Annotated in this window: 54 protein-coding genes and 2 tRNA genes (2 of these 56 only partly in view); 18 read left to right on the forward strand and 38 right to left on the reverse strand. The window is 46.1% G+C overall.

The window, feature by feature from the left end; translation table 11 throughout:
- The 8 genes from FOT42_RS07505 to FOT42_RS07540 all read right to left on the reverse strand — a co-directional run.
- Positions 1–69 carry the start of a sulfite exporter TauE/SafE family protein gene (locus tag FOT42_RS07505; RefSeq protein ID WP_151889950.1) on the reverse strand. Its footprint begins 642 nt before the window's first position, so 69 of the gene's 711 nt are visible here — the first part of the coding sequence; the start codon lies at positions 67–69; the stop codon falls past the left edge of the window.
- A 2-nt stretch (positions 70–71) separates the two neighbouring features.
- A complete protein-coding gene (locus FOT42_RS07510; RefSeq protein WP_151889951.1) occupies positions 72–518 on the reverse strand; it encodes a FixH family protein in 447 nt (148 codons plus the stop codon).
- A gap of 12 nt (positions 519–530) precedes the next feature.
- A complete protein-coding gene (gene ccoG, locus FOT42_RS07515; protein WP_151889952.1) occupies positions 531–1,940 on the reverse strand; it encodes a cytochrome c oxidase accessory protein CcoG in 1,410 nt (469 codons plus the stop codon).
- Positions 1,941–1,984: 44 nt separating this feature from the next.
- Complete coding sequence (locus FOT42_RS07520) at positions 1,985–2,929, reverse strand: cbb3-type cytochrome c oxidase N-terminal domain-containing protein (protein ID WP_151889953.1); 945 nt, start codon at positions 2,927–2,929, stop codon at positions 1,985–1,987.
- A 4-nt stretch (positions 2,930–2,933) separates the two neighbouring features.
- A complete protein-coding gene (locus FOT42_RS07525) occupies positions 2,934–3,122 on the reverse strand; it encodes a cytochrome C oxidase subunit IV (protein WP_072878058.1) in 189 nt (62 codons plus the stop codon).
- A gap of 94 nt (positions 3,123–3,216) precedes the next feature.
- Positions 3,217–5,421, reverse strand: a complete 2,205-nt coding sequence (gene ccoN, locus FOT42_RS07530) for a cytochrome-c oxidase, cbb3-type subunit I (protein ID WP_151889954.1) — start codon at positions 5,419–5,421, stop codon at positions 3,217–3,219.
- Positions 5,422–5,423: 2 nt separating this feature from the next.
- A complete protein-coding gene (ccoS, locus tag FOT42_RS07535) occupies positions 5,424–5,633 on the reverse strand; it encodes a cbb3-type cytochrome oxidase assembly protein CcoS (protein ID WP_151889955.1) in 210 nt (69 codons plus the stop codon).
- A gap of 59 nt (positions 5,634–5,692) precedes the next feature.
- Positions 5,693–8,077 (reverse strand): heavy metal translocating P-type ATPase, encoded by a 2,385-nt coding sequence (locus tag FOT42_RS07540; protein ID WP_151890020.1) that lies wholly within the window; start codon positions 8,075–8,077, stop codon positions 5,693–5,695.
- A gap of 125 nt (positions 8,078–8,202) precedes the next feature.
- Here FOT42_RS07540 and FOT42_RS07545 point away from each other — a divergent pair, with 125 nt between their 5' ends.
- From FOT42_RS07545 to FOT42_RS07555, 3 genes are all read left to right on the forward strand, one after another.
- Complete coding sequence (locus tag FOT42_RS07545; RefSeq protein WP_151889956.1) at positions 8,203–8,892, forward strand: Crp/Fnr family transcriptional regulator; 690 nt, start codon at positions 8,203–8,205, stop codon at positions 8,890–8,892.
- 80 nt (positions 8,893–8,972) lie between these two features.
- Positions 8,973–9,887, forward strand: a complete 915-nt coding sequence (locus tag FOT42_RS07550; RefSeq protein WP_151889957.1) for a universal stress protein — start codon at positions 8,973–8,975, stop codon at positions 9,885–9,887.
- 54 nt (positions 9,888–9,941) lie between these two features.
- Entirely contained in the window at positions 9,942–10,889 is a 948-nt protein-coding gene (locus FOT42_RS07555) for a threonine ammonia-lyase (protein WP_151889958.1), read from the forward strand.
- Here FOT42_RS07555 and FOT42_RS07560 read toward each other — a convergent pair.
- From FOT42_RS07560 to FOT42_RS07570, 3 genes are all read right to left on the reverse strand, one after another.
- Complete coding sequence (locus FOT42_RS07560) at positions 10,886–12,343, reverse strand: PAS domain-containing sensor histidine kinase (protein WP_151889959.1); 1,458 nt, start codon at positions 12,341–12,343, stop codon at positions 10,886–10,888. The genes FOT42_RS07555 and FOT42_RS07560 overlap by 4 nt on opposite strands.
- Before the next feature lie 94 nt (positions 12,344–12,437).
- Positions 12,438–12,827 (reverse strand): response regulator, encoded by a 390-nt coding sequence (locus FOT42_RS07565; protein WP_151889960.1) that lies wholly within the window; start codon positions 12,825–12,827, stop codon positions 12,438–12,440.
- Between the two features lie 179 nt (positions 12,828–13,006).
- Positions 13,007–13,088: transfer RNA gene (locus FOT42_RS07570), tRNA-Leu, on the reverse strand.
- Positions 13,089–13,185: 97 nt separating this feature from the next.
- Here FOT42_RS07570 and FOT42_RS07575 point away from each other — a divergent pair.
- Positions 13,186–14,574 carry a dipeptidase gene (locus tag FOT42_RS07575; RefSeq protein WP_151889961.1) on the forward strand — a complete coding sequence of 463 codons (1,389 nt, stop codon included), beginning with the start codon at positions 13,186–13,188 and terminating at the stop codon, positions 14,572–14,574.
- Here the strand turns inward: FOT42_RS07575 and FOT42_RS07580 are convergent.
- Positions 14,571–15,149, reverse strand: a complete 579-nt coding sequence (locus FOT42_RS07580) for a PhnA domain-containing protein (protein WP_151889962.1) — start codon at positions 15,147–15,149, stop codon at positions 14,571–14,573. The two genes, FOT42_RS07575 and FOT42_RS07580, sit on opposite strands and share 4 nt — an antisense overlap.
- 132 nt (positions 15,150–15,281) lie before the next feature.
- Here FOT42_RS07580 and FOT42_RS07585 point away from each other — a divergent pair, with 132 nt between their 5' ends.
- From FOT42_RS07585 to FOT42_RS07595, 3 genes are all read left to right on the forward strand, one after another.
- Positions 15,282–15,647, forward strand: coding sequence for a BlaI/MecI/CopY family transcriptional regulator (locus FOT42_RS07585; RefSeq protein ID WP_151889963.1), 366 nt, complete (start codon positions 15,282–15,284; stop codon positions 15,645–15,647).
- A 2-nt stretch (positions 15,648–15,649) separates the two neighbouring features.
- Entirely contained in the window at positions 15,650–17,857 is a 2,208-nt protein-coding gene (locus tag FOT42_RS07590) for a M56 family metallopeptidase (protein ID WP_151889964.1), read from the forward strand.
- Between the two features lie 108 nt (positions 17,858–17,965).
- Complete coding sequence (locus FOT42_RS07595) at positions 17,966–19,066, forward strand: DUF4407 domain-containing protein (protein ID WP_151889965.1); 1,101 nt, start codon at positions 17,966–17,968, stop codon at positions 19,064–19,066.
- On the opposite strand, the gene FOT42_RS07600 is transcribed toward FOT42_RS07595, so the two are convergent.
- Genes FOT42_RS07600 through FOT42_RS07625 form a run of 6 tightly spaced genes read right to left on the reverse strand, consistent with a single transcriptional unit; the run spans position 19,063 to position 23,323 of the window.
- The gene (locus tag FOT42_RS07600) at positions 19,063–20,832 is read right to left on the reverse strand and encodes a MutS-related protein (protein WP_151889966.1); all 1,770 of its coding nucleotides are present in this window, start codon (positions 20,830–20,832) and stop codon (positions 19,063–19,065) included. The genes FOT42_RS07595 and FOT42_RS07600 overlap by 4 nt on opposite strands.
- Positions 20,833–20,837: 5 nt before the next feature.
- Positions 20,838–21,197, reverse strand: coding sequence for an MmcQ/YjbR family DNA-binding protein (locus FOT42_RS07605; protein WP_151889967.1), 360 nt, complete (start codon positions 21,195–21,197; stop codon positions 20,838–20,840).
- A gap of 2 nt (positions 21,198–21,199) precedes the next feature.
- Entirely contained in the window at positions 21,200–21,595 is a 396-nt protein-coding gene (locus tag FOT42_RS07610) for a Dabb family protein (protein ID WP_151889968.1), read from the reverse strand.
- A 3-nt stretch (positions 21,596–21,598) separates the two neighbouring features.
- Positions 21,599–22,222 carry a DUF4230 domain-containing protein gene (locus FOT42_RS07615; RefSeq protein ID WP_151889969.1) on the reverse strand — a complete coding sequence of 208 codons (624 nt, stop codon included), beginning with the start codon at positions 22,220–22,222 and terminating at the stop codon, positions 21,599–21,601.
- A complete protein-coding gene (locus tag FOT42_RS07620) occupies positions 22,215–22,574 on the reverse strand; it encodes a DUF4260 domain-containing protein (protein ID WP_151889970.1) in 360 nt (119 codons plus the stop codon). Before FOT42_RS07620 ends, FOT42_RS07615 begins: the two co-directional genes overlap by 8 nt.
- A complete protein-coding gene (locus FOT42_RS07625; protein ID WP_151889971.1) occupies positions 22,571–23,323 on the reverse strand; it encodes a cyclase family protein in 753 nt (250 codons plus the stop codon). Before FOT42_RS07625 ends, FOT42_RS07620 begins: the two co-directional genes overlap by 4 nt.
- A gap of 269 nt (positions 23,324–23,592) precedes the next feature.
- On the opposite strand from FOT42_RS07625, the gene FOT42_RS07630 reads away from it, so the two are divergent.
- Positions 23,593–25,041, forward strand: a complete 1,449-nt coding sequence (locus FOT42_RS07630; protein ID WP_151889972.1) for an ATP-binding protein — start codon at positions 23,593–23,595, stop codon at positions 25,039–25,041.
- Positions 25,042–25,188: 147 nt separating this feature from the next.
- Here the strand turns inward: FOT42_RS07630 and hemW are convergent, their stop codons facing one another.
- From hemW to FOT42_RS07670, 8 genes are all read right to left on the reverse strand, one after another.
- Positions 25,189–26,334 carry a radical SAM family heme chaperone HemW gene (gene hemW / locus FOT42_RS07635; RefSeq protein ID WP_151889973.1) on the reverse strand — a complete coding sequence of 382 codons (1,146 nt, stop codon included), beginning with the start codon at positions 26,332–26,334 and terminating at the stop codon, positions 25,189–25,191.
- 3 nt (positions 26,335–26,337) lie between these two features.
- On the reverse strand, positions 26,338–26,889 hold the full coding sequence (ruvC, locus tag FOT42_RS07640; RefSeq protein ID WP_151889974.1) for a crossover junction endodeoxyribonuclease RuvC: 552 nt from the start codon (positions 26,887–26,889) through the stop codon (positions 26,338–26,340).
- A gap of 3 nt (positions 26,890–26,892) precedes the next feature.
- Positions 26,893–27,372 carry a hypothetical protein gene (locus FOT42_RS07645; protein ID WP_151889975.1) on the reverse strand — a complete coding sequence of 160 codons (480 nt, stop codon included), beginning with the start codon at positions 27,370–27,372 and terminating at the stop codon, positions 26,893–26,895.
- 44 nt (positions 27,373–27,416) lie between these two features.
- Entirely contained in the window at positions 27,417–28,565 is a 1,149-nt protein-coding gene (locus tag FOT42_RS07650; RefSeq protein ID WP_151889976.1) for a tetratricopeptide repeat protein, read from the reverse strand.
- Positions 28,566–28,588: 23 nt separating this feature from the next.
- Entirely contained in the window at positions 28,589–30,736 is a 2,148-nt protein-coding gene (locus tag FOT42_RS07655; RefSeq protein ID WP_151889977.1) for a M56 family metallopeptidase, read from the reverse strand.
- Positions 30,733–31,095, reverse strand: a complete 363-nt coding sequence (locus FOT42_RS07660) for a BlaI/MecI/CopY family transcriptional regulator (protein ID WP_072878020.1) — start codon at positions 31,093–31,095, stop codon at positions 30,733–30,735. Before FOT42_RS07660 ends, FOT42_RS07655 begins: the two co-directional genes overlap by 4 nt.
- Positions 31,096–31,407: 312 nt before the next feature.
- Positions 31,408–33,636, reverse strand: coding sequence for a TonB-dependent receptor (locus tag FOT42_RS07665; RefSeq protein ID WP_151889978.1), 2,229 nt, complete (start codon positions 33,634–33,636; stop codon positions 31,408–31,410).
- Between the two features lie 114 nt (positions 33,637–33,750).
- Complete coding sequence (locus FOT42_RS07670; RefSeq protein ID WP_151889979.1) at positions 33,751–34,191, reverse strand: hypothetical protein; 441 nt, start codon at positions 34,189–34,191, stop codon at positions 33,751–33,753.
- Positions 34,192–34,299: 108 nt separating this feature from the next.
- On the opposite strand from FOT42_RS07670, the gene FOT42_RS07675 reads away from it, so the two are divergent.
- Positions 34,300–34,812 (forward strand): DUF456 domain-containing protein, encoded by a 513-nt coding sequence (locus tag FOT42_RS07675; RefSeq protein ID WP_151889980.1) that lies wholly within the window; start codon positions 34,300–34,302, stop codon positions 34,810–34,812.
- Here FOT42_RS07675 and FOT42_RS07680 read toward each other — a convergent pair.
- Both FOT42_RS07680 and FOT42_RS07685 read right to left on the reverse strand, forming a co-directional pair.
- A complete protein-coding gene (locus FOT42_RS07680) occupies positions 34,809–35,363 on the reverse strand; it encodes a nitroreductase family protein (RefSeq protein WP_151889981.1) in 555 nt (184 codons plus the stop codon). The genes FOT42_RS07675 and FOT42_RS07680 overlap by 4 nt on opposite strands.
- 48 nt (positions 35,364–35,411) lie before the next feature.
- Complete coding sequence (locus FOT42_RS07685; protein ID WP_151889982.1) at positions 35,412–36,299, reverse strand: LysR family transcriptional regulator; 888 nt, start codon at positions 36,297–36,299, stop codon at positions 35,412–35,414.
- A 216-nt stretch (positions 36,300–36,515) separates the two neighbouring features.
- Here FOT42_RS07685 and hutH point away from each other — a divergent pair, with 216 nt between their 5' ends.
- From hutH to hutG, 4 genes are read left to right on the forward strand one after another with little or no spacing between them, the layout of a single operon-like run.
- Complete coding sequence (gene hutH / locus FOT42_RS07690) at positions 36,516–38,093, forward strand: histidine ammonia-lyase (RefSeq protein WP_151889983.1); 1,578 nt, start codon at positions 36,516–36,518, stop codon at positions 38,091–38,093.
- A 1-nt stretch (position 38,094) separates the two neighbouring features.
- A complete protein-coding gene (hutI, locus tag FOT42_RS07695) occupies positions 38,095–39,321 on the forward strand; it encodes an imidazolonepropionase (RefSeq protein WP_151889984.1) in 1,227 nt (408 codons plus the stop codon).
- Between the two features lie 11 nt (positions 39,322–39,332).
- A complete protein-coding gene (locus FOT42_RS07700; RefSeq protein WP_151889985.1) occupies positions 39,333–41,336 on the forward strand; it encodes a urocanate hydratase in 2,004 nt (667 codons plus the stop codon).
- 4 nt (positions 41,337–41,340) lie between these two features.
- Positions 41,341–42,312 (forward strand): formimidoylglutamase, encoded by a 972-nt coding sequence (gene hutG, locus FOT42_RS07705; RefSeq protein WP_151889986.1) that lies wholly within the window; start codon positions 41,341–41,343, stop codon positions 42,310–42,312.
- A 447-nt stretch (positions 42,313–42,759) separates the two neighbouring features.
- On the opposite strand, the gene FOT42_RS07710 is transcribed toward hutG, so the two are convergent.
- The 8 genes from FOT42_RS07710 to FOT42_RS07745 form a co-directional block, all read right to left on the reverse strand.
- The gene (locus FOT42_RS07710) at positions 42,760–43,209 is read right to left on the reverse strand and encodes a LexA family protein (protein WP_151889987.1); all 450 of its coding nucleotides are present in this window, start codon (positions 43,207–43,209) and stop codon (positions 42,760–42,762) included.
- Positions 43,206–44,465: a Y-family DNA polymerase gene (locus FOT42_RS07715; protein ID WP_151889988.1), complete on the reverse strand. Its 1,260-nt coding sequence runs from the start codon at positions 44,463–44,465 to the stop codon at positions 43,206–43,208. Before FOT42_RS07715 ends, FOT42_RS07710 begins: the two co-directional genes overlap by 4 nt.
- A gap of 24 nt (positions 44,466–44,489) precedes the next feature.
- Positions 44,490–45,668, reverse strand: coding sequence for an acyl-CoA dehydrogenase family protein (locus FOT42_RS07720; protein ID WP_151889989.1), 1,179 nt, complete (start codon positions 45,666–45,668; stop codon positions 44,490–44,492).
- A 56-nt stretch (positions 45,669–45,724) separates the two neighbouring features.
- The gene (locus tag FOT42_RS07725) at positions 45,725–46,384 is read right to left on the reverse strand and encodes a tRNA1(Val) (adenine(37)-N6)-methyltransferase (RefSeq protein WP_151889990.1); all 660 of its coding nucleotides are present in this window, start codon (positions 46,382–46,384) and stop codon (positions 45,725–45,727) included.
- An 88-nt stretch (positions 46,385–46,472) separates the two neighbouring features.
- Positions 46,473–46,820: a four helix bundle protein gene (locus FOT42_RS07730; protein WP_151889991.1), complete on the reverse strand. Its 348-nt coding sequence runs from the start codon at positions 46,818–46,820 to the stop codon at positions 46,473–46,475.
- Between the two features lie 83 nt (positions 46,821–46,903).
- Complete coding sequence (locus FOT42_RS07735) at positions 46,904–48,331, reverse strand: sulfatase family protein (RefSeq protein WP_151889992.1); 1,428 nt, start codon at positions 48,329–48,331, stop codon at positions 46,904–46,906.
- 47 nt (positions 48,332–48,378) lie between these two features.
- Positions 48,379–48,909, reverse strand: a complete 531-nt coding sequence (gene rimM, locus FOT42_RS07740) for a ribosome maturation factor RimM (RefSeq protein ID WP_151889993.1) — start codon at positions 48,907–48,909, stop codon at positions 48,379–48,381.
- A 10-nt stretch (positions 48,910–48,919) separates the two neighbouring features.
- A complete protein-coding gene (locus FOT42_RS07745; RefSeq protein WP_151889994.1) occupies positions 48,920–49,486 on the reverse strand; it encodes a 30S ribosomal protein S16 in 567 nt (188 codons plus the stop codon).
- Positions 49,487–49,745: 259 nt separating this feature from the next.
- Here FOT42_RS07745 and FOT42_RS07750 point away from each other — a divergent pair, with 259 nt between their 5' ends.
- From FOT42_RS07750 to FOT42_RS07770, 5 genes are all read left to right on the forward strand, one after another.
- Positions 49,746–50,201, forward strand: coding sequence for a ferritin-like domain-containing protein (locus tag FOT42_RS07750; protein WP_151889995.1), 456 nt, complete (start codon positions 49,746–49,748; stop codon positions 50,199–50,201).
- 142 nt (positions 50,202–50,343) lie between these two features.
- Positions 50,344–54,729, forward strand: coding sequence for a DNA polymerase III subunit alpha (gene dnaE / locus FOT42_RS07755; RefSeq protein WP_151889996.1), 4,386 nt, complete (start codon positions 50,344–50,346; stop codon positions 54,727–54,729).
- Positions 54,730–54,832: 103 nt separating this feature from the next.
- Positions 54,833–55,150 (forward strand): thioredoxin, encoded by a 318-nt coding sequence (gene trxA, locus FOT42_RS07760; RefSeq protein ID WP_072877983.1) that lies wholly within the window; start codon positions 54,833–54,835, stop codon positions 55,148–55,150.
- 74 nt (positions 55,151–55,224) lie between these two features.
- Positions 55,225–56,151: a DUF58 domain-containing protein gene (locus FOT42_RS07765; protein ID WP_151889997.1), complete on the forward strand. Its 927-nt coding sequence runs from the start codon at positions 55,225–55,227 to the stop codon at positions 56,149–56,151.
- 124 nt (positions 56,152–56,275) lie between these two features.
- Positions 56,276–56,349 (forward strand) — tRNA-Asp (locus tag FOT42_RS07770).
- A 98-nt stretch (positions 56,350–56,447) separates the two neighbouring features.
- On the opposite strand, the gene FOT42_RS07775 is transcribed toward FOT42_RS07770, so the two are convergent.
- Positions 56,448–57,275 (reverse strand): ferritin-like domain-containing protein, encoded by an 828-nt coding sequence (locus FOT42_RS07775; RefSeq protein ID WP_151889998.1) that lies wholly within the window; start codon positions 57,273–57,275, stop codon positions 56,448–56,450.
- 20 nt (positions 57,276–57,295) lie between these two features.
- Positions 57,296–57,671: the 3' portion of a ferritin-like domain-containing protein gene (locus tag FOT42_RS07780; protein ID WP_151889999.1), read on the reverse strand. Its footprint extends 359 nt past the window's final position; the window shows 376 of its 735 coding nt (coding positions 360–735); its start codon lies beyond the right edge, outside the window; it ends in the stop codon at positions 57,296–57,298.

Consider the following 57,671-nt stretch of genomic DNA (forward strand, 5'->3'; position numbering starts at 1 on the left):
AATGGGGCCGCACATGCCCAAGCAGTGCAGGCTTCCCAAAATTCCCAGAACCAAGGCCGATGTCAACATGATCAATATATCAATTTCTGTTTGTGAAAAAAGTCTTGTCCATCGTACTGCCATTTCACAATAATGTCCCAACGACCGCCCACCAAACGATTGTCAGGTATGAGCAAATGTGTTTTGGTCAAACTTATGGGAAAGTCTGTATCCAAATGCTTGTTGGACGGTCTATACAGGGACACTGTTCCCGTAATTTCCTTGGGATCAAAACGTTCGGGGAAATAGACCATCAGGCCTTCATGGGTTTTTTCCACTTTGAGGTCGGCATCCATTTCGGTGGCTGCCCTCGAAGCGTCCATGTCCTGCTGATAGGTCAATTCCTTTTTATAATATTCTTCGGTCACCAAATCGTGGTTGGCCCTATCATCGGTGCTCATCCTGACCACAAAATAGAGTATAAAGGCAATGAAGCCGATAAATGCCAATACGATTCCTGTTCCCCAATTTATTTTCATTTCAATAGATTTTTAGTTGTAGCTCCGTGGTGCCAAAAACTGGGTCACCGTTGTTTCGATGAGCTCGTCCCCACTGTATATCCCTATCTTCAATTTGTCTTTGTCCCCAGTCAATGCAGAGCTGTTGATCTCTATAAAAAGGGTTCCCCCAATAAGCTGTTCCGCCGGAACGGTGAACCGATCCTGGGACACCATTTTTATCTCGCCCTTGTGCGACATCAACTTGAAGGAAACCTCCTCGATATCCTTGGTGGTCTTGTTCATCAATTTATAGGTGTACACATTGCTGATGATGTTGTTCTCCTTTCGCTCATAGAGCTGTCCAGGCAACCGCAATACATTGGCTTCCAGTTCATTTCTCAAAAACAGCATGCCAATCAAAATACCGATCAAGACCGTAAGGACGGCGGTATATCCTTTCATGCGGGGTGTAAACCTGAACTTGGCCTTTTTGGTGATCTCGTCTTCGCTTGCATAGCGAATGAGCCCCCTGGGCTTTTCGATACTGTCCATGATATGGTCGCACTCGTCGATACAGGCGGTGCAGTTCACGCACTCCAACTGTGTTCCATTGCGGATGTCTATGCCTGTGGGACAAACGTTGACACATTGAAAGCAATCGATGCAATCCCCAAAACCAAGGGCCTCGCGGTCCTCATTTTTTCTGAACTTTTTGCGACCGTTTTCGGCCTCCCCTCTCTTGTGGTCATAGGCCACTACAATGGATTTGTTGTCCAGCAGCACCCCTTGAAGTCTTCCGTAGGGGCAGGCTATGATGCAGACCTGCTCCCGGAACCATGCAAAAATGAAGTAGAACACCGCTGTAAAGATCAACAAAGGAACCATGGTGCTGATATGGGCCGCGGGGCCATCGGTGATATATCCGATCAGTTTGTCACTTCCTATCAAATAGGCCAGGAAAATATTGGCAATCACAAAGGAGATGATGAAAAAAACGGTCCACTTGAGTGTCCTTTTCATGATCTTTTCCCTATTCCATGGGGCCTTGGCCAATCGCATCTGGGCGCCCCGGTCCCCATCGATCCAATATTCGATACGGCGGAACACCATTTCCAAAAAGATGGTCTGGGGGCACATCCAGCCGCAAAAAATACGTCCGTAGGCTACCGTGAACAGTGCAATGAAAACGACCCCAATGATCATGGACACGACCACCAAGTGAAAATCCTGGGGCCAAAACGGAAGCCCAAATATGTTGAAACGACGTTCCAACACATTGAACATCAGAAATTGGTGTCCGTTGATCTTCACGAAGGGGGCCACCACCAAGAAGATGAGCAGGGTGTAACTGACGTACTTTCGATAGTCGTAAAACCTACCGCTGGGCTTTTTGGGAAATATCCATGCCCTTTTGCCTTCTTTTGTGATGGTTCCTATGGAATCCCTAAAATTCTCTTCCATTGCTCTTTTCTATAGATTTCCGGACTGTTTTCCCTATTCGAGGATCACTCCACGCCAACTTCCGTGGAGTCCGACACTTGCTGTCCAGGAGCAGGTTCGGAGGATTGTGGTGCATCTGGGTCTACCCAAATGTCACCTTCAGGGGCCTTGGGGTTTGCCGGTGTTGTACCGTTCAATGTGAGCACATAGCTGGCCACTTGGGCGATTTCCGCCGGTTTCAGGTTCTGTTTCCAGGCAATCATACCCTTGCCGTCCCTGCCACCTTCGGAAATGGTATTGAACACATTCTTGATGCCTCCTCCCAAAATCCAATATTGATCGGTCAGGTTGGGGCCGATTCCCCCGCCACCATCGGCCATGTGACAGGCCACACAGTTTGAGGTAAATATCTTTTCACCTGCACTCAGGTCGGAAGCATCGGACAAAAATTCCACTGTACTGGCATCCACCAGATCTTTCGCTGTTTTCTTGTACTCTTCTATGGCCATTCTTGCCTCGGCCATTTCCTGCTCAAATTCTTCCTTTTGGGTATAGTCCCCTATGATATGGAACCTCACCAGATAGATGACACTAAAAATGATTGTCCCATAAAAAAGGTACACCCACCAAGGCGGCAACACATTGTCCAGCTCTCGGATACCATCGTAATTATGATCCAGGATAACCTCTCCCTCACGCTCCAGCGAACGACTTTTGGTAAGGTTTTTCATGAGGTTCTTTGCCCATTTCCACTCCATTTTTTTGGTCTTCTTGGCCAAATAGCGCTGCTTGCCCTCTACCGTGAGTGTTTGGAACATCACATTTTCGATGGAACTCAAAATGAGCTCTATTGCAATGAGTATCATCAAGATCAACAGCAGGAACAGCTGTGTGATCGGGTATGCAATGATGGCCGGTTGGTCGCCGGAGTCGATAAAATATTCCATCAATCCGAAGATCAAAAAGAAGAGTACGGGTATGCGTATCCACCAAGGTGTTCTTGTGCTCATAATATTACGGTTTATGTTGTTGGTCGTTGTTATCCAATGGCAGTTCCTCCATTTCCCTGATGTGCTCCTTTGTTGCGGTGAACACCCACCAAAACAGCAGAACGAAGAAAACAAAGAAGATAAGCAGGGAAATCATGGGGTAATTTGCTACCCCGTCGATGGTCTCCATATGGTTCTTTACAAATTTCAACATGGCTTTATTGTATTTTGGAAACAAGAATCAAGACATAGGACTTGAAATGCTTTTTGTACGTCTTGGTTCTTCTATCTTGGTTCATGGTTCCTTTTTAGTCTTTATTTTCTGATAGCAGTTCACCTGTCTCCTTTATCTTGATGTCCGTGCCCAACCGTTGTAGGTAGGCAATAAGGGCAACAATCTCACGGTCGCGCATCTGCACAAAGTCCAACCCGTTTTCCTCGGCATATTTCTTGTCCGCCTCGTAGGTCTTGACAAACTCTGGGTCCGCATATAGGCTTTTCTCTATTTTTTCCGCCTGCTCTGCCATCGTCTGCGATGCATTGGCGATATCTTCATCGGTATAGGGAACACCCAGTTTCACCATGGCCTCCATCTTGGCCTGTACCTTGCTCCTGTCGTGTTCGTCCTTCACCAACCATTCGTAGGAAGGCATAATGGAGCCTGCGGATGTACTCTGGGGATCGTACATGTGGTTCAGGTGCCAGTTGTCCGAATATTTGCCCCCTACCCTGAGCAAATCGGGGCCCGTACGTTTACTTCCCCAAAGGAAGGGGTGATCATACACAAACTCTCCTGCTTTGGCATATTCCCCGTACCGTTCCACCTCACTTCGGAAAGGTCTGATCATTTGGGAATGGCATCCCACACAGCCTTCACGGATATAGAGATCTCGTCCTTCCAGTTCCAGGGGAGTATAGGGTTTCACACTGGAAATGGTCGGGATATTGGATTTTACCAATATGGTGGGAACGATCTGTACGATTCCCCCAATCAAGATGGCAATGGTGGCTAAAATGGTCAGCTGCACCGGTTTTCTCTCCAACCAATTGTGGAAGGTTTCGCCGGCAACCCTTCTTTTGGAAACACGTGTCAATGCAGGTGCTTCCACCAATTCGTCTTCTACCTTACTACCGGATTTGATGGTCCGTACCACATTGTACAGCATCACGAACACCCCTAGAATATAAAGACTGCCCCCAATCGCCCTCATCCAGTACATCGGGATGATCTGGGATACAGTTTCCAAAAAGTTACCGTACACCAAGGTACCATCGGGATTAAAATCTTTCCACATCAAGGCTTGGGTGAACCCGGCCACATACATGGGCAGTGCATAGAGCACGATACCCAAGGTGCCGATCCAGAAATGGAAATTGGCCAGTCCTTTGGAGTGCAGGTCCGTCTTGAACATTCTGGGTACCAACCAATAGACCATACCAAAGGTAAGGAAGCCGTTCCAGGCCAAGGCACCTACGTGTACGTGGGCAATGATCCAGTCACTGAAGTGGGCAATGGCATTCACGTTCTTCAACGAGAGCATAGGGCCTTCAAAAGTGGCCATTCCGTATCCTGTGATGGCAACCACCATAAATTTCAAGGTGGCATCGGTACGTACCTTGTCCCATACCCCTCGAAGGGTCAACAATCCATTGATCATACCACCCCATGAAGGCGCGATCAACATCACGGAGAACACAACCCCCAAGTTCTGTGCCCAATCGGGCAGGGAAGAATAGAGAAGGTGGTGCGGTCCTGCCCAGATATAAATGAATATGAGGGACCAAAAGTGGACGATGGACAACCTATAGGAGTAAATGGGCCTGTTCGCCGCTTTGGGCACGAAGTAGTACATCAACCCCAAGAAAGGTGTGGTCAAGAAAAAGGCCACGGCATTGTGTCCGTACCACCATTGTACCAGTGCATCCTGCACCCCGGCATAGACCGAATAACTTTTCAGGGCCGTGACGGGAAGCTCCAAACTGTTGAAAATATGGAGTACCGCAACGGTAACAAAGGTCGCCAGATAGAACCAAATGGCCACATAAAGGTGCCTTTGCCTCCTTTTGAGGATGGTGCCGATAAGGTTCCATCCAAAGACTACCCAGACCACGGCGATGGCGAGATCTATGGGCCATTCCAGCTCGGCATACTCCTTGGATGTGGTGTACCCCAAGGGCAATGTGATGGCCGCGGCCACGATGATCAACTGCCAGCCCCAGAAATTGAAATTGCTCAGAAAATCACTGAACATCCGGGCCTTGAGCAGGCGTTGGGTGGAGTAATAGACTCCCGCGAAGATGGCGTTGCCCACGAACGCAAAGATCACCGCATTGGTGTGTAGGGGACGCAAACGTCCAAAACTCAACCACGGGATGCCCTCCGTAACATTCGGGAACAAGAACATGAAGGCCAGTAAAAGCCCCACGGCCATACCTACCACGCCCCATAGCATGGTGGCGTACAAGAACTTTTGCACGATTTTGTTATCGTAGCGGAACTGCTGTATTTCCATATTTATTGGTTTGTACTATTTTCTGTTTGATTTTTTCCTTTGATCTGATCGGTTCCGTTGGCCTCCCCCACTACCTCATCCTCAAAGAGCATGCGTACCGAAGGGGTATAGGTGTCATCATATTGTCCTTTTCTGACCGATAGGACAAATGCTGCAAAAAAGACCACTGCCACTAAGATGCTGATGGCCAACAACACATAAATAACACTCATACCTGCCTTAATTTGAGGGTAAAACTACTGTGATGGTACGTTGAAAAGAATGATATATATCAGCTTTTAGGATTTTTTAATCCGTTGCCCAAAAAATTGGTCGCCACAGTGGTAAAGACCACAATACTGATGGAGCTCAAAGGCATCAATATAGCCGCAATGACGGGTTGCAACTGGCCCGTTACGGCAAAGTACACCCCGACCACATTGTAGCACAGGGAGAGCAAAAAGCTCATTTTGATGACCCGGATGGATTTTTGCGAGAGGTGGATGAACTTGGGCAACAGGGACATCCGTGAAGCATCCAATATGCCATCACAGGCCGGCGAGAACACATTGATGTTCTCCGATATGGCAATGCCCACATTGCTCTGCGCCAAAGCCCCGGCATCGTTCAGCCCATCGCCCACCATGAGCACATTGTGCCCCTCCTGCAATCCTTTGATATATTCCAGTTTATCCTCAGGTTTTTGGTTGAACAGCATTTGGGTCTTTTGCGGGAGCAGTTCTTGCAGTTGGTGTCGTTCACCATCATTGTCCCCGGAAAGTATGCCCAGTTCCAAATGCTGCCCAAGCGTTTCAAAAACTCGGTCTATGCCTTCCCTGTAGGTGTTCTTGAACACAAAACGCCCTTTGATGTCCTCGTCCGCACGCACATAGACCGAGGTGTCGGCCACATGGATGGACGGTTCTTTCCCCACATAGATAGCAGACCCCACTTTAATGGAATGTTCCTTGGCCCTTCCCTCCAGACCTTTGCCTGTATGTTCCTGGAATTCATCCAAGGTCATAATGGCATTCGACTTGAGTATATCGTACAGTGATCGGCTCAAGGGATGGTTGGATGCCCTGAGCGTGGTTTTCAGTAGGGCTGTTTCCTCCTGGGTCAATTCCACCCCTTCATAGAGGATGGTGTCCTTTTTATTGGTGGTCAATGTGCCCGTTTTATCAAAAATGGCCATATCGATTTTGGCCAAGCGTTCTATAACACTTGCATTTTTCAGGTAGAATTTGTGCTTCCCAAAGATGCGGAGCATATTGCCCAGCGTGAAGGGTGCTGCCAACGCAATGGCACAGGGACAGGCAATGATCAAAACGGAAGTGAACACATTAAGGGCCATACCGGGCCTATAGACCAGCCAAAAAACAGTGGCCAATAGGGCTATGGTGAGAACGGCGGCGGTGAAACGCTTCCCGATACTGTCCGTCAAGGTTTGGAACTGGCTTGCCCTGTCCTTGGAAAAAACGGAATTGCCCCACAATTGGGTCAGGTAGCTCTGCGAAACGGACTTCAGCACCTCTACTTCCAAAATTCCGGCCATTTGCCTTCCCCCAGCGAACAGCTTATCGCCAGATTGTTTGTGGACCGCATCGGACTCCCCTGTCACAAAACTGTAGTCTATCTGGGCCGCTCCCTTGATCAACACACAATCCACGGGTATGATCTCGTGGCTTCGGATCAGGATCCGATCCCCCACATCCACTTTATAGACCTGTACGTTCTCCTCTTTGCCGTCCTGCATCAAACGGGTCACCGCCATAGGGAAATAGGATTTGTAGTCCCGCTCAAAAGAAAGGTAGGCATAGGTTTTCTGCTGAAAGAATTTCCCCAACAACAGAAAGAACACCAAACCGGTAAGACTATCAAAAAACCCGGAACCCAAATCGAAGATGATATCGACAGTGCTTCGTATGAAAAGTGCCAGAATGCCCAATGCGATGGGCACATCGATATTGAGCAGCTTGGTCCGAAGCCCTTTATAAGCTGCTGTAAAGTAATCCTGACCTGCATAGAAGACCACAGGCAGGGAAAAGGCGAACATCAACCAGCGGAAAACCGGTTTGTATTGGTCCAGCCAGAATTCCTCCACCTCAAAATATTCCGGGAAGGAAAGCAGCATCACATTGCCAAAGGCAAAACCTGCGACCCCCAACTTGTAGATGAGCGAGCGGTCCACCCTATGGCTTTTCTTGTTGTATTCTTCCAAAGAGATATAGGGCTCGTACCCTATGCTCCCCAACAAGAGCACCAAGGTCTTCAGGGAAAAATCGGCTGTCCTGTAGGTGACACGGATGGTCTTTTTGGGAAAATCCACTTGGGACGCTGTGATGGACTTGTGCAAACGGTTCAGGTTTTCCAATACCCAGATGCAAGAGCTACAGTGAATGGTGGGAATGCCCAGGTTCACCACCTGCACGCCTTCTTCATTGAACTCCACCAACTGTCCCACGATTTCCTGATTGTCCAGAAAATCATATTTCTTGGTGATCTCATTGGGCGTGGTCCCGGCCTTGGCCTCTATCTCATAATAGGCGGATAGGCCGTTGGAAGTGAAAATTTCGTACACGGTCTTGCAGCCATTGCAACAAAAATCCTTTTCATCATAGTGCACCGTGCCATTTCCACACTCATCCCCACAATGGTAACAGGTCGTGTTTGCCATCATTGAACATTTGCTTTATACCTGGGCACAAAGTTGTAATACGATTCCTCATAAAAATATGATATTTATCAGTTTATACCCAATTACCAACCCTTAAATTTGTCCTCTCAGGTAAACTAATCCACATGGAAAGCAGATGTGAAAATTGTATCATAAGACAGTTCAATTCGCTCCGGGCCATGAGCAAGGAAGAATTGAAGACGGTATCCGACTCCAAGACCACAAAGATCATTAAAAAAGGCCAGCCCCTTTTTGAGGAGGGCGACAAGCTCAATGGGGTCTATTGTGTTCGCAACGGGGTCTCCAAACTTTCCAAACTAAGCGCAAACGGCAAAGACCAGATCGTAAAATTGGCCACCAAAGGTGAAGTTCTTGGCCAGCGCTCGGTAATAGCCGAGGAGAGCACCAATCTTTCCGCGATTGCCGTAAGTGATATGGAAGTCTGTTTTATTCCAAAGGAAAGCATTACCCACACCCTTCAAAGGAACCCCAATTTCACCTTGGAAGTGTTGAGGCACATGGCACACGACCTGAAGGAAGCGGACGATGTGATTGTGAACATCTCCCAAAAAACCGTGAAACAGCGGGTAGCCGAGGCCTTTCTATATCTAAGGAACAACTTTGGGGAGGACAAGGACGGCTTTTTGGCCCTTACCCTGTCCCGGGAGGACATCTCCAATGTAGTGGGCACGGCAACGGAATCTGCCATCAGGATCATTTCGGAATTCAAGAAAAAAGGGCTTATCCATACCTCTGGCAAAAAAATAGGCATTAAAGATGAGCGCAAACTCATCGAAATGGTGGAAGGCTTCTAAGGGACTTCCAAAACCTGACAATTGTCATAGTATCCCCATCGCCGCAAGGCTAATTTTATCGCATCTAAAAATTTCGTCAGATGCAAAGGATTCTCATACCCACGGATTTTTCGGAAAATGCCTGGAACGCCATTGATTATGCGATGCAGCTTTTCCGCAACAAGCGTTGTACTTTTTATCTGCTGAACACCTATACGCCCGTGATTCCGAGCAGTCGTTTCATGGCCAAAATGATCGATGGCGTTCGCATAGTGGATGCCGTGAGGGACACTTCTGAGAGGGGACTGCAAAAAACGGTGGCACGAATCAAGGACAAGTACAGGAATCCCAACCACAGTTTTGAAACGATTTCTTCCTTCAATCTTTTGGCGGAAGAGGTCAAGGACATTGTGGCCTCTTTCGGCATCCATTTGGTGATTACGGGAACCAAGGGAGCTTCCGGAGCGGATGAGGTTTTTATGGGGAGCAACACGGTCCGCATGATAAAAAGTGCCAAAAAATGCCCCATCTTGGCCATTCCCCATCATTTTGAGTTCGTTACGCCCACCGAAATCGCTTTTGCAACGGATTTTACCCGGTTCTATACTACCTCGGAACTATCGCCCCTCATCGAAATTGCAAAAATGTTCCGGGCCACCGTTCGGATCGTGCATGTTCAGTACAGTATCAAGGCTTTGACGGAACTCCAACAGTTCAACCTGAACATGTTGCGGAGGTATTTGGGTGGTGTGGAACACTATGTGCACACGGTCTCTGAGCTCAACTCGATTTCACAGACACTGGAAATGTTCTCCCAAGAACTGGACATCCACTTGCTGGCCATGCTGAACTACCAGCACAGTTATATGGAAAAAATGACCCGTGAGCCCATTGTGAAACGAACTGCTTTCCATACGCAGATCCCCCTGTTGGTCATTCCTGAATTGAGCATGGAGGGAATCTCTTCCGAGAAGGAGGAAGAGGAAGAAGAACAGAGTATACAGGCACATAATTGATCATCTTGTCCTTATCTTTATGTTTTCCCCGATACCATCGGGCCCAATAAGACTATGGACAAACAACAACTTATTGACTGTCACGAGCGGATAAAGCCTTTTATCCACAATACACCAGTGCTAACTTCCCATTTGATGGATGAGATGGCAGGGGCCCAATTGTTCTTCAAATGTGAAAATTTTCAAAGGATGGGTGCCTTTAAGATGCGGGGAGCGGCCAATGCCATCATGCAATTGACCGAAGGACAAAAACGGAACGGGGTGGTCACCCACTCCTCCGGAAACTTTGCACAGGCACTTTCCCTAGCGGCCCAAAGCCTTGGCGTAAAGGCCCATATTGTGATGCCCAAAAATGCGCCACAGGTGAAGAAAGATGCAGTTCGGGGCTATGGGGGCATCATTGTGGAATGCGAACCTACCCTACAGGCCCGGGAACACGAATCCAAACAAATTGAAGAAAAATACGGGGCCACCTTTATCCACCCTTCCAATGACGATGCGGTCATTTTGGGACAAGGGACCGCAGGCAAGGAGTTATTGGAACTACATCCAGACCTCGATTACGTAATCACCCCTGTTGGTGGTGGCGGGTTGATTGCGGGTACCGCCCTTGCTGTTGCCTATTTTGGGAAAAATTGCAAAACGATCGGTGGGGAACCTTTTGAAGTGGATGACGCCTACAGGTCGCTCCTGAGTGGGACCATTGAGGGGAACACGACCATCAACACTACTGCCGATGGACTTAAGACCCAATTGGGGGACCGAAATTTTCCCATCATCCAAAAGCATGTGGAGCGAATCATCCGGGTAACGGAAGAGGAAATTGTATCTGCCATGCGATTGATCTGGGAACGGTTGAAAATAGTCTGTGAACCATCAAGTGCCGTCGCCCTGGCCGCCATCCTCAGGGAAAAAGAAGCGTTTAAGAACCAAAAACTCGGGGTTATCATTTCCGGCGGAAATGTGGATCTGGACCATTTGCCCTTCCAAAAGAATTTTTAGTGGTGCTTCTCGAAGTGAACAATAAAAGTGGTACCGACCTCCTTCTCGCTCAACACCCCAATTTTTCCGTTCATGGCTTCTACTTGTGTCTTTACCAGATAAAGTCCCAGGCCCTTTCCTTCGGTAGCTCCACTGAGCCTTCCATACATGTTGAAGATTTTGCGTTCCTTCTCGGGGGTGAGCTCCATACCGATCCCGTTGTCCGACACCCTTAGGATGATGTAACCACTGTTCTCTTCAGTGACCAATTGGATGATGGGCGGCACGCCTTCCTTGGCATAGTGGATGGCGTTCAGGATCAGGTTATAGAAAATGTTCACCATATAGCTCTTAAGGCCGAATATGGTTTCTGCTTCGGAAAAATCGGTATTGACGGTTGCCTTTGCACGAATGATCTCCTCGGAGAGCAGACCATCCACATCTTTCATCACATCGGTCAATTTAATCTCCCTGAACCGCTCCCTGTCGGCATTTTTAAGGGATAAGGAAAGATTGAGGTCCTTTATGGTCTGGTCCAATGCCTCAGTGGTATTTTCTATCTTTCTTACAATGTCATCGTTCATTGGGTCCTTGCCCCAATCGTATATTTTGGACAACATCAACAGATTGGATATGGGTCCCCGCAAATTGTGCGATATGATCCTTACAAAGTTTTGGAGCTCATTGTTTTGTTGCACTACCTGTTGCTTGGTCATTACTTCCAAGGTGACATCCTGGGTAGTGCCCGCCATTCGCACGGGATTGCCAAGCTCATCATAAAATGTTCGCCCTTTTTGGTGTACATATCTTATTTCGCCATCACCAACAATGACCCTGTGCACAATATCGTGTATGGCGTTTTTCTGTATGCTCGTATCCACATCCTTTTGAAAAGCCTCCCTATCCTCTGGATGGATAATTTCCATCAGCGAGGCAAAGCTGGCCTTGAATTCCTTCGGGTTCTGATGAAAAATGTGGTACAGTTGATTGGACCAAATAATTTCGTCCTTGATCATGTCCCATTCCCAGTGCCCCACATTTGCGATGCGCTGTGCTTCCCTATACTTCCGCTCGCTGTCCCATAACTTATGGATATTGCTCACCTCATCCGTAATATCCTTCTGCCAAATGCAACATCCGGCCACTTCTCCAGATACATCGATAAAAGGCTGGAACGAAAATTCGTGCACATAGGTATGGCCCTCTTCCTCAAAAGTGTGCTTGGCAGTGGTGGCGTAACGGTTGAGTGCTTTCTCGCACCCCTTATTGCAGGGATTGAAAAAGACCCCGTTTTGGTATATGGACCTAAGGTCCATTCCTTTTATGGGTTTCCCCAATTGCTCTTTTTTGAACTTTTCCTCAAAAGAGGCATTATAGGCTGTTAGCTTATAGTCTTGGTCCATCGCCCAGACGACATCACCTCGATCTTCCACATTTTCGGCCTTGTTGTGTATGAGAACCTGTTTCCGCTTCACTGCTAAAATTTTGACCAAGTAAACTTGTCCCGGCAGATTGGGGGTGGGTCGCCAAGATGGATTGAATGTTCAGGGAATGATTTGTTTAAGGATTTTACTTGTATGAGCTTTGAAGATAGTCCTCCAAATGCTCTATACGCAAAGGCTTGGTTATAAATTCCTTGACGTACTTATTGAACTTCTTGGCCTCCAGCCTATCTTCATCGGATTCAGAGGAAGTCACGAGCAACACCTCATTGGTCCTTGGAAAATTTTCGAGTGTCATAAATTCCAAAAACTCGAAACCACTCATCTCGGGCATGTTGATGTCCAATAGGATCAATGTTTTCACATTAGGGTTATCCCTATATCGTAGATCATCGAGGGCCAATTCAGGATTGGTAAAAGTTTTTACCCGATCCTCCATTCCCATTCTCCTGAAGTGTATGGTGTTTACAGTGTTCACCAAATCTTCATCATCGACTAGATAAATTTCCTTGTACATAATCTGTGTAATACTCCTTTAGTTGATTTTTGGTTTGTTTCACGCAAGGTCGAAATAAATTAAACATTTTTTGGCATACAGCATCCTTTTCTTTCAAAAAATATTGTTTATCCCCTTCATGAAACATGTATAAAAACAAAAGAGCTTCCATTGGGGGAAGCTCTTTTTGTCTTTTGAAGTGCGGATGACAGGAATCGAACCTGCACACCTTGCGGCACTAGATCCTAAGTCTAGCGTGTCTACCAGTTCCACCACATCCGCGGAAAGGAGTGCAAATATAAATCAATTTTCCGATTTGCAAATCCGATACCTTGAAAAACTTGTTTTTTGTACTTTTAGTGTCCTTTTTAAAATCTATATGGAAGAAATCAACGATTACATCAACACCCACAAAGACAGATTTATCAGCGAACTTATCGAGCTACTCAAACTCCCCTCCATCAGTGCAGACCCTGCCTATTCACAAGATGTGCTGGAAACCGCAAAGGTCGTCCAAAAGTCACTCATCGATGCAGGTTGCGAGAACACGGAAATTTGTGAGACCACAGGTTACCCAGTGGTGTACGGCGAAAAGATCATCGCCCCGAACCTACCCACGGTCCTAGTCTATGGCCACTACGATGTGCAGCCACCGGATCCCATGAACCTATGGGACTCCCCTCCTTTTGAACCCGTCATCAAAAAAACCGACAGGCACCCTGATGGGGCTATTTTTGCACGTGGTGCCTGCGATGATAAAGGCCAGTTTTTCATGCACGTCAAGGCCGTGGAGTTCATGATCAAGAACAATGTCCTGCCCTGCAATGTGAAGTTCATGATAGAGGGAGAAGAGGAAGTAGGCAGCGACAGTCTTCCCAATTTTCTTAGGGAAAACAGTGAAAAATTCAAGAACGACATCATTTTGATTTCGGATACGGGCATGATTTCCAACGACACACCTTCCATAACCACTGGCCTGCGTGGACTGAGCTATGTGGAAGTGGAAGTGACCGGGGCCAACAGGGACCTTCATTCCGGGATTTATGGCGGCGCGGCACCCAATCCCATCAATGTGCTGGCCAAAATGATCGCTGCCCTGCACGATGAAAACAACCACATCACCATTCCCGGGTTTTACGATAAGGTACAGGTCATCTCCGATGCCGAGCGTGCCGAAATGGCCAAAGCACCGTTCAATCTGGAAAAATACAAGGAAGCCTTGGATATCGGCGATGTCCATGGTGAAAAAGGATATACCACTACGGAACGATTTGGAATACGGCCCACTTTGGATGTCAATGGTATTTGGGGTGGTTATACTGGCGAAGGTGCCAAAACCGTAATTGCAAGTAAGGCCTATGCGAAAATATCCATGCGATTGGTCCCTGATCAAGATTGGCATGAGATCACCGACCTTTTCACCAAATATTTTACCTCATTGGCCCCCAAAAGCGTGAAGGTAAAGGTAAAGCCACATCATGGTGGGCAAGCCTACGTGACCCCGATCGACGGTATTGGCTATCAAGCCGCCGCAAAGGCCATCGAGAAGACGTTTGGAAAAAGCCCCGTTCCGCAGCGCACTGGTGGAAGTATTCCCATTGTGGCCCTTTTTGAAGAGGTTTTTGACAGTAAGACCATTCTGTTGGGATTTGGTCTGGACAGCGATGCCATCCACTCACCCAATGAGCATTTTGGGGTCTTTAACTTCTTGAAAGGAATTGAGACCATTCCGTATTTCTACAAATATTATGCGGAGATGAAGGCCTAGAGCTTCTTCACGTATTTGGTTAGGATGACGATCTGTTGACCGTCCACCTTGCCTTCAATATATTCGGCATTTTCGCGATCCAGGGAAATCCGTCGCACGGCGGTTCCCTGTTTTGCGACCATGCTGGAACCCTTCACCTTCAAATCCTTGACGAGCACCACGCTGTCGCCGTTTTCCAATACAACCCCGTTGGAATCACGATGAACCACCATATCCGTGGCATCCTGACCTTCCCCGGTCGCCTTGGCCCAGGCCAAGACCTCATCATCCAAGTACATCATGTCCAACAGATCTTGGGGCCATCCTTCGGATTTTAGACGATTCAACATTCGCCAAGCCACTACCTTGACGGCATCGTGCTCGCTCCACATGCTATCGTTCAAACAACGCCAATGGTTGGAATCCATGGTTTCAGGATTCTCTATTTGGTTTTTACAAGTGGCACTTATCAAAATACTGCCATCCAATCCTCCTGTAGAAACAGGTGGAACCTCATAAATAACCAAGTCGTCGGCAGCCCCGCTTAGTTCGCATTGGTTTCCGCTCCTGTTCTGTAAATCTTCCAATAATCCCATGTTGTTGTATTTGTCGGCAAACTTAACATTTTTGGAAAGTAAAACATCCCATTATCAATTTTAACAAACTCTACATTTGTAGAATTAAAATATTTGTTCTATGTTTGTAGAGCAAAGTTAAAAATACCACAGATGCAATTGTCAAAAGCAGAAGAAGAATTGATGAACATTGTTTGGATGTTAAAGAAGGCCTACATGAAAGACCTGCTGGATGCCTACCCGGAACCCAAACCGGCCACCACCACCGTGGCGACCCTTTTAAAACGGATGGCAGACAAAGGTTTTGTGGCTTATAAGACCATTGGCAGAAGTAGGGAATACTATCCTTTGGTGAAAAAACAGGATTATTTTTCCAAGCACGTGAACGGGCTCATCAAAAACTTTTTTAACGATAGCGCCAGCCAATTTGCTTCCTTCTTTGCCAAAGAAACGAACCTGAGCAAAGCTGAATTGGAAGAATTGAGAAAATTGATTGACAACGAAATCAAAAAGAAGTAACTATGTTGGTCTTCCTATTAAAATCCACCGCATGCCTAGTCATTTTCTTGGCCTTTTATAAACTGGTACTGGAAAAGGAAAGCATCCACCAGTTCAAGCGATTCTTTCTGTTGGGCGCATTGATTGCTTCCTTTTTGATCCCTGCCGTGGTCTTTACCGAATATGTGGACGTGCCGGAGCAAATAGTTCTTTCAGCATCCCCTATTGCCGGGGAGATACCGAACACCACAACTGAACAAGTAGTTGCAGAAGAGTCCTATTTTGATTGGGAAATTGGATTGTGGACAGTTTACATTATTGGTGTTATCGGATTTGGATTTCGATTTTTAAGGAACCTGGCGCAAATCACGCTACGCATCCGTAAGAATCCCAAATTCAAGGAAAATTTTATCACTCGGGTCCTTTTAAGACAATCCCTACCTCCACATACCTTCTTCAACTATGTCTTTTTGAACCAAAGGCAGTTTGAGGAAAAACATATTCCCCAAGAAGTGCTTTTACATGAGGAGACCCATGCGAAGCAACGACATAGTTTGGATATCCTGCTCATTGAACTGGCACAGGTTTTTTTGTGGTTCAACCCTATCATTTATTTGTTCAAATCGTCCATAAAGCTGAACCACGAATTTTTGGCGGACAGGGCCGTGATCAGCAAGAATTGTGACCATTCGCATTATCAGAATACCATCTTATCGTACTTATCACACGATAGTTTTGAAAAATATCAGTCGACCGGCATTGCCAATGCCATTAATTATTCATCAATCAAAAAACGTTTTACAGTCATGAAAACAAACACATCAAGAAAATCATTTGTATTGAGGAGCCTGCTCGTGCTTCCGCTTACAGCCCTGTTATTGTTCGGGTTTAGCGAAAAACGACAAATTGAAAAAGAGACTTCCATTGACAAAGTCATTAGATTAGATCTTTTGGAAAATGGAAGCGTTCAATTGGGAAATGAAATCGTGCAATTGAATGAACTCTCAAAAATTTTAAAACAAGATTACTTACAAACATTTGATGCCAAAAAAACCAAGGTTGAAATGAATGTTGTGCAGCCGATACATTACAACGTCATAAGCGCTGTGGCAGAAGAAATAAGAACAACAGGAGTAGACCAAATTAATGTGTTTGCAAATGAGGTGATTATGGATAAAGGCCAATTCAAGGAAAATATTCCCATTACTCCCACCACAACTATGTTGAATGCCAACATGATGACGGTGGTCGGTAATAGCACAGAAAAAGGCGTCTCCCAATCCGACCTTAAGGTCTATAATGAATTGGCGAAAAAATACAACGCCATCCCGATTGAAAAAAGGACAATCCCTTTGGAAGATTTGAAAGAATTGGAGCGCATCTATCGAGAAATGGACGAAACACAAAAGGAGCATGCACTACCTTTCCCAGAATGTTTGCCAAAACAGGATAGTCAAAAAGCCATCGATTTCATTGAAATCCACATCAATAATAACGGTAAATTGTTATTTCAAGGCAAGATAGTTCCCTTGGAAGATTTAAAGGAAATGCTTTCCAAAGTCAACGAACATCTTTCCTATGATCAACGTAAAAAAACGGTCCGTTCGGTCATATACGTAGAGGCCAAGACTCCAAAAGATGTCATCCAAAAGGTGGATAAAATCATTGCGGAATACGGTTCTGCCACCATCAACATTGTGGGTCCAGAAACTTCCATGCAATCCAGTGCCTCCCGTGAGGAAATGAAGGAATACAATGCCTTGGCCAAAAAGTACAATGCCATGGACCAGAACCATATGATCATCAAAAAACAAGAGGTAAAACGATTGAAGGAAATCTATGGCAAAATGTCCAAAAAGCAACAGGAAGATGCCGAACCCTTCCCCAATTTTCCACCGCCACCACCGGCTCCCGATGCACCTGAACCTCCTAAAAATGTTCCAGCAATAGAGGCGGCTGTTCCTTCTCCTCCCAGTGTTGCGCCAGTTGAGGAACCAACTTCCGCACTACCTGCACCTCCTGCCCCACCAGAACCAAAGTCTCCATTGGAGCATATCAAGGAAATGGCTGCCAAGGGGGCAACTTTTACCTTTAACGGAAAAGAAATATCCAGCAAGAAAGCCATTGAGGTGGTTAAAGAGAACAAATTCATATATATCTTATCAATGACATCCGAAGGAGACCACCCTGTGGTGAAACTAGGTGCCAAGCCCATTGAAATAGAAAGCTAGTGGTCCAAGAAGTCTAATTATGTTAAAAGCCCCTTAATTGGGGCTTTTCATGTAACAATAGTTCCAAAATCACGTTCTAATACCCTATCAATCAAAGAGAACACGAACATGCTACAACGTTTTTTTATTTTTTGCTCTGGAGCCGACACTGAAATCTTAAAAACCTGCTCCAATGGCGAACAGAACAAATATGCCGGAATTGGTGCTACGGTATTCTTCACCGCCGTTATGGCGTTCATTGCCAGCGGTTATGCCCTTTACACGGTTTTTGACAATATTTACACGTCCATCTTTTTTGGATTGATCTGGGGGCTTTTGATCTTCAATCTGGACCGATATATCGTTTCCACCATTAAAAAGAGGGACAATTTTAAAAATGAGCTGCTCCAAGCTGCTCCACGTATCGTTTTGGCTTTGATCATTGCCGTGGTCATCTCCAAACCCTTGGAAATGAAAATCTTTGAGAAGGAAATCAACCAAGTACTTCTGGAAGAAAAAAATGCCATGACCTTGGACAACAAGGAGCAGTTGGCGCTTCAATACACCCCAAAAATGGCGAGCCTTAACCAAGACATTGCCAACCTGAAAGGGGAAATTGCCGCCAAAGAAGCAGAGACCAATGCATTGTACGACACCTATATTTCCGAGGCTGAAGGCACTGCGGGAACAGGTCTTTTGGGTAAAGGACCCGTCTATAAGGAAAAACGTGATAAACACGATGCCGCCTTGGCGGAACTCAACACCTTGAAAGAAACCAACGCAACCAAAATTACAGGCCTAGAAGCCCAAATTGCGGCCTTGGAAACGGATTACAATACGGCGGTGACCAATTCCCAACCCATCATCGATGGTTTTGACGGACTCATGGCGCGCATCAACGCCTTGGGCAAATTGCCTTGGTTCCCTTCCTTTTTTATCTTTTTGTTGTTCTTGGCCATTGAAACGGCACCTATCATTGCCAAACTGTTGGCCCCCAAAGGGGAATACGACTTCAAGTTTGAAGAGCAGGAAAGTGTGGTGTCCACTTGGGTGACCCAAAAAGTGGAGCAACGCAAACTGCTGTTGACCACCGATGGGGAAATCAATCAGCAAATCTATACCGACATCAAGAACGAGGAGGAATTGTACCAATACAAAAAGAAGAAAGCCGAGGAGCTGCTACGCTTGCAGGCCGACTCTTTCCACAACGTCCAAGTGAAGGGGCTTTAGTCCACAATCCCCATTTTTTTCAGGAGGAAAGAGGCATTCATGTTCTGGCAGATGCCTTCCTTAAAACGGTAGTCAAAATAGAGTTCCCCGTTTACGATCTGGGCATCAAAATAATGGTTTTCCACTTGGGGGAGTTCATTGGCCAAGGTGCATAGGCTCAAATCGTGGGTGGCGACCAAACCTGTGGCTCCCGAGCGCACCAATCGTTCCACAAACTTTTTGGAACCCTCGGCCTTGTCCACGCTATTGGTACCTTTGAGGATTTCATCCAAGACCACAAAACATTCTCCCTTTTCCAGTTCGTCCACAATGTATTTCAATCGCTTCAGCTCCGCATAGAAATACGAGGTCTCATCGGTCAAGGAATCCGAGGAACGCATACTGGTCAGCAGTCGAACAGGTTTGTATTTTACTTCTTTTCCATTGACGGGCAGTCCCATATTGGCCATTACAATTTGAAGGGAAACGGCCCGAAGGAAGGTACTCTTCCCGGCCATATTGGCCCCGGTCACAATACAAAATCGACCTTTACCTATGGTAAAATCATTTAAGACGTTCTTTTTTGAATCGACCAAAGGGTGTCCCATTTCCTTTCCGCTCAAAACAACTTCACCTTGCACCAGCGTTGGGTAGGTGTGCGTCGGATGGTTAAAAGCATAAGTACCCAGACTGTTGTAGGCATCGAACTGGGCCATGGCGAAAAACCACTCTTCCACCTCCTTTCCGTATTTTGTGATCCAAGATTCCACTCGATGGGCAAAATATAAGCTCCAGAGCAGTAAACCCTGTCCGAACATCAACACCAAAAGGTTGTTCTGCTGATCAAAAAGATCCAATCGTTGACCAAAGCTTTTCAATATTTGGGAAGTCCTTTTCCCCTCTGTCTCCAATTTTTTCTGAAGATCTTGCAAGAGCTCCGAGGTAAAGGTCTGCTCCTCCAGTTCAGAGATGAGTCGTTGGTGTTGCTGGATGGTTTCCTGCGCTTGGGACACATGGGAGGCAAACTTGAGAATGTTTTTGGAGAAACGTCCAACAACCCCAATTCCCAAAAAGTACCACATCAAAACCAAAATTTCGGGCACTATGCCCAAAATGGCCAGAACGATCCACAGCATGGAACCCAGCGCAAAAAGGGGCGCCACTATGCCGACCCATTTTGGGGTGAAGGGTTTGTGGTTTTTCATCCAGTTCGCTACCACCGCAGGAGCTATTTTGGGCTTGGTTTCCCCTGCCAGGGAAGAAAAATGTTGGCACCATTCCGGCAATCGTGCCAATTCTTGGATGGCTTTCTGCTTTTGGGCAATATCCTTTGGATATCCGTCCAACAAAAGCCCCGCAAAAACTTCACGCCCTTGCGGCAAGGTGGTCCGGTTTGCGTATTGATAAAAAGAGCCTCTTCCAAAAAGATCGAGATCCTGTGCATAGGGATGGTCCGGTTGTAAAAACTCCTTTCCATCCGGCAAATGATAGTAGCGCCGGTCCAAGACCTCCAATTCGTTCGTATTGATGTCGATGAGTCTTTGCAGATAGGCTTTATGGCGTTTAACGTCACTAAAACTGGTCACCAAATACAGAAACAGCACCATGCCCAAAGGCAACACCACGAAAACCATCTGGGTGTCCCACAGGAAATATCCCGCAACTGCCATGCCCACGAAAACGGACAAACGCAAAGTGGCCAAAAGGGACAATCGCTTTTTTGTCCTTTGAAGTGACTGTCTATGCTTTTCCCTTTGGGAAGTATAAAATTCTTTTAAATCTTGCATTAAATTCAACCTAAGTCTTTCAGCTCCTGTTGCAATTTCTTGGTCAATCCGGATACGACCAAATCATAGGAATGGTTAGTCAACTCCACTATCAATTGGAGCGGTAATTGTTCCAGGAACAGTGTGTTCCAATGGGTTTTGCTCATATGGTAACCGGGGACGATGCTTCCATCATAGGTTTCACGAAGCTCTTCGGACCGTTCAGGATCACATTTCAGGTTGCATTGGGAAGGAATGCGCTCCAAGGGCACCAAAGCGAACATTTTCCCCATTACTTTGAAAACCAAGGTATCGGGACCAAAGGGAAGTTCCTCGGTCACTCCTTTTTTGGCCAAGCAAAGTTCACGGAACGCTTCAATGTCCATGGTCAGATGCCTTCAGAATCGTAAACGATGACCTTTTCCCAAAGGTCCTTACACTCCCCGATGAACACCAAATGCGGCGGCTCTGTCTGATAGGCCGCTTGATCTTCGGCAGATTCGAACGAAAGGATCAAGGAGTAGGTAAATGAATCGTCCACCACATCACGGATCGCTTTGGGCGGTTTGCCGATAAATTTGGTCTTGGCGTACTGGGAATTGTCCAGAAACTTCTTCAACGATGCTTCAAAAGTGGCCCTGTCGGCCTGACTGTCGGGGTTCTTGAACCAGAAATAGACCACGTGGGCAAAGGTGTGGTCAAAAGTTGCTTTGTCGGATTCCTGTGCGTTGCTCATAACAGATATCATCCCTACCAAGAGCAGGGTCAAAATTTTGGTTTTCATTGTTTACTGTTCTATAAATTGTTTTTCCCTATTTGAAATCTCCAAGGCGGAATAGTCCAGCTTCCAACCGATGGTCTCCACGATCTTTTCCACCAAAAGTACGGCTTGGAGCGCTTCTTTCCTAGCTGTTTCCATCAGTCCACTTTCCGGTATCTTTTCTTTGATATGGTGTATGGCCTCTTGGTTGAGTTGGGTAAGGTCTGTGGGTGAAAAACTGTTAAATATCCCGTTCTTGATGTCGTAAAATTGCAGGTCGGGCTCAATGGACAAGACTTCGGGCTGTGGAAAATGGCTTAGGATGATCCGTTTGGTCTCGGTGTCCGCCTTCAGGTCCAACTTGCTCAAATCATATCCGATATGCGCCTTGGCCTTGATCACGATCAGTGCCTTCTTCTTGCTCCGGAACAGGCTCATAAAACTGTCCTTGGTATTCTCGTAGTGGTAAATCTCTGCAAAATCGCCTTCCACGGAGACCAGTTTGCACACGCTCCTGATCTTGTCCAGAAGTACGGTGGACTGGTGCTCGGTAATTTCCTTGCTCCGTTTTTTTCGGAACAGGGAAAAAAGCCAATACATCAATATGGCTCCCAAGATCAGTCCCAGAACGGAATCGAATACTTCACCCATTGTCTTTGCCTATTTCCCCCAAGTGGGTAAACTTAAATCCTTTGTCATATTTTAATCCATAGCCCAAGGCCCTGTCCAAAGCGGAGTGCGAGAACAGGATCACCCCGGCCAACTGGCATAAAGGTATTGAAAAGTAGCTCCCCAAGAGGTATATAATGATCGCCATTCCCTTGTGGTGGAATAAATTGTAGGTAAAGGCCCCTGCCCTGTTCCCAAAAAGATAGCCCAGCATCCCTATATCCGGCGCCAAGATCAGCACCAGAAACCACCACCACGCATAGTCCAATTGGTTGAACAGGTATATGCCCAACACAAGCATGAGGATTTCCTCCAATTTTAGAACGGTCTTCATTTTTCTTCAATTTTATACAGCACGGGGCGACTGGGGCTGGCATCATTTTCAAAAGGGGCCACTTGAAGGTTCAAAAAATACGTGCCGTCCTTCACTTTGTTCGGCACATAGATCAGTTCGGTGATGGTTGCCTTTTCCCGAGGTTTTCCTTTGATGTTCCAAAAGGCATTATGGCACAAAAGTGCCCCACCGTCCCGTTCCTTGTCCACCGAAGGCAGGTCGATCAGCAAGTGCTCCACCCCTTTTTTTACCAAAAAGTTCACGGCCTCTTCCAACAGATAGGGCGGATTGGTATCGGAATAGTTTCGGGAGCGTTTCTCCTTGGTGTTGGGCAGGGTGCGGATGACCACGGCTTCCCTTTTTTTATTGCCCAAAGCATATTTCAACTGTTTTTCGGAAATGACAAAGTCATCGCCCTCTTGCTCGGGGGCCACGGTGACCACTTCGGCCAAAAAGAAGAACTTTTTTAGTTTTTGGTTGATGGAATGGAACCCTTCGGTGATGTGGCCCAAGCATTCCGTGTGGGTCACATGCGAATGCGGATTGAACCACACATCATTGAAATTGGTGGATGCCCCTTCCGTGACCTTGCCCACAAATCCATCCTCGGTATGGGGCTCAATCTTGGGTGGAGGCAAATACCAAGCGTTCACATTTTTGTCGCCACCGTGCAGGGCAATGGAAATGTCAAGAGGTTTGGACAGGTCTATGGTATAGTTTCTGGAGTTATGTTTTAGGGTCACGATCATGTAATTGGTCTTGTTGCAGTAATAAACTCAATTCCGTTGAGAAATGCAATACTAGGCAACCAGAACTTTTGATTAAAATCCCGTATCTTCACTATTAGGTTAGTGTATTTCATTAAAAAATGAAATCATTGTGATCAATGGCCTCCCATTTATTTCAGAACTCTTTATCAGAAAATAATGTACATTTGGTTATGTGACTGTTATGTGACTATGTACTAAAACCACAAAAACAAAAGCCTATAAATCAATATATTAATAAATATATTAATGTGACAAATGATGATTTAAAAATACTGCTAAGTGAGTTACGTTCACTTCCAAATGAGACTGAATGGTTAGAATTTAAAAGTAACAATGCCCAGGAAATTGGCGAGTATATTTCTGCTTTATCCAATTCTGCATGTATTCATGAAAAGGAATTTGGTTATATCGTTTATGGCATAGATGATAGTACTCACAGAATTGTTGGCACCAATTTTTCTCCATTTCAAAAAGGCAAAGGAAATGAAGATTTAATCCCTTGGATTACTCGATTATTGAATCCACGAGTACATTTTGATCATTTTGAATTCGAGGTTGAAGGAGAACAAATTGTACTCTTCAGAATAAGAGCAGCTAATGGAATACCCGTCAAATTCTCAGGTGAAGCCTATATAAGAATTGGGTCTTATAAAAAGAAACTTTCTGAGCATCCAGAAAAAGAAAGACTAATTTGGACTAAGGAACCATCAAATACATTTGAAAAAGGATTAGCCTATTTTGGTGCAACTGCTGATGAAGTTTTAAAATTAATAGATTATCCATCTTATTTTGATTTGATGGGAATCCCACTTCCTGACAATCGGGCTGCAATTTTTGAAAAATTAAAACAGGAAAAAATAATTTTTAGTAAGGGCCAAAATTATGATATAACTAACTTGGGAGCTATTCTATTTGCCAGAGAGTTAGATGCATTTGAAACAATAAGCAGAAAAGCTATTCGTGTAATTATTTACCAAGGAAAAACTAAATTAAAAACCAAGAAAGAGCAAGAAGGAAAGAAAGGATATGCAACAGGCTTTAAAGGTTTAATCGGATATATTAACGACCAACTTCCTGTCAACGAAGAAATTGGAAAAGCATTTAGGAAAGAGGTCCGTATGTTTCCCGAACTTGCAATTCGTGAACTTGTTGCAAACGCAATCATTCATCAAGATTTTTCAGAAAAAGGAACAGGACCAATGATAGAAATATTTGATGATAGAATCGATATTTCAAACCCTGGCAAGCCTTTAATAAGCACTATGCGCTTTGTTGATCATAATCCACAGTCTAGAAATGAAAAATTAGCTCACTTTATGAGACGTCTTAATATTTGCGAAGAACGAGGTAGCGGAATTGATAAAGTAATTTTTGAGTGTGAATATTATCAGCTCCCAGCTCCTAAAATAATTGAAGGAGACAACTATACCCGAGTTACACTATTCGCACATAAATCACTTAGAAAAATGGATAAAGAAGATAAAATTAGAGCATGTTATCTTCATGCATGTCTTAAATATGTTTCAGGAGAATATATGACGAATGCATCATTGCGGGATAGATTCGGTATTGAAGAAAAAAATTACTCAATTGCTTCTAGAATCATTGCGGAGGGAATTAAGTCAGGTCTAATCAAAGATCAAGACCCTGAGAGTAACTCAAAAAAACACGCCAAATACATTCCATTTTGGGCTTAATCCTATGTGATCTAACTTCATAAATATCTCAAAGATTCAGAAAATACTGGTGGTTTCATAATGCCTTTATGTGACTGAATGAGATTAACACAATCTACTCTTCAAAAAAGATAAGCCCAGCACATCTATTTAGGAACTTACTTTAAACTATTCCAAAAAAAACAAATCTGCCGCAATCCCATCCGCCAAAAACTTGCCTTGCTGGGTGGTGCGCAAAATGGCATCTTCCCAAAACAGCAATTGCCGATCAATGAATTTTTCCGATTGGTGCTCCAAATAGTTCGCGTAGTCCTGTCCAAATTCCTTGGCAATCTTATCCTTGGAAACTCCCCAAATGGTCCGGAGGCCCGTCATCACATATTCGTTGTAACGGTCCGTCACGGTCAAGGTTTCCTTTTCACTGGGCAGGACCCCTTGCTGGATCTGTTTGATATAGATGGAATTGTTCCGGATGTTCCAAGCGCGAGAAAGTCCATCATAGGAATGTGCAGATGGACCAATGCCCAAATAGGTTTTGCCTTGCCAATAAGCCGTATTGTTTTGGGAAAAATAGCCCGGTTTCCCAAAGTTGGAGATTTCATAATTCACAAACCCTTGTTCCTCCAATAGTTCCACCAAAATATGGAACTGCTCCTGTGCCTGATCGTCATCCACCTGGGGCACGGTTCCTTTCTGGATCAGTTTTTCCAGTGCGGTTTTGGGTTCCACCGTTAAGGCATAGCTGGAGATATGGGGCAACCCGAAATCCAAGGCTTTTTGGATGTTCGCCTTCCATCGGTCATGATCCATCCCCGGGATACCATAGATCAGGTCGATGGTGATGTTATCAAAATGCTTCACGGCTTCCTCAATACAATGTTCAGACTCTTGGGCATTGTGGGCACGGTTCATCAACTTCAAATCTTCCTCAAAAAAAGATTGGATGCCGATGCTGAGACGGTTCACCCCAATTTTCCTAAAATCCTTGAAAATATCTCTCGACTGCGCTCGAGATGACACCAAATCATCGGGGTTGGCCTCCAGCGTGATTTCTGGATTATCCATTACTTTGTAATGGTCATATACGGCTTGGATCAAACGCTCCAATTCATGTAACTCCAAAACCGAAGGGGTGCCTCCGCCAAAATATATGGTCTCGACAACCTCATCGCCCAACTCATTTTTACGGAGTTCCATTTCCCTCACCAAGGCATCCACCATGGCGCCCTTCTTCTTCATTTGGGTAGAAAAATGAAAATCGCAGTAATGGCAAGCTTGTTTGCAAAACGGCACGTGAATGTAAACGCCAGCCATATTTTAACGAAGTTTGTCCGGATTCTGTTTGATGAACGCCTCCCAACCGGTGTAGCTCTTGCCCAATTCCACTTTCCCATCATTATAAAAATGACAAACGGCCGCAGCCAGTCCATCGGTGCTGTCTAGGTTTTTGGGCAGGGTCTTCAGTTTCAGCACGCTTTGCAGCATTTTGGCCACTTGTTCCTTGCTGGCATTGCCATTGCCGGTGATGGACATCTTGATCTTCTTGGGCATGTACTCGGTAATGGGCACCTGTCTGGAGAGTCCGGCCGCCATGGCCACGCCCTGCGCACGGCCCAGTTTCAGCATGGATTGCACGTTCTTCCCATAAAAAGGGGCCTCAATGGCAATTTCATCGGGGTGGTAGGTATCGATGAGTTCCAAGGTCCGCTCAAAAATCAGCTTAAGTTTGATGTAGGGATCATCATACTTTTTCAGCATGAGTTCGTTCATCTGCACAAAGTGCATCTGCTTGTTCACCACCTTGATAATGCCAAAACCCATAACGGTCGTTCCGGGGTCTATTCCCAATATGATCTTTTCTGTAGCCAAATTCTAATGGGTGTTTAGTACCAATGGCAGCCTGAACCGAAGACCTACCGGATTCCCTCTTTTCAACGCGGGCGCCACCGTGGTCAGGTCGTTCAACCGCTCGGATATCTTGGTGTTGAAATCCGAGATCTCATTGAGCACGGCGGTTTTTTCCTCCACGTTGATCACGGATATGAAACCATGCTCGTCAATCATGAAATCGATGTACACGGTGTCGTTCAGGTCGCTGTCCACTTGGAACTGGAGGCCCGACAAGGCTTCGGAAAAATAGTCGGCCATCACGTTCTGGAAACATTCCCTTTGCGCTGCCTTGGTCGCTGTTTCATCACAGCTATCAAAAAGGGGGTATTGGTCCACATCGTTCCAATCGATGGCCATAAGTTCCTCATTGACCAGTTTTTGGGTCTTGTCCTCCTTGGACTCGAACAGTTCGCAGGAAACGAACAATCCCATAAAAATGATCCACAAAACATACTTTTGCATGGCAGCCCCTATAATTTGGCTGAAATTACAATATTTTGAAGAAATCAGTTGCCCGCGTAGTGTATTTCCTCCTTGATCTCCGATATGCGCTTTTGGACACGCTCGGCTATGAAAGGAGCCAGATCGGGATACATTTCCAATAACCTTTCATAATATCCCAACTTTGTGTTGGCGTCTTTGTAGTACTCGTCCGCCAGGATACAGACCTGATAATAGTTGTACGGATTATCCTTGTTCTCTTCCCAGGCCTTGGTGTAGAGATCCAGCGCTGTTTTGGTCTTTCCCTGTATGCGCGCTATGCGGCCAAGGTCGGCATATTCCTTATCAAAGGTTACGGTGCGCTCTTTTATGGATTTTTGGATGTAGTATTGGGCACTGTCCAATTGTTGTTCCTTTAGGAACACCTCACCAAGGCCAGAGTAGGCATCCGCCAAATACTCTGGAAATTTCATGAGTTGATGATAGGTTTTTTGGGCCTTTTCCAACTCCAAGTCCCTGAAGTAACTATGGGCAAGCCTGTTATATACAAAAGGTACTTCCTCCCCAAGTTCCAACAATCTTTCAAAGTGTGGAATGGCCATCCCAAACTGTCCGTTGTTGAAAAAGGCCAGCGCTTTCAGGTTGATCATGGAAACATCGTCTTCATAAAACCGAAGGCCCATATCCACATACTTGAGCACGGAATCCTTTTCTTTTTTCGATACAAAAGATCTGGCCAACGAATATAAACTCCGCAAATGGGTGCTGTCTTTTTGAACAGCATTTCTAAAGGCTTCATCTGCCCTTTTTTGGTTGTTCAAGGATTCCCATACCCTGCCCAAGTAATAGTAGTATTCAGGATTTTCCTGTTCTTTGGAGACCAACACATCGATAGTTGCCAGTGCTAGGTCATATTTTTTGGTCTTGAGGAGCAATTTGCCCAATTCGAAACGGGCAATGTCCAGGTTGGGGTCCATGCCCAGCGTTTCCTGGTATTGGACAATGGCCTTATCGTAATTCCCAATGGCATTGTAGGCCCGGGCTATCTGTAGGGATGACGCTGTGTTGTTCTGCTTCGCATAGGCATTGATGGCCGCAGCATAGTTGCCCAAGGCATACAGACTGTCGGCAACGGGCAAAGCCGATGACTGTGCACCGGCTTGGAATGAAAACAAAATCAAACAGCTATACCAAATGGATTTTATTCCCATCATCTACTCTATTTCCAATGACATTGCTATCGGGTTACTTCGATTGTTTTTGTTGGCAGTCCCTTGTATTGAAAACTCAAGACCTGTCCTTCTTCGACCGCAATGGCAAAATTGCCATCAAAATCGGTGACCGCGCCTTTTTCAGTGCCTTGGATGGATATGTTCACTCCGGGAAGACCGAGTGGTTCACTGTCCGTGACCTTGCCTTTATAATGACTGGACCCGTTCCCATGCTGTAGCCCTCCGGCCACTTGTATATAATCTTTGGCTTGGCGCGTTGCATCCGATGTTCCACTCGTTTTTCCAGCCAATTTAAAGGTAATGGGTATGGAGAAAGGAACTTCCACCACCTTCCCTTTTTGTTTTCCAGGTTGCATTTGGGGCAAACGTTCTATGATGCGAACTGCCTCATTTTCCAACAATTCATGTGGTCCCCGTTTGCGAATGTCCGCAATGGTCCCATCCTCCCCGATAGTGAAAATCACACTTACCCTACCTTGGATACCCTGCTCTTGGGCCACTTGGGGATACCTGAAATGTTTGCGAATGTGCTCCTGCACTTTTTCTGTAAAACAGGCTTTTTTGTCAGCGGCATCCTCACAGCCCGGAAAAACGGGCACTTCCTCCACAACTGCGAAGGGCACACCAATACCTCCCCTTTGTGGACTGATCACATTTTCCACATTCCCTTGAAGTCGGAAGGTGATAGGGATGGAAAAGGGAACCTTCACCATCTCTCCGTCCTGCTTTCCAGGTTGCATTTGGGGCAAGCGTTCTATGATCCGTACCGCTTCATTTTCCAATAATTCGTGTGGCCCACGTTTCCTGATACCTGTAATGGTCCCATCTGTATCGATGGTGAAAATTAGGCTCACCCTCCCTTGGATGCCCTGCGCTTGGGCTTCTTCTGGATATCTAAAGTGTTTGCGGATATGTTCCTGTATCTTTTCTTGAAAACAGGTCCTCTTATCCATTGCATCCTCGCACCCTGGAAAAACGGGCACTTCATCTATCTCTCCAAATGGCACCGAAACGCCATTCTGATTTTGCTTATCCACACTTATACTTTTAATAGCCCCGCTTTCGACTTGCATTTTTATGGATCTTTGTTGTTGGTCCATCATATGGACAATAACACCTGTTTCGCTGTTTTCTGCCAGTTTTTCCATTAACTCATCCCGTGCGCTTTCTTCTTCTGCGGTAAGTGCATCCAAATCCTTCACGTTCAATGTGTAGGTTTTAAAATCCCCATTATACCCTACAATCACAATTTCATCCAAAAGAACAGCTTCCAATTCTTCATTTTTCTTTTCGCTTTCACTCTCGCAGGAAGTATACACCAACATCCCCAAGACCAAGGGCAGCAACAATACATACTTCAACTGCCAAATGGCTTTTGATCGTTTCTTTTGTAACATGACTATTCGTTTTTTGATTAATGATTTATTGAAAAATTGGTTCACAAAACTGATGTGCTGCGTCTTGAACGCTTCGGACAACAGCATTTCAAAGTGTTCCCTTTTGTTGTCCTTCACCGCATGCGCATCGGCAATGAACTCGTGCAGTTCCGCCACCCGGGCTTGATACACATAGACCAAGGGATTGAACCAGAACACGATCCGGGCCAACTCAAAAAAGAGCAGGTCCAAGGTGTGTTTTTGTTTTACATGCACCAGTTCGTGTGCAATGATCTTGGCCTCTTTTTCCTTTTGGATCTCGGCCCCCATGAAAATGTTCCGGAAGAAGGAAAAGGCCAAACTGCTCCTTTGTACGGTGACCTTGACAAAATCCGGGTACCTGACCACTTTTCCTTGTCGTTTCAGTTTCAGGATCTGCAACAGCTTGTAGCCAAACCAAAGAGCGGACATGATGCTTCCCACGCCCAATACCCAATAGTACCATGGCAATGTGGTCCAAAAATTCGTTTCGGGGCCATGCGGGGTCAAGACCACCCCATCCAATTGCGTCAAAAAGACGGTGACACCGCCCAATTCCTGCGGCATGCTGATCCGCAACATTTCCAGCTTGACCCAGGGCAACACCAACGAGAGTAAAAAAGTGACCAAGAGATAAAACCTGTTCCATTGGAAAAAGGTCTCTTTCTTTAGAAAGAGGTCGTAGGTCAACAAAAAGACCAACTGAAAGACGAGTGTTTCCAAGATATAGACAATCATTTTTCCTCGTTTTTGATGTTCTTCATGATCTCTTCCAATTCTTTCAGGCTGATGTCGTTCTTCTTCATAAAAAAGGACACCATGCTGGTGAAGGAGCCTTGGAAATACCCATCGACCAAGGTGTTCAAACGTTGGTTGCTGTACTCCTCCCTTTTCACCAAAGGAAAGTACACATGGCCCTTCCCTACCTTCTCATGGGACACAAAACCTTTGTCTTCCAATATCCTGACAATGGTGGAAACCGTATTATAGGCTGGTTTGGGTTCGGGCAATTCCTCCAGAATTGCGGCCACATTGGCCTTTTTCAATTCCCAGAGCAATTGCATTACCTCTTCTTCTGCTTTGGTGAGCTGTTTCATTTTCAACTAACTTTTTAGTTCAATACGAAACAAATATAACTAAATATTTAGTTTAAACTAATTTTTTAGTTGAAAAATGGATAAAAAATCCGCCAGCGTAGTTTACTGGCGGATAATTGTTTGACTTGAATACTACTTTTCACTAAAAATCAGAATGTTATATAAATGAAGTCAGGTCGAGCTGTCATATCGAGCGCAGTCGAGATGCGAGACCTCATTCAAAAACAGAACACCAAAGCATCTCGACTGCGCTCGATATGACAATTGCCAAAATCAACATCTTAAATTCATTTATACATCCAACTCTGTTATTTAAAAAGTAACCGTAACCTTTCCTCTTAAATAGAATGGCGTTCCCGGTGTAAAATGGATTTCCTCAAAAGAAGTCGGCTCATTGAACAAACGGCTTTCGGTTGCAAATTGGGTCTCGTTCCATTCCGTATCGAACAGGTTCTCCACAATCAACCCAAACGTCCAATTCTTCACACTATAATTAAGGGTGGCGTCGGTAACAAAATAGCCTTCCGCCACGATGGAATTGTCTTCATTGGCCGGCCTATCATCAATATACCTGTAGTTCAATCCTCCCGAAAAGCCTTGATTGCTATTGCCCAACGTAACTCCGCCCACCATGGTAAAATCGGGTGCCAGAGGAATATAATCTTCGCCATCGGCCTCTTCGGTGCTTCGGGCATGGGTGTAATTGGCATCGGTGTAGAGATAAAGCCAATCCAAGGGTTGGTACCTCACCCCTACCTCAAGGCCCATTCTTCGGGTCTTTCCACTAGGTTCCACAATTCCGGCATCACCCACGTATACAAACTCCTGGTCCAGAAACAAGGTCCACAAAGTGGCGTTCAGCACCAATTTGTCCACAGGTTTGATGATCGTTCCCAAATCCACGCCATAAGCCGCGGGCAGGATGTCCTCCCCATTGTTGGCCACCACGACCCGAGTGTCGTTGGAGTGAAAGCCGATGCCCGTTTTCAAGAAGAATTGTGTGTTTTCCGTGGGGCTGTAAATGGTATTGAACTTGGGGCTGAAAGCCACCTTTTCCTCACTGCCGCTATCGTACAACTCGCTCATCTTGTTGATGTAATCGAACCGGAAATAATCCAGACGAACAGCAGGTTCAAAGGTAAATTTTCCTGATTTGAAAGCCGCTCCCGCAAACGCGTAGCCGTTCATCTCATCCACGTCACCATAGGCCAAACGCTCCAGCAATTCCTGGCGGTTCAAGGTGTGCGATAACTGGTTGTCGTCCACATTATCGTACCGAAAACCAATTCCCGCATTGTATTTGAACTCCATTCCGCCCAAATTGGCCGAATTGTCCTGATAAACCGTCTTGACACCTGCCATCAATCGGTCTTCAAACTGTTTGATCTGATCTCCGTTCACCGGGTCATCCAAGAAAAAGGTAAAATTGGAATAGAGCTCAAAATCGTAATGGGACACAAACGCCATGGTATTGAGGGATTTTCCCGTCCCCAGATTTTTGCTGTGGTCCAAAACAAAGTTGGTTCGGCTGGTCTGCCCACCCTCGGTGTCATCAATCGCCCCGAAACGACCAATAAATCCTTGGTCCACAGCCCTTTGGGGAATCTGCCCCGAAGCATCCCATTTGCTGGAAAAGTGTGAAGCGGTCAACACCAATTCCTGTTCCCCGGGCAGCGCGTATCGGTATCTTCCCAAAACGTTGATGCGATTGAAGTTCTGCGGTGAATCAAAAGGACCATCCGTCAAATACAGTTCGGAGGCCAGATAAGCATTGCTGTTCTCGCTGTCGATCACATTGAGCATGCCCATAAACCTTCTGGTGCCAAATTGGCCCACTTCTGTGGACAGCATGCTCTTGTCCAAACTTTTTCTCAGCTTCAGGTCCACATAACCGGCTGTATTGAAGTTGCCCTGTTCCGCATAGTAAGGCCCCTTTCCAAAGTTGACATTCTCGATGGTCTCCGGAATCACAAAGTGAAGGTCGGCATATCCCTGCCCGTGGGCATGGGAAACCATGTTCACCGGCATTCCGTCCACACTGATGGCCACGTCGGTACCGTGGTCCACATCAAATCCACGCAAGAAAATCTGTTCGGCCTTTCCTCCACCCGCGTGTTGACCAATGATCAGGCCCGGTACCTTTCTCAAAATCTCTTGGGAAGATTTCACGGGATTGGTTTTCACGTCCACATCCACTACCCTGCTCAGGGCATTCACTTCCGACACCAAAACCACTTGGTCCAAAGAAATGGAGCTCTCTTGAAGAACAATGGTCAGTGGATTTTGAAAGTCGGATGCACTCACCACCCGCGTCTGGGTGGCATATCCCAATCGTGAAAAGTAAATCGTGTCGTTTACCGAAGTCCTGTCCAGCACAAAATGTCCTGTCCCGTCGGTGTGGCTGTGTTGGCCGCTGGTTTTGTTAAAAATTCCAGCGTCTTCCAATGGGGAACCCGATTCGTCAACCAGTTTTCCCTTGATGTTTTGTGCGGCAGCAATGCCCATGAACAGCATGCACAATGCCGCCATAAAATATTTCATGTCGTTGTCTTTTAATTTGATTTGTGTAAATAAGTCTGAACAATACGTAAGCTAGACCTTGCTTCATTGAAGTATTGATGAAGCCTGTTCGTTAAAATTTTGGTCTGGCCGATTTCAGCTATGCCGTGGAGGAGGTGTAGTCACACTTTGTGACCAAAAAGAAGTTATGCATTGATAAACCCAATTGCTATCACTAATTGGCAAGGTTTTCACTTCGGATGTACTACGGGCTTTTTGAACAAAATGTTTGTCCAACTTTAGACTGATCCCGCCCTTGGACCCTTGTTCATCAGGCTGATTGGCCTCAAGCAAATCCTTTAAAGCTTCCAACGCTTCGTGGGAGTGGCCCGCCATGGCCTCCAAAGAAGAATAATCAATGGCTTCATGGTCAGAGGCAAAACTATGGTGGTGCGTTTCTGGGGACATTATGTGGGAGACCTCGTGCAGCATTTCCAACACCAATCCGTTAAAAAGTCCGAGCAAATAAAACAGGCATAGGGAAACACATCCCATTTGGATGAGCCCTTTTTTCACCTGTGGTTTGCTTCTTTTCACCTTTGGAAATTGTCCTCAAATCTACTTATGAAATTTTAAAAGTCAGGGATTTATTTCATTTGTTTGTAACATTTCTCAGCTACATTTGTCTAACTGTAAAACAAGACCATGGATATTGTTTTGCTCATTTTAGGGTTTCTGTTGATGTTGGTCGGGATATTGGGCAGTTTTTTGCCCGTGCTTCCCGGTCCTCCCTTGAGTTGGGTCGGACTGCTGTTGCTCTATTTGACCAAAGCAGTACCCGATAATTGGTGGGTACTTGGCATCACCTTGGCCATTGCCTTGACCATCACCGTTTTGGACTATGTAATTCCTGCCATGGGCACCAAACGGTTCGGGGGTAGCAAAGCAGGCATGTGGGGTACGATTGTGGGCCTGCTCGTCGCCATTTTTGTTCCCATTTTTGGCCCATTCGGAATCATCATTTGGCCATTTATCGGAGCTTTGGTGGGCGAATTGCTGAACAAGGCCAATAAAGAAACTGCCTTGAAGGCGGCTTTTGGTTCTTTTTTGGGATTTTTGACAGGCACCTTTATGAAATTGGTGCTGACCATCGTCTATGCCATTTTCTACGTGTACATTGCCGTGAAATATGCGGGCGACCTGTTCACGTTTAGTTAGTCGAACCACTCCACTTTTTCATCGATGGGCGTTCTTTCGGATGGGATTACCTCTCCATCAAAATAACCCATATAGAAAAAGCCCAAACATCGTTCGCCCTCCTTCAAATCGAAAAACTCACCCATAAACTTGATGAGTCCGGGCGAAGACCAATAACTCCCAATCCCCAGCTCGGTACAGCACAACCACATATTTTGTACCGCCATGGCTGTTGAAGCAATTTCTTCCCATTCGGGCAAACTTTCTTTGGGATCTCGCTGCATGCAGATGGCAATCACTGCAGCGGAACGTGCAGGGTTCTCCTGTAATTTATTGATGGTGACCTGTTTCGGTTTGGGGTCCACCTCCTGATACTTTTCGGAAAGGAACACGCCCATTTCATCCTTTTTTTTGCCCGTCAACACCTTAAAACGCCAGGGCTCCGTTTTCTTATGGGTCGGGGCCCAATTGGCCGCTTCCAAAATTTTTTCCAAATCTTCCTTGGCAATGGGTTTATCGTTGTATTGAACGGGAAAAATACTTCTCCGTTCCTTGATGAGATTAAAAATCATACTGCTTCTTTACGTTGAATTCCAAAGTTACGCCCCAAAACCTTGCCGTCATAATTTTTGAAGCAAGTCCATACATTTTTGAAGCGCAGGATTCCGATTATCGGTCTTCCAGACCATGCTCAAGATGGCTCGTTGCTTTATGTTTTTCATTTCGATGAACTTCACCTTCATCTGAAACCCATACTGAAGTGTGGTGGGTACAATGGCAATGCCCAATTTATTCTCCACCAGTTTAAAAATGGTCTGCGCATGTACCGACTTGTGTGACACTTTCGGAACAAACCCACTATCCTCACAAATACTAAGCACCGTATCGTAGTACATGGGACTATAATCTTGGGAAAACAGGATAAAATCCTCATCCGCCACTTGCTTGATGCCCTTAAAATTCACTTCATCCAAAGGATGGTTCTCCGGCAGCACCAAGGAAAAGGTGTCCTCAAAAACGGGTTTTACCTCCAGCCCTGTGGGCACGCGTGACAATCGGACAAAACCCAAATCCAATCGATCCGCCAAGATGGCATTGATTTGTGCCCGGTTGGAAAGTTCCTCCAAAGTCGTATGAACCGTTGGAAACTTTTTCTTCAATTCCAGCAATAAATTGGGCACCACATTTTGCATGGCCGAACCCAAAAAACCGATACGCACCTCTCCCAATTGTCCCTCTCCGATAAGTTTCACCTGCTTTTTGGTCTGTTCCAGATGGTTCAATATAAATTCCACCTCTTTCTTTAAAAACTCACCCGCTGGAGTTAGGCTAACCTTTTTCTTGTCCCTCACAAACAGTTGTGTCTCCAAAATCTCCTCCATCTGTTTGATCTGTGTGCTCAAACCCGGTTGGGAAATAAAAAGTTTTTCAGCCGCCTTTCTATAGTGAAGCTCTTCAGCGACGGCCAAAAAATAGATGAAGTGTCGAAGTTCTATTTGATAATTCATACTTATTGATTATTACAAAAATAAGTATTGGTAATTATTAAACCTAATTGATACTTTTGAATAACCGTGATTAATCATCTAAGCGAAAAGCTGTCAGGTCGAGCGCAGTCGAGACCCATTTTGAAACTTTGAGTCCATTAACTTCTCGACTCCGCTCGAAGTGACAATTTACCGTGATTGATTGCGAACAATCAATTAAGAAACTAATCTAAAAACATGGCTACAGACCGAACATTTCACTTTGGCGAAGACCATTTGACCGCAAGCATAGCTTTGGGCATGGCCCATCGCACCATCAAAGGTATGTTTTCCGATGAATGCCTCAAAAATGTAAATGCCAGTCACCAACGCGTTCAGCGTATCGTGGAAAGAGGAGATACAGTATACGGCATCAACACTGGATTTGGTCCTTTGTGCAATACCAAGATTTCCAAAGCCGACACCAAAATTTTGCAATCCAACATATTAAAAAGCCATAGCGTAGGGGTGGGCGAACCTATTTCCACCGAATTGGCCAAAATCATGCTGATCCTGAAAATCCATGCCTTGGCAAAAGGCTACTCGGGTATTGCCGAAACCACTTTGCAGCGCATGCTATGGCATTTGGAAAACGATGCCATTCCTGTGGTTCCTTCGCAAGGCTCGGTTGGAGCATCAGGGGATTTGGCCCCGCTGTCCCATTTGTTTTTGCCTTTGATAGGTTTGGGGAAAGTAAAATATCAAGGAAAAACCATCACCACCCAAGAATTATTTCAAAAAATGGGATTGAACCCATTGGAATTGGGGCCCAAGGAAGGTCTCGCTTTGATCAACGGAACCCAATTTATCGCTGCACACGGCGTGATGGTCGTCCACAAATTACAGCATTGCCTTCGACAGGCAGACATTATCGGTGCCATGATGCTCGAAGGACTGCAAGGTTCCATGAAGCCTTTTTTTGAGGAATTGCACCAACTTCGTCCGTTCAAAGGGAACCAACATGTCGCGGGAAGAATTCGAACCCTACTGCAAGGTTCCGAGATTTTGGAAGACCATATCGATTGCGAACGGGTGCAAGATCCCTACTCTTTGCGCTGTATGCCACAAGTGCACGGTGCATCCCGAAATGCTTGGCTCCATCTAAAAGAATTGTTGGAAATCGAACTCAACTCTGTGACCGATAACCCCGTGATCATTGATGACGAACTCACCATCAGTGGCGGAAATTTCCACGGGCAACCCTTGGCCATGGCCTTGGATTATGCTGCTTTGGCCGCTTCGGAAATTGGAAACATATCAGACCGGCGTATCTATCTGGCCCTCGAAGGCAATAGCCCTGGTGTTCCCAAGTTGTTGATGAACGATACCGGAATCAATTCGGGCTATATGATCTTACAATACACCTCCGCAGCATTGGCCAGTGAAAACAAAAGTTTGTGTTTTCCAGCTAGCGCCGATAGCATTCCCACCTCATTGGGACAGGAAGACCATGTGAGCATGGGTTCCATCAGCGGTAGAAAGGCATTACAGATCATCGAAAATGTGGAAAAGATATTGGCCATCGAATTGTTGACGGCAGCCCAGGCCTTCGAGTACAGAAAACCCTTAAAATCGGGGATTCTGTTGGATGAAATCCATACCTTCCTGAGAACCAAGGTTGCTTTTGCCGAAAACGACCGTGTCTTTGCCGATGACATTGAAACAGGAATTGAAATCATCCAAAATGGGGAAATCATCAATTTGGTAGACCGGATTATGGAGGAGAAACAACTGAAGTGGAACACCCCACATCTTGATGAATTTGAAACATACTAGCATGAACAGACCACTATTGATAGGACCCTTTGCCCAATTACTCCCCATGACGGGACTCCCATTAAAAGGAGCGCTCAAAGATGAGCAACTGCCCATCATTGAACGTGGGGGCATTTTGGTTTCCGAAGGAAAAATTCTCAAACTCGGTGTTTTTGACGAGTTGAAATCCGATGATGTCGACATCCACCCAATCGAAAGAGCACAGGTTTGCCTGCCCGGATTTGTAGACTCGCACACCCATATCTGTTTTGGGGGCACACGCGCTCGGGATTACGCCTATCGGAATGCTGGAAAAACCTATTTGGAGATTGCCAAAGCCGGTGGCGGTATCTGGGACACCGTTACCCAGACCCGAAAAGCATCACAAGATGAATTGGTTGAAGGGATTGTTTCCAGAAGTAAAAAGCATCTGAAAAATGGTGTCACCACCATCGAGGTAAAAAGTGGTTACGGTCTTTCTGTGGATGAAGAATTGAAAATGCTACGCGCTATCCAACACGCCAATGCAATTATTAACGCCTCTTTGATACCGACCTGTTTAGCTGCCCACATGAAACCCAAAGATTGGAATAAGGACAAAAGTTATTTGGACGTAATCATCAATGAATTGTTTCCCATCATCAAGGCTGAAAACTTGGCCCGCCGTGTGGATGCCTTTGTGGAGGAAAGTGCTTTTTCCCCAGAGGAAATCAAACCCTATTTCCAAAAAGCCAAAGAAATGGGCTTCGACATTACCGTGCACGCAGACCAATTTACCACGGGCGGCAGTCAGGTTGCAGTAGATTTTGGAGCAGTAAGCGCCGACCATTTGGAAGCCAGTACCGAAAAAGAGATTCAATTGCTAGCCAAGAGCAATACCATTGCCACAGCTTTGCCCGGGGCATCCATTGGTTTGGGATGCGCCTACACGCCAGCACGGAAAATTTTGGATGCCGGTGGCGCATTGTCCATCGCCAGCGACCATAATCCAGGTTCTGCCCCCATGGGTGACCTATTGACCCAAGCCAGTATTTTGGGCACTTTTGAAAAATTGTCCAACACCGAGGTTTTGGCTGGCATCACTTATAGGGCCGCAGCAGCTTTGCGTTTGACAGACAGAGGAAAACTAGAAACCGGCGCACAGGCCGACTTTGCTATTTTCCCAACGGATAACTACCAAGAAATCACCTATCATCAGGGGCAAATGAAACCCAGTGAAGTCTGGAAAAAAGGAACGCCCATCCATTAAAACATTGCATCATGACTGAATTTCAGCAACAAATACGACAAGGCATCCCCCAACAACTTCCACCTAAAAAGCCATATCCGAAAAACGGCAACCCTGCCCCAAAACGGAAAGACATCCTTTCCAAAGACGAGAAAAAATTGGCCGTTCAGAATGCACTGCGCTATTTTCCTGAAGCTTGGCATAAAGAGCTTGCCCCAGAATTTGCGGAGGAGCTGAAAACTTACGGTCGCATCTACATGCATCGGTTCAAGCCCGATTATGAAATGTACGCACGGCCCATTTCGGAATATCCTGCCAAAACACATCAGGCAGCGGCCATTATGCTCATGATCCAGAACAATTTGGATCCTGCCGTGGCACAACATCCCGAGGAACTTATTACCTACGGCGGCAATGGGGCGGTTTTCCAAAACTGGGCGCAATACCTGCTCACGATGAAATATTTGGCAGAAATGAGCGAAGAACAGACGCTCCATATGTATTCTGGACACCCGATGGGCCTTTTCCCATCGTCCAAGGAAGCGCCACGAGTGGTGGTCACCAACGGCATGATGATTCCCAACTACTCCAAACCCGATGATTGGGAAAAATACAACGCACTTGGCGTAACACAATACGGGCAGATGACGGCTGGTTCCTATATGTACATTGGTCCACAAGGCATTGTCCACGGAACGGCGATTACGGTCATGAATGCATTCCGTAAAGTATTGAAGCCAAACGAATCGCCCGAAGGCAAGATCTTTTTGACCGCTGGATTGGGAGGCATGAGCGGTGCACAACCCAAAGCGGGAAATATTGCCGGAGGCATCACCATTTGTGCCGAAGTCAATCCCGAAGCTGCCAAAAAACGCCACGACCAAGGTTGGGTTGATGAATTGTTGGTGGATTTAGATCTGTTGGTGGTTCGCACCAAAGAAGCCGTGGCAAACAAAGAAGTGGTTTCCTTGGCCTATATCGGCAACGTAGTGGATGTTTGGGAACGTTTTTATGAGGAAGATATTTTCATTCATTTAGGTTCCGACCAAACCTCCTTGCACAATCCTTGGGCGGGTGGATATTATCCTGTTGGACTTTCGTTTGAGGAGTCCAATGCTTTGATGGTAGAAAATCCAGAAGCTTTTAAGGAAAAAGTGCAGGAATCGCTTCGGAGACAAATTAATACCATCAACAAACACACGGCAAAGGGCACCTACTTTTTTGATTATGGCAATGCCTTTTTATTGGAAGTTTCCCGAGCGGGAGGCGATGTGATGGCCGAAAACAACATCGACTTCAGGTATCCGTCCTACGTCCAAGATATTTTGGGCCCGATGTGTTTCGATTATGGTTTTGGTCCGTTCCGATGGGTCTGTACCTCGGGCGACCCGAAAGACCTTCAAAAAACGGATGACATTGCCCTTGAAGTGATGAAAAAGATAAAATCCGAAGCACCGGAAGAAATCCAACAGCAGATGCAGGACAATATCAAATGGATATCCGAAGCGGAACAGAACAAATTGGTGGTAGGTTCACAGGCCCGTATTCTTTACGCCGATGCCGAGGGTCGAAGCAAGATTGCCGATGCCTTCAACACGGCCATTGCCAAGGGGGAAATCAGTGCTCCTGTGGTATTGGGACGCGACCATCACGATGTAAGCGGTACGGACTCTCCCTTTAGGGAGACCAGCAATATTTATGACGGTAGCAAGTTCACCGCAGATATGGCCATTCAAAATGTGATAGGCGATAGTTTTCGAGGGGCCACTTGGGTTTCCATTCATAACGGTGGAGGCGTTGGCTGGGGAGAAGTGATCAATGGTGGATTTGGAATGGTACTCGACGGTTCCGAGGAAGCCTCCAATCGACTGAAAAAGATGCTGTTCTTTGATGTGAACAATGGCATTTCACGAAGAAGTTGGGCTAGAAACAAAGAAGCCCGCTTTGCCATTGAACGAGAAATGAAGCGTACCCCAGATTTAAAAGTAACTTTGCCGTATCTTGTAGCATCCGATATTTTGGACCATCTTTTTTGATGTGATGAAACATTATGACCCCCCGAAAAAAGACCTTTGGACAGGCAGAATCTCCAATAAATGGCTGTACCTGCACGAAAAAGTGCATTGCACCCCTTTGGAAGAAATTCCCGAAGCACAGAAAAAATCCATTGCCCTTTTGGGCTATGCCTGCGACGAGGGTGTTCGCCGAAACCAAGGTCGGGTCGGTGCAGCAGATGGGCCAGATGCCATAAAAAGTAGTTTCGGAAAAATGCCCAACCATTTGGGCAGCAATGTGTTGTTGCACGATGTAGGCTCGGTCGTTTGTAGCAATGGCGATATGGAATCGGCCCAGGAACAACTTGCCGAAGCCGTGGCCACGCTGTTGGAGAGAAAACAATTCCCCATTGTTTTGGGTGGTGGACACGATATGGCCTATGGCCATTATAACGGCATCAAAAAGTATCTGGACGCCAAAAAAGAAGGACAAACCATCGGCATCATTAATTTTGATGCCCATTTCGACCTTCGGAAAAATACAGAACAGAGCAATTCCGGCACCCCATTTTATCAGATTGTCCAAGATTGCCAGAAAGAAGGCATCGATTTCAATTACCTCTGCCTCGGCATCCGAAAAGATGCCAACGACCGCCATCTTTTTGAAACGGCGAAGGACCTCAACGTTATTTATGTGATGTGCGAAACGTTTCAGCCTGCTTTTTTGCAAGAGATCACTACCTTCATCAATGCCTTTACCAAAAATGTGGACCAGGTGTACGTCACCATCGATTTGGATGGATTTTCATCAGCCTTTGCTCCCGGAGTCAGTGCCGCCTCACCCATGGGCTTTACACCCCACATGGTTTTGGAATGCCTGAAGACCATTATTACTTCGGGCAAACTGATAAGTCTGGATATCGCCGAAATGAACCCCAAATATGACATTGATGGGCAAACGGCCAAGCTGGCCGCTTCTTTGGTGCACCATGTGGCGCATGCCGTTTCGGGGAGTTGATTTACTTATCAGGTCGAGCGCAGTCGAGACCGTAGACCGTAAGACCTCTCGACTGCGCTCGAGGTGACACTATTCCCAATTCATAAAGGTAAGATTCCGCCCTGCAGCGGAATTTGTTCAACCATCAATTTTGAATTATGTTCAAATTTGGGTTTCGCAAACAAAAAAAGCCTTCCAAAAGGAAAGCCTTTCATTGGCGAGCATCGGTTTGATGCTTCAACCTGATTCCAATCATCGCGACTGGAATCCAACACAACGTTGCAAAGATAACAAAGGTTTTGGATTTATATGTTTCTAAAGCTCCTTTTTGAAATCACGTCTTTTAAATTCGCTGTTTATTGTCAGGTCGAGCGCAGTCGAGACCTCTTAAAATTGCCACTCCCTAAACTATCTCTCGACTGCGCTCAGGATGACAGCTCGAGATGACATTGACACATTTTTGAAAAATCAAAGTGCCTTGATGACATAAGTGACCACCCCCCAAATCAACAGATCACTGTCCTTGGATACTTTGATGGGTTTGTAGTTCTCATTTTCAGGCATCAATGTGATGGTATTTTTTCCCATATGCAGTCGTTTCACCGTGAATTCCCCGTCCAAAAAACAAACGGCTATTTTGCCATGTTCTGCCTCCAAGCTGCGGTCAATGACCAAAAGATCCCCATCATCAAGTCCGGCCCCGATCATCGATTTTCCGCTTACCCTTGCATAGAAGGTCGCCTCCTTGTTCTTGATCAACGTTCGGTCAAGACTGATCCGTTTTTCCTTAAAATCATCCGCAGGGGAGGGAAATCCTGCAGAAACGGTGTTGTTGGATATGGGAACGCCTTTTTTCTTTTCCTCATCTGGTGTAAAAAAAGTGAGCGGTTCGGTATGCATCGGTTTTTTAGGGGTCATTTTACCGTAATGATTTCATTGATGTTTGTGGTATATCTTGGGGAAAGGTGTTCTTGTCGCATCTTCCAGGTCCTTTCCAGATCCTGATTGGCAATCTTCATCTTATGGCCCCCGTACTTGTCATTGATGCCATCCATCACCTGCATGAGCTTTTGATGTTTTGGGTTCTCGGACAGAAACAGATCCAATTGCCTTGTGTTGGTGGGCACCAGTCCTGACACAATCACCCCGGCTTTCTTGTATTTGATCGCAGGCTTGAAAAGTGCAATTGCCGCCTTGACGGCATAGTTGCTTATGGTAAGGCTGGAATCCGTGGTGTAGGGTAAGGTAACGATAAGGCTGCCCCTATCCTGTGGTTCATCCTTCTTATGTCTGTCGCTTCGCAAAAACACCACAATGTGGTTGCAACTACTGCCCTGGCTTCTTAATTTTTCGGCACAACTGCTGGCAAAGGTGGAGATGCGTTCCTTTATATTTTCGATATCGGAATAGGTACTTTCAAAGCTTCTTGTGGTGGCTATGGCCTTTTTATCGCGGGTATCATCATCCAAGTCCAATGTGGGGATTCCCTGCAGGTCTTTTTTCAATCGCAGCCCAATGACCGCCATTTGTTTCCGCACCCATTCATCTGACAATTGGGTAAAATCGTAGGCCGTTTTTACATTTTGGGTCTGAACACGTTTCAAGTTTCCATGCCCAATGCCCCAAACACTCTCAATTTTGGTCCATTTCAATGCTTTTATACGCCTTTCCTCGGACTGGATGACATATACGCCTCCCGTCCTTGACTTCAACTTTTTGGCAATCTTGTTGGCAACCTTGGCCAAGGCCTTTGTGGGAGCAATGCCTATGCTGATGGGAATGCCGGTACATTTTTGTACAGTTCGTTGAATTTCTCTTCCATAAGCTTCAAAATCGCAGTTATTAAATCCTTCAAACTTTAAAAAGGCCTCGTCCACACTGTACACCTCCAAATCGGGCGTAAATGTGCCCAAAATGTTCATCACCCGGGTGCTCATATCACCATATAGGGGATAATTGGAGGAAAAGACCTTGATTCCCTTCTCCTTACAAAAATGTCTATATTTAAATTCTGGGGCGGCCATCGGCAATCCAAGTGCTTTTGCCTCATCGCTACGCGAAATGAAACAACCATCGTTATTGGACAAAATGGCCACGGGAACGTTATTGAACTGGGGCTGAAAGGCCCGTTCACACGAAGCATAGAAGTTATTGCAATCCACCAAGGCAAACATGCCTAAAAGTAGTGAAATAGCAGGTTACTTAAAAGCAGGAATACCGGTAATATCAGCCCCTGTTATCAACAAATGGATGTCGTGTGTCCCTTCATATGTGATCACACTTTCGAGGTTCATCATGTGGCGCATAATGCTGTATTCGCCAGTGATGCCCATACCTCCCAACATCTGTCGCGCTTCCCGGGCAATCTTGATGGCCATTTCCACGTTGTTTCGTTTCGCCATGGAAATTTGGGCCGTAGTTGCCCTTCCTTCATTCTTCAATTGCCCCAAACGAAACGCCAACAATTGTGCTTTGGTAATTTCCGTGATCATTTCGGCCAATTTTTTCTGCTGAAGTTGAAACGCCGCAATGGGTTTCCCAAACTGGATGCGTTCCTTGGCATAGCGCAAAGCGGTATCATAGCAATCCATGGCAGCGCCAATGGCTCCCCAAGCGATACCGTAGCGAGCAGAATCGAGACAACCCAATGGGGCACCCAATCCGCTTTTGTTGGGCAAGAGGTTTTCCTTGGGCACTTTTACGTTGTCGAAAATCAGTTCTCCCGTGGCGGATGCGCGCAACGACCATTTGTTGTGGGTTTCCGGAGTTGAAAATCCTTCCATACCTCGTTCCACGATCAGACCGTGGATCCTACCTTCTTCATTCTTGGCCCAAACTACCGCTACATCAGCAAAGGGCGAATTGGAAATCCAGAGTTTGGCCCCGTTCAAAAGGTAATGATTGCCCATATCCTTGAACTTGGTTTCCATGCCGCCAGGATTGGACCCGTGATTGGGTTCGGTCAAACCGAAACAGCCCATCCATTCACCAGAGGCCAATTTGGGCAAATATTTTTTCCGTTGCTCCTCGTTGCCATACGCAAAAATGGGGTACATCACCAAAGAAGATTGAACGGATGCCGTGGATCGGACCCCACTGTCACCACGTTCAATTTCTTGCATGATCAGTCCGTAACTGATCTGATCCAATCCGGCACCTCCATATTGTTCGGGAATATACGGCCCGAAGGCTCCGATCTCTGCCAAGCCACCAATAATCTGTTTGGGGAATTCCGCCTTTTGGGCAAATTCCTCAATGATGGGGGATATGTCCCGCTTTACCCACTGACGGGCCGCATCACGGACCAGTTTATGTTCTTCGGAAAGCAGGTCATCCAAATTGTAGTAATCCGGGGCTTCAAATAAATCGGGCTTCATTCGGTTTATTTTTAATCAAATATACTGACGAAATATAACATTTCATTGGGACATTGTTACATTTTCAAATAAAATGCTTCGGTCAATCTGATGTATTCTTTGGTGTATTGGTGTCTTCCTTCCTCGATGACCAATTCATCAATGTACGTTTCAACTTCTTGGAAACCCAATTCCATGAGGCTCCTTTTGAATTCGACCTTGGGATTTCCCTTGACCCGAGTGATACGGATTGGGTGCAAACCTGAAGTTGCCGCCAGTTCCAAGAACCTCTGCTCTTCTTTGTAAGGTATGATAACGGAAAATAGGCCTCTTTCGGACAACAGTTTCGAAACGCCTTTCAACAGTTCATCAAACGGAAGGGAGCTGCTTTGCCTTGCCTGATCGCGTAGGCTGTCGCCACTAGCCATTTCCTCGGAATAAAAGGGTGGGTTGGAAACGATCAAATCGTATCGATCCTCGATTTCATCAACAAACTCATCAAAACCGGCATGGTAACAAAACAAACGGTCCGCCCAAGGCGAGCCCTCAAAATTGGCGACACATTGTTCATAGGCGTTTTCATCCAACTCAATGGCATCAATGGTTTCCGCCGTTGACCGCTGTGCCAACTGGAGTGCGATGAGTCCAGTTCCTGCGCCAATGTCCAAAATGGAATTGGGTTGATGGACCAAAGAGGCCCAGGCACCCAAAAGCACCCCATCGGTGCCCACTTTCATGGCGCATTGATCTTGGCGGACAGTAAACTGTTTAAAGTGAAAAGTGTTTTTCACAAATTTCAATAATTAAATTCCAAATTCCATTGAACTATTGGGCCTTATAAATAATCGCTGACAAAATTTTTCGCAACTCATCCGCCTCAACGATTAGCTTTTCAAAGTCTCCTTCAAAGTGTTTATTTTGATCTTTTAGAAGTCTGAGCCAATATTTGGCTTCCTTAGCTTCTTTTCTAGCAATTTTCAATCGAAAGATAAGATCCTTGTCTCCTAATTTTTCGTTCGCCTCTATATAATTTGCTCCGACAGAACCAGAAGAACGAACCAATTGTTTTCCATCCTGGATATTTGAAATAGTTTTAGGAAGTTCTTTTACAGTTAAACGACAGGACTTAGCAAACAAAAAGGTCCTTTCTTCCAAATCATACACTTTCTCCATTAATTTTTTGGAATTTGGTATTTGGAGGTTGCTGATTTGCTCAAATATAAATTAACAAAACCACTTCAACTAACAAAATGAGCTTACTCATTTAATCGTCCTGGTTCCCGGTTTTCACTTCCTTCGATTTCCAGCAGTGAATCTCCCAATCGCTGCCGCATACGATTGGCCAAAACTTTTATCTCTGCTACGATTTCTGGATTTTCTTCCGCAACATTATGGGTCTCACCCACATCGTTCACTACATCATAGAGTTCCATCTCCTCCATATCGACCATTCTATACTCGCCCGGCATGCCATCTTTTCCGGGTTTTTGCCCATCCATGGTTCGATATCGGTGTGGGAAATATAATTTCCACTTTCCATAGCGTACCCCAAATAGTTCGTTCACTCTATAATAAAAGAAATAAGCATCTTGAACGGGAACCGTCCGCTCCCCGCTGAGAATGTCCCACACACTTTTTCCATCAATAGTGGTTTGTGGCAATTCCGCCTCTGTAAGCTCCGCAATCGTAGGCAGCAGGTCAATGGCCATCATCGGCACATCAATGACCTTTCCTCCTTTGAGTTTTTTTGGATATTTGATGATACAGGGTTCTCGTTGTCCTCCCTCCCAAGCAGTACCTTTCCCCTCGCGAAGGGGCAACGCACTCCCAGCATGGTTTCCATAAGAAAGCCAAGGACCGTTGTCCGAAGTAAAGATGACCATGGTGTCGTCCTCCAACCCATTATCCTTGAGTGCTTTGATGATTTGTCCCACGGACCAGTCAATCTCCATGATGACATCACCGTACAACCCCCTTTCCGACTTGCCCTTGAACTTATCTGACACGAACAATGGCACATGGGGCTGTGGATGTGGCACATATAGAAAAAACGGACGGTCTTTGTTCCTTTTGATAAAATCGACGCTTCTTTCGGTAATTTGTGTCGTCAGTTGGGATTGGTCGATCAAGGTATCGATTACCGTTTCATTTTCATAGAGCGGTAGGTCTGGAAAATTGAAAATGGTTCCCTGTTGGGGGTGGTAAGGCCACATATCATTCGAGTATGGAATCCCAAACCATTCGTCGAAACCGTGTCGGGTGGGTAAAAACTCTTTATGGTGCCCCAAATGCCATTTACCGTAAATGGCAGTGGCATACCCTTTTTTCTTCAACATTTCGGCAATGGTGGTTTCCGAAGCGTTGATTCCATGTGTATTATCGGGGCCCAAAGCATTGTGGATGCCAATTCGATTGGGATAACACCCTGTCAGGATCCCTGCCCTTGATGCCGAGCAGACTGCCTGGGCGGCATAGTAATGGGTCAATTGCAGTCCATCTGCTGCCATTTGGTCCAAATTAGGGGTCTTTATGTCCGGAGAGCCAAAAACCCCCACATCCTGATAGCCCTGATCATCCGTGAAAATCAGTATAATGTTTGGGGTACGTTCTGTTACAGTGGGCTGTGTTTTCTTATCACCACATGAGGTTAAGCCAATGGCTATAAGAAGAAGATATATACGCATAGTGCAATCTAAAATAATCCTCTTAAATATAGGCTTAAATCTACTATCTACGAATTCAGGTAAAGGTCGACCAAACCTTCGGGGGTATTCACATGGATGGTCTTGGTTTTCCGATCCACCTTGGTGATGATCTCGTCACTGATGGGCACCAAAAGCTCCTTCCCGTTTTTGTCCACCTCAAAAAGTTCTTGCGAAGCACTGTCATTGATGGCCTTTATTACCCCAATATCGCCATGGACCTCATCCATCATCGTGAACCCTATGACCTCATGGAAGTAAAACTTGTTGCCCGAAAGTGGTGGCAACAGGGTCAAGGGCAAATAAAGTTCCGCGCCTATAAGTTTGTCCGCCGTTGGCTCGTCCTTTACCTCTTCGAAATCGATTCGAAGCAGATTGGATTTGTGGAGGCGGCAACGGTCAATAAAAAATGGAACCAGATTGTTTCCCAACGAAACAAATACTGATTCCATATTTTCGTATATCTCAGGTTCATCGGTATCGAGCTTGACCAATACCTCCCCCTTGAAACTATATTTTGAAACGACTTTGCCCAGGTAGAAGCAATCTTCCTTGCGCATCGTCCGATTCTTATTCTTCTTCTTTGGCAGCTTCTTCAGCAGCAGGAGCCTCGGCAGTTTCCTCAACTGGAGCTTCTTCTGCAGCAACTTCCGCTGTTTCCTCGGCAACTTCTTCCACTACTTCCTCAACAGGGGCAGCGGCAGCGATCCTTTTTTCATTGGCTTCCTTCTCGGCTTCCAATGCTTTGGCCTTCGCTTCGGCATCAGCTTTGCTCAAACCATCTTTCTTGGCCTGGATCGTATTGGTCTTTTCATCCAACCAAGCGTTGAATTTCTCCTCTACTTGCTCTTCGGTAAGTGCACCTTTGCGTACACCGCCCAACAAGTGGTGCTTCAACAATACTCCTTTGTAAGATAGGATGGCCCTGGCAGTATCGGTAGGCTGCGCACCGTTCTGCAACCATTTTACGGAAGTGTCCACATCCAATTCGATGGTAGCAGGATTGGTATTGGGGTTGTAGATACCCAATTTTTCCAAAAATTTACCGTCTCTTTTTGATCTGGAATCTGCGGCAACCACCCAATAAAATGGTTTACCTTTTTTACCGTGTCTCTGAAGTCTGATTCTAACTGGCATATCACATTAATTTGTAGGGTGCCCGACCCTGGTTATTAATTCTTTCAATAATCGCTTTTCGTATAAGCGGGTGCAAATATACACTTATTTGTTTATAGCACAGCGATAAATCAAAAAAAGTTAAATGGCTTAACAATTGGCCCACATCCCGTTAAACCCATCATAAACCATGGCGGAAATTTTGGAAAGGGACTGACATTCTTTACATTATATATACAAGTTGTCGAAAGTCGACAATCAGAACCTAAAAAATGAAATGATGAAGTACACCGTAGAAATGTCGAACAAACTGAATGAACTTTTGGAACGAACCTATGACGCAGAAAAAGGGTTTAAGCAAGTCGCCGAAAAGGTAGATAACAAAACACTCAAGGAATTTTTCTTGGACAGAGCCAAGCAGCGGTTCAATTTTGGACAGGAACTGAAGTCCGAAATATTGTCATTTGGGCAAGCTCCCGACAAAGGGGGAAGTACCAAGGGAACCCTGCACCGTTCATGGATAGACTTTAAATCCCTGTTCACTTCCAACAATGAGGAGGCCGTGCTAAAAGAGGTACACCGAGGTGAAAAGGAGGCCATAGCCACTTACAATGATATCTTACAAGACAAGGACTTTGTATTGCCCCCATCCACAGAAGGCCTATTGATGCGCCACCGAAACGCCATCAGGGAGACCTTGGAAACAGCCGAAATTTTTGAATCAGCAGTTTCATAGGCAAAATGCAGACATCAAAATCAAGGAAAGTCGGGAAACCCCCGACTTTTTTTGGTTGATAAATCATGAAAACTCGATTTTCCCGTGACTGTCTTCTTCCGTATTTTTATCCATTGCTTTTTTTCACCGAGAACCATAGCTTATGTACCTGATCTTTGATACGGAGACCACTGGATTACCCAAACGTTGGGACGCACCCATCACCGACACCGACAACTGGCCAAGGTGCGTGCAGATTGCATGGCAATTGCATGATGAAATGGGTAGATTGGTGGAGCACCAAGACTTCTTGGTCAAACCCGAAGGGTTCAACATCCCCTACGAATCGGAACAGATCCATGGTATCTCCACAGCCTTGGCGGAAGAAAAAGGCACCCCTTTCCATGAAGTGTTGCAAGCGTTCAACAAAGCTTTGGAGCAGACCAAATTTGTGGTGGGCCAGAACGTGGGGTTCGATATCAACGTGATGGGATGCGAGTTCCATCGAGGGAGCGTCGGGAGTCCTTTGACCCAGCTTCCCGTTTTGGACACCTGTACCGAATATACCGCAGAGCTTTGCAAGATTCCTGGTGGACGTGGGGGCAAGTTCAAGCTACCCACCTTGACCGAGCTGCATGAGTTCCTGTTCGGCGAACCCTTTGCCGAAGCACACAATGCCACCGCGGATGTGGAAGCCACTACGCGATGCTTTTTGGAACTGGTCCGGAAGAAGCATTTCACTTCCGAGGAACTGGACGTGCAACCCGATTATTTTGAGCGTTTTTCCGAGGCCAATCCGCAGGAAATACAACTCATCGGGCTCAAACACATCAACCTAAAGGCCGCCTCCAAAAAAATTGCCGATGCACTTTGGGCCAAGGACACCGGTGAAATTTCGGCAGAAGAAATCCAGGAAAACATCGAGACCCTGGAAGATGCGCCCTTTGCCCATCTGCACAACCACTCCCAATTTTCCGTGCTCCAGTCCACCATTGACATCAAGGATTTGGTAAAGGCCACTGCGGAAAATGGCATGCCAGCCGTTGCCTTGACCGACCACGCCAACATGATGGGGGCCTTTCACTTTGTGAAAGAGGTCATGGCGCACAACAAAAGTGTCAAGGAAAAGAACAAGGAACTCGAGGAAAAGGGCGAGCAGCCCACCGAAAAAGAAATTACCCCCATAGTCGGCTGTGAATTCTTCGTGTGTGAGGACCATACCAATAAAAATGTGAAGGACTACGGTTATCAGATCGTACTATTGGCCAAGAACAAGAAAGGCTACCACAATCTGGCCAAAATGTCCTCCATCGCCTACACCAATGGTTTCTATTACGTCCCCCGAATAGACAGAAAGGTCGTGGAGCAATACAAAGAGGATGTCATCGCCCTCACCGGAAACCTCTACGGGGAAGTCCCCCACAAAATCCTGAACGTGGGCGAAAAACAGGCCGAAGAAGCCCTTTTATGGTGGAAAGAACTGTTCGGTGACGATTTGTACATCGAAATCATGCGCCACGGACAGGAAGATGAGGATCGTGTGAACCAAGTGTTGATGCAAATGGCCAAGGACCATAATGTCAAATTGGTGGCCACCAACAACACCTATTACTGCGCTAAAGAAGACGCCGAGGCCCATGACATTCTCCTGTGCGTGAAGGATGGCGAAAAACGCTCCACTCCCATTGGAAGGGGGCGTGGGTATCGTTATGGTCTTCCCAACCAGGAATACTACTTCAAGTCCTCGGATGAAATGAAGGAACTCTTCAAGGATATTCCAGAAGCCATTTTGAACATCCATGAGATCATTGACAAAGTGGAGCCTTACGATCTGGCCAGTGACATCCTGCTGCCCAAATTTGGCATTCCCGAGGAGTTCAAGGTAAAGGAAGATGACGAAGATGGGGGCAAACGTGGGGAAAATGCCTATTTAAGACACATCACCTACAAAGGAGCGGAAAAACGGTACAAAGAAATCACTCCCGAAATCAGTGAGCGTATCGATTTTGAGTTGGAGACCATCAAAAACTCCGGTTATCCAGGCTATTTTTTGATTGTGGAGGATTTTATCCGCGAAGCCCGGAACATGGATGTTTCGGTCGGTCCAGGACGGGGTTCCGCAGCGGGATCTGTGGTGGCCTATTGTTTGGGCATTACCAACATCGATCCCCTCAAATACGACCTTCTTTTTGAGCGTTTCCTGAATCCGGACAGGGTGTCCATGCCCGATATCGATATTGATTTTGATGATGAGGGCCGTGGCAGGGTCATGGAATACGTGATCAATAAATATGGGGCCAATCAAGTGGCACAGATCATCACCTACGGCACCATGGCCGCCAAATCCTCCATTCGGGACACGGCAAGGGTATTGGACCTACCTCTGGGCGATGCGGATCGCATTGCCAAGCTGATTCCCAACATGTCCAAACTGAACAAGATCTTTGGGATTGAAGAAGCGGAACTCAAGAAAAAATTCCGGTCGGACGAACTGGACAAGGTCAACGAACTGCTGAACATTTCCGAAGGAGATGACCTGGAAGGCCAAACGGTGAACATGGCCCGCGTATTGGAAGGATCGCTTCGAAATACAGGGATCCATGCCTGCGGGGTCATCATCACCCCGGACGACATCACCAACTTTGTCCCTGTTTCCACCGCCAAGGACTCCGACCTTTATGTTACCCAATTCGACAACTCCGTAGTGGAAAGTGCCGGTCTGCTGAAGATGGATTTCTTGGGACTGAAGACATTGACGTTGATCAAGGATACGGTAAAGATTGTGAAGGCCCGCACCGGCATAGAACTGGTGCCCGATGATTTTCCGTTGGATGACGAGAAGACCTACGAGCTTTTCCAACGTGGTGACACGGTAGGGATATTCCAATACGAATCGCCCGGGATGCAAAAGCACATGAAAAACCTGAAACCCACGGTTTTTGATGACCTTATCGCCATGAATGCCCTGTACCGACCTGGACCCATGGAATATATCCCCAGTTTTATCGCCAGAAAGCATGGTGAGGAAGAAATTACTTATGATCTTCCCGAGATGGAGGAATATTTGAAGGAAACCTATGGAATCACGGTCTATCAAGAGCAGGTGATGCTGCTTTCCCAAAAATTGGCCGGTTTCTCTAAAGGTGATGCCGATGTTCTGCGAAAGGCCATGGGTAAAAAAATATTCGCACTACTTCAAAAATTGAAGCCACAGTTCTTGGATGGTGGGGAGAAAAATGGGCATCCGCGTGATATTTTGGAGAAAATCTGGAAAGATTGGGAAGCCTTTGCCTCCTATGCCTTCAACAAGAGCCACTCCACTTGCTACGCCTATATCGCCTACCAAACGGCCTACCTGAAGGCCCACTACCCCGCCGAATATATGGCCGCGGTACTGTCCAACAACATGAACGACATCAAACAGGTAACCTTCTTTATGGAGGAATGTAAGCGCATGGGCTTGGAAGTTTTGGGGCCGGACGTGAACGAATCCTACTATAAGTTTGCCGTGAACAAGGACAATGCGGTCCGCTTCGGGATGGGTGCCATCAAGGGGGTGGGTCGTTCCGCCGTGGAGACCATTGTGGAACACCGAAAAAAGGACGGCCCTTTCAAATCCGTATTTGATCTTGCCAAACGTGTGGACCTGAGGGCCGCCAACAAAAAAGCTTTCGAGAACCTGGCCCTTGCCGGTGGTTTCGATTCGTTTGCCAACACGCACAGGGCTCAATATTTCCATCATGATGGTGATGGGATTACCTTCCTGGAAAAGGCCGTGAAGTATGGGGCCAAATTCCAAGAGAACGAAAATTCATCACAGGTGAGCCTGTTCGGCGATGCTAGTGAGGTCCAGATACCAGAACCCATCGTCCCGCCTTGCGAGGATTGGGGCACTATGGAAAAATTGAGACGGGAAAAGGAAGTCGTGGGCATTTATATCTCCGGGCATCCTTTGGATGATTTCAAAAAAGAAATCACCGCGTTCTGCAACACCAGTGTTTCCGCTTTCCAAAATCTGGAAGAGTATGTGAACCGAGAGCTGTCCGTTGCCGGGGTGATCACCGATGTGCAGCACAGGGTTTCCAAGAACGGTAAAGGCTGGGCCCTTTTCACTTTGGAGGATTATACAGATTCGCACGAGTTCCGCATTTTCGGGGAAGAATACCTCAAGTTCCGCCATTTTTTCATGATCAATTCCTTTGTCTATGTGAAGACATTTGTTCGTGAAGGCTGGGTGAACCGGGACACGGGCAAAAAGGGAGAACCCCGATTGCAGTTCAACGATTTCAAACAGCTCCAGGACGTGATGGATGCCTATGCCAAGAAACTCACCATCAAACTGGACCTGGACCGTCTTCAAGAAAACCGTATCCAGACCTTGAAGGACACTTTGCGACTGCACAAGGGGGAACATCCGCTCAGTTTTGAAATCTATGAGATGAAGGACGAGATCAAGCTGAAGCTTTCGAGCCGAAAACAAAAGGTGAAGATCAACAGTGAACTGCTTTCCGAACTGGAGGCCCATGAGATCCATTACAAGTTGAACTAGCCCCATAACTATTGCCAATAGTGCGATAATCAAAACGAATGCGGTGGGCGTAAGTTAGATGGACAATAATTGACTAACTTTGCATAACGATAAAACAAATAAGATGGCACTAGAAATAACAGATGCGACTTTTGACGAAGTAGTTTTGAAAAGCGACAAACCTGTCCTTGTTGATTTTTGGGCAGCTTGGTGCGGACCTTGTAGAATGGTAGGCCCGATCATTGAAGAAGTGAGCCAGGAATACGACGGCAAAGCTGTGGTAGGCAAAGTTGACGTTGACGCCAACCAGCAGTTCGCTGCCAAATATGGTGTGCGTAACATCCCCACTGTATTGGTCTTCAAAAATGGTGAGGTTGTCAATCGTCAAGTAGGGGTATCTCCCAAAAAGGTATATACCGAGGCCATTGATGCGGCCCTATAAATAGGTATTGAACGTCGATTTTAAAAAAGGTTTGGCAAATGCCAAGCCTTTTTTGTTTTATATTTCCAACACCTATGGATATTAGATCGGAACTTCACAAAGCACAACTTTTCCAAAATCTGGAGCTTTTGGCCCATCAGATCGTGGAAGGTTTCATCAGCGGCATCCACAAGAGTCCTTTTCATGGATTTTCGGCCGAATTTGCCGAACATAAGATCTATAACCCGGGAGAGAGCACCAAACACATCGACTGGAAACTGTTCGCCAAAACGGACCGTCTCTACACCAAACGGTATGAGGACGAGACCAACCTGAGATGCCATATGATCTTGGACAATTCGTCCTCGATGTACTACCCCGAGGTGAAAAACCTTTCACTGGACAACCTCAACAAGATTGGTTTCGGCGTATTGGCCATTGCCGCCCTTATGGAGCTATTGAAAAAACAGCGGGATGCTGTTGGCCTGAGCATCTATTCGGACACATATGACTTCCACGCCCCGGAGAAAAGTAGTGAGCGACACTTCCAAATGCTCTATTCCAAGTTGAACGAGGTTGCTGCACCGGAAGGAACAAAGGACACGAAGACATACACCTTTCTCCATCAAATTGCTGAAAAGATGCATCGCAGGAGCTTGATCTTTCTCTTTTCGGATATGTTCCAGACGGAGACTGAAGAAGCGAGGCTCTTCGAGGCCCTTCGCCATTTAAAATACAACAAGCACTCCGTGGTGCTATTTCACTTGCTGGACCATACCCATGAAATCGATTTTGAGTTCGGCAATGCACCCAAACGTTTTGTGGATGTGGAGACCGGGGCACATATTGATTTATATGCAGAATCCATAAAAAAGGCCTATTCGGAAAGAGTGACCCAATATCAGGAGGACCTCAAACTTCGGTGTGCCCAGTACCAGATCAAATATGTGGATGTTGACATTCGGTCCAACTTCTCAAAGGTGTTGAATTCCTTTATGATCGAACGGCAAAAATTTGCTTGATCATATTTTTGAAAAATGTTTTGCCGAATCGGAATTGGCAATGTATATTTGCACTCGCTTTAAAAAAGCAAATGAACAAGATTTGAATCTGGCTGTTGTCAGAGTCCCTAAAGATAAAATCATTGGTCTGGTAGTTCAGTTGGTTAGAATACCTGCCTGTCACGCAGGGGGTCGCGGGTTCGAGTCCCGTCCAGACCGCAAAAAGCTCCGATTTCTCGGAGCTTTTTTGGTTTTAAGACTATCAGTCAAATTCCCTTGGAAAAAGGGAATCGATTTCTTTCATCAAACTTCATTCTTTAAGAAACAATGAAAAGACTGGCGATGGCAACGGCATCATCCCCGGACAATGCTTCATCATATGCCTCTGTGGAAGCCTCCATGCTAAAAGGAGCGGTATTGCCCAGCGTGGTCACATCCACACCTCCTTGGGTCACATTTTCTTCCCCGTTGTACACTGCTTGTGTAGCTTCCGGCATTCCTGCTCCACGCTCATTGTTCGTGATCCATCCCTTAAGACCTCTCAATCTTCTTATTTCGGAGGCGTGCATGGCCTCAACGGCATGTATTTGCAGGGCCGGCGTCAAAAAGGCTGATCCCAACAGATTTCCGGCTTGTCCTTTATAGGCTCGTACACCGGTATCTTCAAAAGCCTGGGCCAATGCCAACAACTGGGCATAGGCAGTTTCTTGACCTACGCCATTTTCGTTGAAGGGATCAAAGGCACCTCCAGCGGTAAAATCAAACGTTGGTTTCTCCACCGGGGTCACACCCGCACCTTCTAATCCAGTGATCAAAAAATCGACATGGGCCTGTTCATGTTTCGATATCTGCATATAAACAGTTTCCGGTCTGCCACTGGGCAATACTCCGGATTGGAGCGCCAAATCGTAAAACTCATCCTCCAAATATTCCAAGGTCAAAGCCAATTGCAATGCACTCACTGGGTCGTTGCCTACATCTTGGGCATACGTTTTATTGGGCATTGTGGCCAGGCCAAAAGGAATTGCACTCAGTACCGCTTTTTTACCCAAGGAGCCCAAGGTACCGAACATATCGCGACGCGAAGGCTTTGCGTGAAGCAATGATTCATTCGTAAATCCATCCAAAAATTTTATAATATCCATATCTTATATCTTTTTAATGTTTAAGGTAAATTGTTTGCCGTGAAAGGAGTCGTGATAAATCCTGTGTCCCCCACTGCGGAAAGAACCACTGATGGATCCAAAGCTGCGGCCAGACCGGTGTCCGTGGTCACATAATCATCCCCGGCAAAATCTGCCGACCCAGGGTTTAGGAGCGTTCGGATGGCCGAAGCATGCCTTGCCTCCACAGATACGATTTTCCCTGCCAAGAGCAGATACCCGGGATTGGAGATCAACCGTCCTGCCCCATTGTATGCGGCCACCCCGGTATCTTCCAAAACACTTGCTGTGGTGAGCACCTGTTCCCTATTTCCGAAATCCAGGTTCCCATAATCAAATTCCAGTGTGGGAAGCACTAGATCGGTATTTCCATCGACG

The organism is Flagellimonas hadalis (assembly GCF_007785775.2).
In the GTDB taxonomy this organism is placed as follows: Bacteria; Bacteroidota; Bacteroidia; order Flavobacteriales; family Flavobacteriaceae; genus Flagellimonas; species Flagellimonas hadalis.

What these genes read in the sequence shown, in the direction of transcription:
- FOT42_RS07510 (WP_151889951.1), bottom strand. Translation starts at nt 518, where the DNA reads ATGAAAATAAATTGGGGAACAGGAATCGTATTGGCATTTATCGGCTTC.
- ccoG (WP_151889952.1), bottom strand. Translation starts at nt 1,940, where the DNA reads ATGGAAGAGAATTTTAGGGATTCCATAGGAACCATCACAAAAGAAGGC.
- FOT42_RS07520 (WP_151889953.1), bottom strand. Translation starts at nt 2,929, where the DNA reads ATGAGCACAAGAACACCTTGGTGGATACGCATACCCGTACTCTTCTTT.
- FOT42_RS07525 (WP_072878058.1), bottom strand. Translation starts at nt 3,122, where the DNA reads ATGTTGAAATTTGTAAAGAACCATATGGAGACCATCGACGGGGTAGCA.
- ccoN (WP_151889954.1), bottom strand. Translation starts at nt 5,421, where the DNA reads ATGGAAATACAGCAGTTCCGCTACGATAACAAAATCGTGCAAAAGTTC.
- ccoS (WP_151889955.1), bottom strand. Translation starts at nt 5,633, where the DNA reads ATGAGTGTTATTTATGTGTTGTTGGCCATCAGCATCTTAGTGGCAGTG.
- FOT42_RS07540 (WP_151890020.1), bottom strand. Translation starts at nt 8,077, where the DNA reads ATGGCAAACACGACCTGTTACCATTGTGGGGATGAGTGTGGAAATGGC.
- FOT42_RS07545 (WP_151889956.1), top strand. Translation starts at nt 8,203, where the DNA reads ATGGAAAGCAGATGTGAAAATTGTATCATAAGACAGTTCAATTCGCTC.
- FOT42_RS07550 (WP_151889957.1), top strand. Translation starts at nt 8,973, where the DNA reads ATGCAAAGGATTCTCATACCCACGGATTTTTCGGAAAATGCCTGGAAC.
- FOT42_RS07555 (WP_151889958.1), top strand. Translation starts at nt 9,942, where the DNA reads ATGGACAAACAACAACTTATTGACTGTCACGAGCGGATAAAGCCTTTT.
- FOT42_RS07565 (WP_151889960.1), bottom strand. Translation starts at nt 12,827, where the DNA reads ATGTACAAGGAAATTTATCTAGTCGATGATGAAGATTTGGTGAACACT.
- FOT42_RS07575 (WP_151889961.1), top strand. Translation starts at nt 13,186, where the DNA reads ATGGAAGAAATCAACGATTACATCAACACCCACAAAGACAGATTTATC.
- FOT42_RS07580 (WP_151889962.1), bottom strand. Translation starts at nt 15,149, where the DNA reads ATGGGATTATTGGAAGATTTACAGAACAGGAGCGGAAACCAATGCGAA.
- FOT42_RS07585 (WP_151889963.1), top strand. Translation starts at nt 15,282, where the DNA reads ATGCAATTGTCAAAAGCAGAAGAAGAATTGATGAACATTGTTTGGATG.
- FOT42_RS07590 (WP_151889964.1), top strand. Translation starts at nt 15,650, where the DNA reads ATGTTGGTCTTCCTATTAAAATCCACCGCATGCCTAGTCATTTTCTTG.
- FOT42_RS07595 (WP_151889965.1), top strand. Translation starts at nt 17,966, where the DNA reads ATGCTACAACGTTTTTTTATTTTTTGCTCTGGAGCCGACACTGAAATC.
- FOT42_RS07600 (WP_151889966.1), bottom strand. Translation starts at nt 20,832, where the DNA reads ATGCAAGATTTAAAAGAATTTTATACTTCCCAAAGGGAAAAGCATAGA.
- FOT42_RS07605 (WP_151889967.1), bottom strand. Translation starts at nt 21,197, where the DNA reads ATGGACATTGAAGCGTTCCGTGAACTTTGCTTGGCCAAAAAAGGAGTG.
- FOT42_RS07610 (WP_151889968.1), bottom strand. Translation starts at nt 21,595, where the DNA reads ATGAAAACCAAAATTTTGACCCTGCTCTTGGTAGGGATGATATCTGTT.
- FOT42_RS07615 (WP_151889969.1), bottom strand. Translation starts at nt 22,222, where the DNA reads ATGGGTGAAGTATTCGATTCCGTTCTGGGACTGATCTTGGGAGCCATA.
- FOT42_RS07620 (WP_151889970.1), bottom strand. Translation starts at nt 22,574, where the DNA reads ATGAAGACCGTTCTAAAATTGGAGGAAATCCTCATGCTTGTGTTGGGC.
- FOT42_RS07625 (WP_151889971.1), bottom strand. Translation starts at nt 23,323, where the DNA reads ATGATCGTGACCCTAAAACATAACTCCAGAAACTATACCATAGACCTG.
- hemW (WP_151889973.1), bottom strand. Translation starts at nt 26,334, where the DNA reads ATGGCTGGCGTTTACATTCACGTGCCGTTTTGCAAACAAGCTTGCCAT.
- FOT42_RS07645 (WP_151889975.1), bottom strand. Translation starts at nt 27,372, where the DNA reads ATGCAAAAGTATGTTTTGTGGATCATTTTTATGGGATTGTTCGTTTCC.
- FOT42_RS07650 (WP_151889976.1), bottom strand. Translation starts at nt 28,565, where the DNA reads ATGATGGGAATAAAATCCATTTGGTATAGCTGTTTGATTTTGTTTTCA.
- FOT42_RS07655 (WP_151889977.1), bottom strand. Translation starts at nt 30,736, where the DNA reads ATGATTGTCTATATCTTGGAAACACTCGTCTTTCAGTTGGTCTTTTTG.
- FOT42_RS07660 (WP_072878020.1), bottom strand. Translation starts at nt 31,095, where the DNA reads ATGAAACAGCTCACCAAAGCAGAAGAAGAGGTAATGCAATTGCTCTGG.
- FOT42_RS07665 (WP_151889978.1), bottom strand. Translation starts at nt 33,636, where the DNA reads ATGAAATATTTTATGGCGGCATTGTGCATGCTGTTCATGGGCATTGCT.
- FOT42_RS07675 (WP_151889980.1), top strand. Translation starts at nt 34,300, where the DNA reads ATGGATATTGTTTTGCTCATTTTAGGGTTTCTGTTGATGTTGGTCGGG.
- FOT42_RS07680 (WP_151889981.1), bottom strand. Translation starts at nt 35,363, where the DNA reads ATGATTTTTAATCTCATCAAGGAACGGAGAAGTATTTTTCCCGTTCAA.
- FOT42_RS07685 (WP_151889982.1), bottom strand. Translation starts at nt 36,299, where the DNA reads ATGAATTATCAAATAGAACTTCGACACTTCATCTATTTTTTGGCCGTC.
- hutH (WP_151889983.1), top strand. Translation starts at nt 36,516, where the DNA reads ATGGCTACAGACCGAACATTTCACTTTGGCGAAGACCATTTGACCGCA.
- hutI (WP_151889984.1), top strand. Translation starts at nt 38,095, where the DNA reads ATGAACAGACCACTATTGATAGGACCCTTTGCCCAATTACTCCCCATG.
- FOT42_RS07700 (WP_151889985.1), top strand. Translation starts at nt 39,333, where the DNA reads ATGACTGAATTTCAGCAACAAATACGACAAGGCATCCCCCAACAACTT.
- hutG (WP_151889986.1), top strand. Translation starts at nt 41,341, where the DNA reads ATGAAACATTATGACCCCCCGAAAAAAGACCTTTGGACAGGCAGAATC.
- FOT42_RS07710 (WP_151889987.1), bottom strand. Translation starts at nt 43,209, where the DNA reads ATGACCCCTAAAAAACCGATGCATACCGAACCGCTCACTTTTTTTACA.
- FOT42_RS07715 (WP_151889988.1), bottom strand. Translation starts at nt 44,465, where the DNA reads ATGTTTGCCTTGGTGGATTGCAATAACTTCTATGCTTCGTGTGAACGG.
- FOT42_RS07720 (WP_151889989.1), bottom strand. Translation starts at nt 45,668, where the DNA reads ATGAAGCCCGATTTATTTGAAGCCCCGGATTACTACAATTTGGATGAC.
- FOT42_RS07725 (WP_151889990.1), bottom strand. Translation starts at nt 46,384, where the DNA reads ATGAAAGTGGGCACCGATGGGGTGCTTTTGGGTGCCTGGGCCTCTTTG.
- FOT42_RS07730 (WP_151889991.1), bottom strand. Translation starts at nt 46,820, where the DNA reads ATGGAGAAAGTGTATGATTTGGAAGAAAGGACCTTTTTGTTTGCTAAG.
- FOT42_RS07735 (WP_151889992.1), bottom strand. Translation starts at nt 48,331, where the DNA reads ATGCGTATATATCTTCTTCTTATAGCCATTGGCTTAACCTCATGTGGT.
- rimM (WP_151889993.1), bottom strand. Translation starts at nt 48,909, where the DNA reads ATGCGCAAGGAAGATTGCTTCTACCTGGGCAAAGTCGTTTCAAAATAT.
- FOT42_RS07745 (WP_151889994.1), bottom strand. Translation starts at nt 49,486, where the DNA reads ATGCCAGTTAGAATCAGACTTCAGAGACACGGTAAAAAAGGTAAACCA.
- FOT42_RS07750 (WP_151889995.1), top strand. Translation starts at nt 49,746, where the DNA reads ATGAAGTACACCGTAGAAATGTCGAACAAACTGAATGAACTTTTGGAA.
- dnaE (WP_151889996.1), top strand. Translation starts at nt 50,344, where the DNA reads ATGTACCTGATCTTTGATACGGAGACCACTGGATTACCCAAACGTTGG.
- trxA (WP_072877983.1), top strand. Translation starts at nt 54,833, where the DNA reads ATGGCACTAGAAATAACAGATGCGACTTTTGACGAAGTAGTTTTGAAA.
- FOT42_RS07765 (WP_151889997.1), top strand. Translation starts at nt 55,225, where the DNA reads ATGGATATTAGATCGGAACTTCACAAAGCACAACTTTTCCAAAATCTG.
- FOT42_RS07775 (WP_151889998.1), bottom strand. Translation starts at nt 57,275, where the DNA reads ATGGATATTATAAAATTTTTGGATGGATTTACGAATGAATCATTGCTT.